This window comes from Thauera sp. 2A1, assembly GCF_009469595.2.
GTDB lineage: Bacteria > Pseudomonadota > Gammaproteobacteria > Burkholderiales > Rhodocyclaceae > Thauera.
The window spans coordinates 1-56,337 of the sequence record NZ_SSXV01000009.1 but is presented as its reverse complement, the minus strand read 5'-3'; the positions used below and the strand labels follow the sequence as shown (position 1 = coordinate 56,337).

Sequence of the window (56,337 nt, the reverse complement as noted above, 5' to 3'; positions counted from 1 at the left end):
GCAGGAAGACGATCGCGGCGATCAAGGCCTTCCAGCAGAAGAACGGGCTGACAGCCGACGGGATCGTCGGCCCGAAGACCGCCGAGAAGCTGTTCAAGGGCACGGCACCGGCAGGCGCGCGCTTCGACACCCCGGGCACCATGCCCTGGCTGCAGACCGCCTTCGAGCTGATGGGCACGCGCGAGAAACCCGGCAAGGGATCGAACGAGGCGATCCTCGGCTGGGCGCATGACCTCGAGATCCTGTCCTACAACGACGACGACATCCCGTGGTGCGGCCTCTTCGTCGCGCACTGCATCGGCTCCCAGCTTCCGGACGAAGCGCTGCCGAACAATCCGCTCGGCGCACGCGCGTGGGAGAAATTCGGCCTCAAGGCCACCCCGCAACTGGGGGCGGTGATGGTGTTCTGGCGCGGCTCGAAAACCAGCGGCCTGGGACATGTGGGCTTCTACTGGGCCGAGGACGACGAGGCCTATCACATCCTCGGCGGCAACCAGAGCAATGCGGTGACCATCACACGGCTGGCGCGCGATCGACTGGTGCAGGCACGCTGGCCACGCACCGTGCCGCCGCCGACCGGCATCGTCCGGCTGGCCGACAAGCAGGGCAAGGTGCTGTCGCAGAACGAAGCCTGAAGCCCGAAGCTCGAGAAGCCCCGTATCAGCCGGCCTCGCGACGCACGAAGCGGTCGGACACCCAGCCCGAAGTGCATGGCCCACGGTAAGGCTGACGCGCGCGCTGCGGCGATGACACTCCGCAGTCGCGGCCGTCCGCTGCATGCACGACACCCAGCCATGCGCCGCGCGAATCGCACAGCCACAACCGGGCGCCGGCCCGGAGCCGATCGGTGATCGCGAAACGCAGCCCCGGGCCGCGTCGAAGCGCGAGGAAGCTCCCCGGCCCACCCCGCAGCCCGACGACGATGCCGGTCGACGCGCAGGCGTCCAGATCCGGTTCGCCTCCGACCATGACCGGGACCGACTCCATCGATGGAACATCGGCCAGCACCTGGCCACTGGTGCCGAGGGCACCCAGCACGATGCCCATCACAATTGAACGGCGCATATCTTCCGCTCCCCGCATCGATCTTCACGCAGACGGGCTGCCCCGGACTCGCCCACTGGACAAGCTCCGCCATCGACACGCGCCCCTGAGGACGCAGAAGCGCGGCAATTAGCCGCCGGACTGCCCGGTGCCAGTATAATTCACGGTTTCCCAGATTCAGCCGGAGCAGTTCCATGGACGCCGAACGCCTTAATGCCATCGCCGAAAAACTCGCCGACCTCAGCGCCCGGGGCCGCGAACTACGGAGGTATCTTTGACTACGATGTGAAAGCATCGAAGCTCGAAGAGGTCAATCGCGCGCTGGAAGATCCGGCCGTGTGGAACAACGCCGAGCGCGCGCAGGAGCTGGGCAAGGAGAAGCGCCAACTCGAGGACGTGGTGGTCACGCTGCAGAAGATCGACGCCCAGGCGCGCGACCTGCAGGATCTCTACGACCTGGCCGAGGCCGAGAGCGACGACGACACCTTCGAGGCGGTCGAGGCGGACCTCGGCGGCCTGCAGGCGGAAGTCGAGAAGCTCGAGTTCCGCCGCATGTTCAGCAACCCGATGGACCCGAACAACTGCTTCATCGAGATCCAGGCCGGCGCCGGCGGCACCGAGGCGCAGGACTGGGCCGGCATGCTCGAGCGCATGTACCTGCGCTACTGCGAGAAGAAGGGTTTCGGCGTCGAGGTGCTGGAAGAAACCGAAGGCGAAGTGGCCGGCCTCAAGAACTGCACGATCAAGATCAGCGGCGAATACGCCTACGGCTTCCTGCGCACCGAGACGGGCATCCACCGCCTGGTGCGCAAGAGCCCGTTCGACTCCAACGCGCGCCGCCACACCAGCTTCACCTCGGTGTTCGTGTTCCCGGAGGTCGACGAATCCATCGAAGTGGAGATCAACCCGGCCGACCTGCGCATCGACACCTACCGCGCCTCGGGCGCCGGCGGCCAGCACATCAACAAGACGGACTCGGCGGTGCGCATCACCCACGTGCCGACCAACACCGTGGTGCAGTGCCAGAACGACCGCTCGCAGCACAAGAACAAGGCCGAGGCCATGTCGATGCTGAAGGCACGCCTGTATGAGCTGGAACTGCGCAAGCGCCAGGCCGAGCAGCAGAAGCTGGAAGACAGCAAGAGCGACATCGGCTGGGGCCACCAGATCCGCAGCTACGTGCTGGACCAGTCGCGCATCAAGGACCTGCGCACCAACCACGAGGTGGGCAACACCCAGGCGGTGCTCGACGGCGACCTCGACGACTTCATCGCTGCCAGCCTCAAGCAGGGGGTCTGATTCCGGCAGGCGGGCGCCCTGCCCGCCGCTGTCGCCGCCCATGGAAACGCCGCCCGCTCGGGCGGCGTTCGTCGTTTACGGCCTCAGCGTCGCGGCGGGGGCGGAGGCGGATAGTAGTAATCGGAGGGATCGTAGGGCGCATCGGACGGCGCCCACTGGCGATAGCGGTAGGCGCGCGAATAGCCCGGGATCTGGTTGCCCTTGGCGTACATGCACTGCTGGTAGGCGATGTCGTAGCGTCGCTGGGCGTCGGCGCCGGCATAGGCCGCCTGCGACGAGCCGCTCGCCGTTCCGGCCAGCAGTCCGACCCCCGCGCCGGTCGCGGCGCCGCGATTGCCACCGACGAGCGCACCGGCCGCCGCACCCACCGCGGTACCCACGGCCGCGCTGCCCACCACGTTCTGAGCCGACACGTCGTTGCGCGTCAGGCCGATGGACTGCTCGGCGTAGAAGCGGCACTCACGCTCCTCCTGCACGAAGAGGTCGAAGGGCTTGCCCGGCGCCGGCATCACGGCAACGCGCGGCCCGGTCGGCACGGCAACGCAGCCGGTCAGCAAGGCCAGCGGCAAAACCATGTAGAGGCGTTTCATCATCGTTCTCCCACTCGACAGCCGCGCTCAGTCTTCACGCAATCCCGGCGGCACGGCCGGCACGGTGCGCCAGCCTCTGGGGCAGCGCTGCACATAGGGGTAATAGGCGTCGGACTCGGGGCAGAAGTACCACACGGGCGGCGCGGCCTGAGGCGCAGGCTGCACGATCACCGGCTCGGGCTCGGGCGGCTGCACCACCACCGGCGGATACGGATAGACCGGGCGCGGGTAAAGGAACCACGTTCCCGCCACCACCCACCACCAGCCAAGGTGGCCTTCATGGTGGCCGTGCACCCACTGCCCGCCGCGCCATTGCTGATGGTCGAAATGGCGCGCGACCGCCCGGCCGCGGAAATCACCCCGGTCGGCATGGGCGGGCAGCACGAAGGACGACGTCACCGCCGCGACGCAGGCCAGGCCCGCAAGGCGGGCAAGGCGATTCAGGGGAGTTTTCATGGTGTTTCCTCCTGCATCCGAGAGATCGCCGGCAACCCGCTCAACCGGGCGCAACCGGCCTGAAATCCATGAAAATTCTCCCTCTGCGGCGAACGGCGCGCAGGCGGCAAGATGTAAGGATCGGTAAGCCGCACGGCTATAATCCCGCGCTTTGCGCCGTGTGCGCGTGGGCGTGCTTTCCGGCATGCCCGCGCGCACTTGCAGCTCCCCGAGCAGCGTGTCCTTGAACGACGAACCCGCCCCCTACCACGACTTCCTCGCCGCCGGCGTCGACGCGGACGAAGTGCCCGAGCTGGCCGCGCTGGATGCCGCGCGCCCGCTGCTCGACGCCTTCATCACGCTGTTCCGCGGCACGGAGGCCGAAGTGCTGATGCGCCTGCTGGTGCTGCGCGAGATCGGTCGCGAAGCCGAGGCGCCGCGCTGGTCGCCGGAAGCGCTGCGCGCCCGCTTCGTCTATCTGGATGCGGTCAAGCTCGAGACCGTGCTCAAGCGCCTGCGCGACAACACGCTGCTCGGCATCGGCGAGGACGGCCTGTACCACCTGTCGGACATGGGCCGCAACGCGGTGGCCGCGATCGCGATGCTGCTGCGCTTCGGCGAGGAGGAAGATGCGGAGCTCGGCTTCCTCACCGCCCAGCTCGCCGGCCTGCAGGCCGTAGGCGGGGTCAACGCCGAGTCGCTCGGCCACCTGCTGTCCAAGCTCAACGACCTCACCTGGCACTTCGAAGAGGCGATCGCCTCGGGCTCGGAATTCCGCATCCTCGACGCCCGCCGCCGGCTGTCGGCCAACGGCCGCTGGCTGCAGCGCGGCACCGAGCTGCTCAACACGCTGCTGGCCGACCCCGAGGTGGACTTCGACATCGCCCGCATCGCGCAGCGCATCGGCCTGGCGCAGTCGCGGCTGGCGCGGGTGGATGCCGCCTTCCAGCGCGCGCTGAACAAGATCGAGGCGCAGCGGGTCACGCTCGGCGGATCGGGCATTTCGTCGTCGGACGTCGCCGCCTGGCTGCGCCAGCTCGACGCGGGCGCGGTCGCCGCGCTGGCCGCCGACGCGCTGGCCCTGGTGCCGGACCTGCCGCTGCTCGCGGGCGGCCACGAACTGCTCGACCGCGCCGAGTCGGCGCTGGGCGACGAGCGCCTGCGCGCCGGCGTCGACGCGCCCTTGCCGCCCGCGGACACCGCGCCGCTCAGCCTCGCGCCCGAGGCCGAGGACCTCGCCCTGCTGCAGCATTTCACGCGGCGGCTCGAGACGCTGCCGGACGCGCAGCCGCTGCACCGGGTCGTCGCCGGCGGCGGTTTCGCACTCGCCAGCTACCGCCTGTCGCTGCTCGCCCTGCTCGCCGATGGCGCGGACGCCAGCCCGGCCAGCGGCCCCATCGCCGAGTTCATGCACCTGCCGCTGGACGTGCGCTTCGACGACACGCTCGTGCCGGTGGGCGAGGACGAGATCGCCGCGATCAATGCCGGCGACGTCTCGCGCCGAGTTTCGGCCCGAGACCCGCGCACCCCGGACGCCCCCCTCCCTGCCTGAGCACCGCCCCATGGATCACGACATCAGGACCCTCACCGCCCGCCTGCTCGCCCAGCGCTGGCTGCCGCGCAACGACCGCCTGGTGCGCCGCGCCCTGGTCGACGAGAGCTTCCGCCTGGAGCTGGACCGACGCCTCGCCGAAGTCGGCATGCAGTTGCTGGACAACCCCTACGCCGCCCATGTCGGCGTCGCGCTGCAGCCCGACATGGCCGAGCCGGTGTTCGGCGCCGGCCGCGAATACGCCGCCAGCAACCTCGGCCTGGGGCGCGACGAGATCGCGCTGCTGGTGGTGATCTGGTCGCTGATCGTGCTGCCCAAGCGCGAGCGCCAGGTCACCCGCCGCGAAGTCGTCGACGACGGCCAGGCGGACATGTTCGGCGGCGACAAGCCGGTGGCGCACGGCGACAGCGTATCGGGCAGTCTGTCCGAGGCCTCGCTGCTGGCCGATTTCGGCCCGCGCCTGGGCGGCAAGACGAAGATGGGCATCGCGCTGGGCAAGCTCTCGCGCCTGGGCTTCATCGAACGCCGCAACGGCGTGATCGGCGAAGGGCCGCTGCTCGACGTGGCGCTCGACTACCGCGTGATGGCCGACCGCATCATCCACGGCACGCTGGGCGAGGTGCTCGCCGCCGCCGGCCACACGCTGCCGCAGGCAAATGCGGCAGACGCGGCCGCGGACGAAGAGAACGAAGGGGACGAAGGGAACGCCTGACGCGGACGCCTCCGTCCGATTCAGCGCCCGCCGGCAGCGCGCAGGAAGGCCAACACCTCACCCATCAGGTCGTTGATCGCCAGGTACTTGTCGATCGGCGCGGCGAGGATCTCGGCCTCGGACTGGACGTGAGGCGCCGGCTGCAGTTCGGCGCGGCAGTGGTCGACGATCTGCTGCGCCGAGCCCGGCGTGGTCTCTAGGTGGAACTGCAGGCCGATCACCGCCTTGCCGAGCTGGAAAGCCTGGTTGTCGCAAGCCGCGCTGCGCGCCAGGCGCACCGCGCCCGGCGGCAGATCGAACGTCTCCCCATGCCAGTGAAAGACCTCGACCGACGGCGGGAAGCGGAACAGCGACGCGTCCTCGTGCGCCACGCCTTCGACCGCAAACCAGCCGATCTCGCGCTCGCGATTGGGGTAAACGCGCGCACCCAGCGCGCTGGCAATGAGCTGCGCCCCGAGGCACACGCCCAGCACCGGCCGGCCGCTGCGAATCATGTCGGCGATGAAACGCTTCTCGTCCACCAGCCAGGGGAAGCCGGCCTCGTCGTTGACGCTCATCGGGCCGCCCATGACCACCAGCAGGTCGACGGTGGCCGGGTCGGGCAGCGCCTCGCCCTCGTGGAAGCGGGTGTAGCCCAGGTCGTAGCCGGCCATCTCCAGCCAGGCGCCGATGCTGCCAGTGCCTTCGAATGCGACGTGCTGCAGGATGTGTGCGTGCATGGTCAGGGGTTCGCCGTATCGGTTGCGGGGACGCGGAAGTGGAACACCGTGTCGTCGTCCCAGTGTTCGAGCAGGATGCGCTGCACGCGCTGCTGCCACAGGGTAGCGAACTGCCGGCGCTGCACGTCATCCGCCTCGCCGCGGATGCAGCCCTGCAGCAGCCCGGACATTTCCTGCGCAGCCGGCACGCGCGACAGATCAGCCGCGGCGTCGATCGCCGCGCCGGAGTCCAGGCGCGTCACGCGCAGCGTCAGCGGAAGATGGGAATGGAAGGCCTGAAGGTCGCGGCGCACGAAATGCCCGCCGATGCCCTTGAAGCCGCCCTGCTGCGCCGCGCCGGTGACCAGCGTCAGCACGCTGGCGATGACGCCGGTGACGCCATGCTCCAGCGGTTCGGCGAAATCGACGCGCACCCCGCCGCGCTCGGGCATCTCGCCCGGATACAGCAGCGCCATCGCGCGGCAGGCCATCACGAAGGCCGAGGCCACCGTCGGGCAGGAATGCCCGGCCAGCCGCACCGCGTCCTCGTAGCCATACTCCAGCACCCCGCCTTCGGCGGCACCGAGGAATTCGGCCAGCGGATCGCGCACGCGGAGGCGCGGCACGAGACGGAAGAAATCGGGAAACTGCATGGGCTGCCTCGTGAGGTTTTTCGACCGACGCATTGTTCCGGCGCCCGCGCCACAGCGCATTGATGCAGCTCATTTCACACCGGTTTGCCGGCGCCCGGGGCCATCGGTACACTTCGCGCCTCGCATGTTGCCCGCTGCCCGCATCGCCCGCGGGCGGCACCACCCGAGCTGCCGATGTTCCACATCAAGACCCTAGAACTCGTCCATTGGGACTTCTGGCGCCGCTTCTCGCTGCCGCTCGACGCCCAGATCATCACCATCGTCGGCCCCAACGGCTCGGGCAAGACCACGCTGCTGGACGCGCTGCGCACGCTCTTCGCGCTGCGCTGCTCGGGCAAGCGCGACTTCCGCCGCTACGTGCGCCGCGCCGACCGCAGCTTTGCGTGGATCCGCGCCATCGTCGCCAACCTGCCGGGCAGCACCGGGCGGCGGCCGTTCTTCCCCTGCCTGTCGGACGAAGTCACCCTCGCCTGCCGCATCCGCAAGGCCGGCGGCGACTGGCTCCGCGACTACACCATCGTCGACGGCAACCAGGACATCGAGACGCTGGAAGCCACCAGCGACTGGATCGGCCTGCGCGACTACCAGCACCGGCTCGCCTGGGGCGGGCTGACGCCGGCCATCACGAAGGTGCTGGCGCTGGAACAGGGCGACACCGACAAGCTGTGCGAATACTCGCCCAAGGCGCTGCTGGAGCTGGTGTTCGATGTCTTCGGCGACAAGGAAGTGCTGGACAACTACCAGGCCGCGCGCGAGGAGCAGAAGAACGCGGAGCGCGAACTCGGCGAACTCGGCATCGACCTCGACCGCCTGAAGACCCAGGCCGAGGAAAAGAAGGCCGAGGCCAACCGTTACCTGGAGTGGAAGCAGCTCGCCGACGAGGCGCACGCGCTGCAGGCGGAGATCGTGCCGCGGCTGGAAGTCGCCGAGCTGGCGCGCGAGATCGCCGCCGAGCGCGAGGCCCTGCACCGCGCCGATCGCGAGCGCAACGACAAGCTCGCGGAGCAGCGCGAAGCCCGCGCCCGGCTGGACAAGGTCAAGGCGGAGCAGGACGCCGCCGCCACCGAACGCAAGCGCCTGAAGCAGCACGACGGCGACGCCGAACAGCGCCACCTCGCCGCGCACGACCGCGTGCGCGATCTGGAGAAGCTGCTGGCCGAGCGCGACGCGCTGCGCACCCAGCTCGCCGCCGAGCACGGCGCCGACGCCGTCGCGCTGGAACAGCAGCATGCCGAGGCCGATGCCGCCCTCGCCCGCCTGCGCAGCAGGGAGCGCGAGCTCGTCGCCGCCTTCGAGGAGCGCAGCGAGACCCTGCGCAACGAGCGCAATCGCAGCGGCCCGCCGGGCGATTCGGAAGTCGCGCGCTTCCGCGTGCGCTTGAGCGCGGAGGGCATCGCCCACGCCAGCCTGGCCGAAGTCGTCGAAGTCACCGACCCGGCCTGGCAGGCGGCGCTGGAAGCGATCCTGCGGCCCTACCGCCACCTGATCCTGCTCGAGCGCGAAGGCGACCGCCACGCCGCCTGGGCGCTGGGCGAGCGCGAACGCTTCCGCCACTTCATCGTCGCCGAGCGCGAACCCGCGCCGCCGCCGCGGCCGATGAGCCTGGCCGAAGTGGTGCAGTTCTCGGCGCCGGTGCCGCGCTGGCTCGCCGATCTGCTCAACCGCATCCGCCGCGTCGAGGACGCCGCAGCGGCGCGCGACCTGCCACGCGAGCAGGAATGGATCACCCGCGACGGCTACCACCGCGAGCGCCGCGGCGCGCGCCACCTGGGCCGGCCGCAGGAATTCCACTTCGGCGAACTCGCCCGCCAGTCGCGCATCGCCGCGCTGCAGGACGAGATCACCGGCCTCGACAAGCAGTTGCAGGCGCTGCGCCCCAAACTGGACGAAACCGCCGCCCGCCTCGCCACGCTGCGCCAGCGCATGCTCGGCCTGCAGTCGGCGCAGTTGCTGGCGGCCAAGGCCGAACGCTACGCCACCGCCGAGGCCGAACTACCGCAGGCGCGCAAGGCACTCACCGAGGCCATCGCCGACCGCGCCGACACGCGCGGCGCGTTGGACACACTGGGCGAGAAGCTGAGCGGCATCCAGATCGAGGTCGACCGCCGCGTGCGCGAGCAGAAGACGATCGACCTGCGCCTGGCCGACATCGCACGCGAGCACGGCCCGCGCCGCCGCGCCCAGGCCGAACGCATCCTGAGCCTGCGCCGCCGCCAGCGCGGCATGCCGGCGCACTGGCTGGATGCGGCTGACCTCGCCCTGCTCGCGGAAAGGTACGGCGACGCGCGCGGCGCCCGGCTGCAGGCCGAACGCCTGCGCCGCCACATCGACGAAGGCGACTGGATCACCGACCCGGCGGTACTCGCGGTGCGCGACCGCCTTGCCGCCGACGTCGCGCTGCGCGAGCGCGACTACCGCGACCGCCAGAGCTACTGCACCACCGCCCGCAACCACACCGAAGCCGCGCGCGCCGCCTACATTGCCAAGCTCCGCGCCACCGTGCGCCAGTATGCGAAGAACCTGAAGGCGCTCGGCGAACTCGCCAACGTCAGCGTCGACTGCCCCACCCCGCACCTGGAAAACGACGACGTCTCGCTCGCCCAGGCCGGCCTGGAAGTGCGCTTCGACTTCGACCGCAAGGGCGCGGTCGGCCTCAACGACGGCGAAGCCTCGGGCGGCCAGCAGGTCATGAAGTCGCTGATCCTGCTCATCGGCCTGCTGATGGACGACGCCCGCCCCGGCGGCTTCGTCTTCATCGACGAACCCTTCGCACACCTGGACGTCGCCAACATCGACCGCGTCGGCACATTCCTGCGCGCCACCCGCGCGCAATACCTCATCACCACCCCGGTCACCCACAACGCCAACGTCTTCGCCCCCGCCCAGCTCACCCTGGTCACGCGCAAGAAGCAGCCGGGCAACGACTGGGCACCGCCGATCGGGGTGTTGCAGCGGGCGGTGGATTGAGGATGACGCCAGATCGAATGACATGCTCCGAAGCGGGCCATCATGCCGGGGCTCCGGCGCGCGCAAGGGCGCGCGCCGTCAAAGCACCGCTTCGAGTCCCTTGCGCTCGATGATGTCGAGAAGCTTCTGCGAAGGGCCGCTTGGCCGCTTGTCGCCACCTTCCCACTTGCGCACGGTGGAGAGACTCGTATTCAGAATCGAGGCCAGCACCGCCTGACTGAGTTGCAGGCGCTCACGCAACGCCTTGATCCGGTCCGCATCGTAGTCGGGTACAGGGGAGACGCAGAGCAAGTCGTACTTCTGCATCCGGCGCATGTCGATGAAACACAGGCGATGCAGGTCCCCCGCCGTTTCATGCACGGCGTCCAGAATGTGGCTCTTGGGCTTAGCCTTGGTCGTCATGGCAAATCTCCTGCAAAGTTCCATCCGCAAGCGCGACATCGAGTTGCATGTCCGTTCGGGCCAGCAAGTCAGCCGCGATTGATTTGAGCGCTTCAAGTTCTTCGTCGCTGACATTCGCGCGCACGCTCTTCTCGAATCCGAAAACGAAAAACCACCGGCTCCCCTTGTTCGTGGCGACGAGGGTTCTTGCGCCGCCTCGTTTCCCACGGCCTCCCACGCTGACACGCTTCTTGAGCACCCCGCCGCCAAGATCGGCATCAATCAAGCCCGCCAGCATCTCGTCGACTGCGTTGCACAAGCCCGCGTCAGTGAGCTCGGTCTTCCGCATCCAGCGCTGGAAGTATCGCGTCTTGAATACTCTCTTCATCGGAAAACTATGCCACTGAGTGGCAGTTTTCGTCCAGAAGTTCCCGACATGCTGATCGAGTCCCATGTCGTCGAAGGCAATTTTGAACGGGCCCAGTGCGCACCGATCCCGCCAGCGCCAGCAGTTCCTCGCAGATCTCCACCGGACCGGGCGACAGGATCAGCGCAGACTTCACCTCGTGCAGATCGCCGTCGGGCACCGCATCTATAGTCGCCTATGGCTCCTAAACGAGGGCGAAGGCACTGTCCTCCGCCCCCACTCACCATGCACGACTGCGCCCCCTATGGGAGCGGCGAAACGCGATCGACGGCGCGGAAACTGGCGACACATGCCGCTCACTCGCCCCGAAGAATGCTGAACTCCCTGAACAACCGACTCGGCAAGGGCACGCTCAGCCGCCAGTGGATGCTCATCGGCTTCGCACCTTCAGCACGCTCCAGCGTCACCGGACCGCACGCGCGATATGGCGCCGCTGGATCCGTGCGAACAAACAATTGGAAGCGCCAGCCGTTGGCGGGGCTGTCCAGATAGCGACGGCCCGCTGGAGTCTCCGGCCCTGCGGAGTTCTGCGACTGCCAGTGAAACCGTTCGCGGCTGATCGCGTAGTCGCGGTACGCGATGCGCTCGTGGTAGCCCTCGCGCTTGTCGAGGGTCACGAACAGCAACTCGACCTTGCGCTCGTGCAATGCGAGGACGCCCGCCTGGAACGGGATGCGTCGGCTCGGTCTCAGCCAACCGAGGGCGGTCAAGAGCTCGCGGATGCCATAGGCCGCGTGAAGGCAGAGCGGCACATCCTCGAGGCCCGGAACAGCCTGCGCACGCAAGCTACTGCGCGACTGCAGAATCTCGCCGAGCTCGGCAAGCTCTGCCGCCTGCTCGGGATGGCTTTGCAACCGCTGCACGAAATCCTCGCCGCTCCCCTTCTGATGCTGCTGCGCATCGACCTGGTAGGCGAGCATCTGCAGCAAGAGACGATCCCTTTCGTTCTGCTCGCGGTAGGCAGCCCTGGGCTCACGTAGCGAGAGCAACAGATCGGTCCGCGCAGGATCGTCGATGTGCAGCAAACTGCCGAATCGGCGCCCGAAGTAATCGTCCTCACCGCCCGGCGGCGAGCTCAGCAGGCCCGCATCGCGCTTAAGGTTGGCCCAGCCCGAGCGGCCGCTTCTGCGATAGAGGTCGTCCAGCTCGATCGCCTGCTCGCTCAGGAATCTGGCGAGCTGGATGTCGTTGCGTCCGCGCAGCGCGGCAAAGGCCTGCAGCTCGGTCTTCAGCCGGCGCCAGTTCTGCTGCACCAGCTTGCGTAGGCTGCGCAGCACCTGCTCGCGCGTCTGGCGCTGCAGATGAATGTGGCAACCGGGCGGCAGCATGCCGAAGCCCTTGTCCACCGCATCGATCAACTGCGCGCGCGACAGCCCGGTGATCGTCGACAGCAGGCGATCGAAGCGAAACGCCTCGCGGTGCCGGCCGACGAAATCGAGGATCAGGCAGCTTTCCTTGCCCTTGGCCAAACGCAGGCCGCGGCCGATCTGCTGCTGGAAAAGCACCGGGCTCTGCGTCGGGCGCAACAGCAGCAGCGTATCGACCAGCGGCAGGTCGACGCCCTCGTTGTACAGGTCGCAGGTCACCAGCGCGGCGACTTCACCCTGCTCCAGACGCTTGGGCGCGCGCGCTCGTTCCTCCGCGGGCGTGTCACCCACGACGCACAGCGCCTTGATGCCAGCGCGATTCATCCGCACCGTCATGTCCTGCGCGTGCGCCACCGAGACGCAGAACACCAGCGCGCGCCCCCGCGCCGGATCGCCCGCCAGGCGCCGCCACTCGTCGAGCACCAGCCGCGCGCGGACATCGTTGCCGGTGACCAGCTTCTCGATCGCCGCGACCTCCCCTGCCTGCTGCCAGGGCACGGCGGAAAAATCGGTCTCGTCGTCGCAGGCGTAATACTCGAAGGGGCACAGCAACTGCTGATCGAGCGCGTGCCATAGCCGAAGCTCGACCGCTGGCGAGCCATCCGGTCGATTGTCGAAGTAACCCAGGATTGGTTCGCCATCGCTGCGCTCCGGCGTCGCCGTCAGGCCGAGCAACACCCTCGGACGCACAGTGCTGACAAAAGCATCAAAACGCCTCCCAACCATACGATGGCACTCGTCGACCACCACGGTGTGCCAGTAATCGGCACCGCAGCGGGAAACCAGCTCGCGGCCGGCCACGCTGTCGATGGTGGCGAAGAGATGGTCGAAGCCCTCGGGCTGGACACCGCCGACCAGCACCTCGCCAAAGGCGTGGTCGCGCATCACCTCGCGATAGGTGCGCAGCGCTTGCTTCAGGATCTCTTCGCGGTGCGCCACGAACAGCAGCCGCGGCCGCCCACCTTCCTGCTGGCAGAGCCGCTTGTAGTCAAACGCTGCCACCACCGTCTTGCCGATGCCGGTCGCGGCGACCACCAGGTTGCGCCAGCGGCCGTGATCCCGCTCGATCTGCAGTTGGTCGAGCATCTCCTGCTGGTAGGTTTTGGGCTCCAGATCGAAATAGGTCGGGCGTGCGATCAGTTCGTCCCCCGACTCGCGCCTGAGCGCCTCGCCCAGCGCCTTGCGGTGCGCAGGATTGGCGGCGTCGTAGCACTGGAACTCGCTGTCTTCCCACAGCGTCTCGAAGTGCGCGCTGGCGCGCTCGAACAAATCGGTCTGGCCGCGCTCGGTGAACTTCACCGTCCATTCCAACCCGCCCATCAAGGCGGCACCCGACAGGTTGGCACTGCCCACATAGGCGGAACCAAAGCCGGTGCGGCGGCGGAACAACCAGGCCTTGGCATGCAGCCGCGTGCGACGGCCGTCGAGCGACACCCGGATCTCGCAGCCCGGTAGCCGGGCGAGTTCGTCCAGCGCGCGGATCTCGGTCGCGCCGGTATAGGTGGTGGTCAGCACGCGCAGCCGCGTGCGCGGCTTGCCATCCGGCCCGACCGCAGTGATCGACTGCAGGATGTCGAGCAGCTTGCGTACGCCGGAATGCGTGATGAAGCTCACCAGGATGTCCACCTGATCGCAGGCCGCCAGTTCGCGTCGCAGTTCGGTCAGCAACGACGGCGAGCCCTTGCCCGCGGTGAAGAGCCAGGGTAAGGCGAGCCCGGTCTCCGGGATCGCAGGCCTGGGCGACTGCTGGTGGATGGCCTGCAGTATCTGCGGCGGAGCGGACAGCGTCTCGGCATCGCCCGCGCGCTTGCCGAGGCGCTGTTTCAGGCTGACGAGGAGGAAATTGACGAGGTCGAGCTGCTGGCGGAGCTTCTCCGCACCATCGCCGTGCAGGTCGTCGAGGATGCGGGAGAGTTGGGCGGCGAGCGCGTCGGCGAGACGCTCGGGGGCGTCCTCGGCGGTGAGGGGTTTGAGGCTGTGTGCGTGCTCGTCGGTCGTCCGGGTGACGGTGCTCCAGAGGGTTTCGGTAAGTAGCTGGTCATAAAGACCGTCGAACAATCCCATACGCATTCCTCTTGCCAAGCGGACGGCGGAGACGAACGATCCCCAAGACTTCAGAACCCCTGGAACAACATGTCCAGCGCCGTCGTGATCTCAGCTCTGAAGGCGTCGAGTCGCGCAACCGGAGCCTTCAGAAGGCTGCTCGGTACCGCCGGCACGTACTGAGTGGCCATCACCCAAGCGCGGCCGTCGATTTCAAACACGGGATTGAGCCCTCTGGCCGGCTGAAGCGGATCATCGCGCGGCAGCATCGGCACGACGACCCGGGTGTTCAGGTGATTGAGCAGGCCGGGCTCTCGCCTGAACTTGCGGTGACGACGAATCATGATGCAATTATCGTCAAGAAATGACGCGCGGCGATGCGAACTTCATGCCAATTGCGACCTAGTTCTCAAATCCTGTCGCACTGGATCCAACTTGTTTCGATGATTGGGGGGTTGAACTATCTGGCCGAAAGTGAGCGCCGGATAGTTCCCTGTCGTGGGCCGAATGTCTGCAGCGACGATGATCTCTGTCCGCGGAACCGAATGGCACCACGGCAGTCTTTCGCTCATGTACCCGACAAGGCTCGCGATCATGCCCCCGCAATCCAGACTGCGCCGCCGGCTTGTCCTGGGCAGCAGTGCCATGCTGTTGGCAGTTCCGCTCGCCGCGGCGCAGCGCGCACTGACACCGAGCCAGACCGCGGGTCCCTTCTATCCGGTCACGCCACCGCTGCACCAGGACAATGACCTCACTCGGGTCGCAGGCCGCAGCGGTCGTGCGAACGGGCGGATCGCCGACCTGACGGGGCGCGTGCTGAACTTCGATGGCCGACCGCTGGCCGGGCTGCGCGTGGAGATCTGGCAGTGCGATGCCAACGGACGTTACCGGCATCCGCGGGACCGCAGCGATGTCGAGGAAGATCCGAACTTCCAGGGTTTCGGGCACACCATCACCGACGCCGACGGGCGCTACCGTTTCCGCACCATCCGCCCGGTTCCCTACCCCGGCCGCACGCCGCACATCCATGCCGCGGTCTTTCAGGAAGGCGCCCGTCCCTTCGTCACCCAGATCTACGTCGCCGGCGAACCCCTCAACCAGCGCGACGGACTGTTCATGCACGTCCCCGAAGCGCTGCGCCCGCTACTGCTCGCAGACTTCGTTCCGGTGGACGACCCGGTCGCGTCTCTCTCGGCTCAATTCGATTTCGTGCTGTCGCCGGTTCTGGCCGGGCTATTCGTTAGTCCGCACGATGTGTGAAATGTCCGTCAACGTCACAGCCCTTGCCCGACGTACCCGGAACTCGTCACAGGATAAATCGCTACCGATTCACCCGGGTTGGCGGCAATCAGCCGCAAAGTCCACTCGGCGTGCGGTAGCGAGCCTGGGAGGAATCGCTCTATCGCGTCGCCGGTCTCCTTCCAGCCGGGCGAGTCCTCGTTGATCTCGAACGCTCGACCGCCATCGGCAAGGATCAGCAGACAAAGAAAATCTCCAACGTAGATATCGCGCTTGATGGCGTCCAGACGACGCACGTCACGCCAGGCAATCCGTTCGCCGCCGATTCGCAAGCCTTCGGCGTCGGCCGAAACAGCGGGGGACACGGCCCGCCTTCTCCGAACCATAGCGCCCAATCGCTCGAAATAGCGCGTGATCATTCCCATCTGAATGTCGTTACGAAATCGTAGACCGCTTCCCCGGCCACCTTACCCGTCTCGCGGCCGACCCAGCCAACGCCGAGTCCGCCCAGAATGCCACCGACGGCACACAATGCTCCCTCGGTGACCTCACCGACAATCGGCAGGACCAGACTCGGCGACCCCAGGGCCGCCAGGGTGACACAGCCCGCCCAAGCGCCTCCGACGCCGCCCGCGAGGCCGAAGCCCAGGCCCGTGTATTCGGTCGCGGACACGCGGCCACGCTGTTCAGGAGGGGCCTTCATCACGACGAGGGTGGTGACCGTGATGTCCAGCACGAGCAGCGCGGGTCCCGCGACGCGGAACGCCATGCTCAAGCGATTGACGGTAGTGCGGGTCTTGCCCACGCTTTCCAGCACGGCCTCGACGCTACCCTTCTTGTTGAGCAATTCACTGGGCTGCGGCAGTCTGGTGATCGGCTTCAGGATCTCCGAGTACTGCTTGCCGAAAGGGCTCAACGGCTCGCGGAACTCTCGAACCAGCGTATTGCGCGCCTTCACCAGTTCGTCGAATTCCAGCCTGGTGATGTTGCCGCGCTTGAGCAGTTTGTCGGCCTGTGCCTGCAGCACCCGATCGGCTCGATCGTAGGCCGTCCGCCAATAGGAGTCCCAGGCCATTGGCGCCGTCATGTCATCGGTGATCTGGACGGTTTCCCGGAACACCGGGCTGAGCAACACCTGTTGCGTCAGCGAGGAAGGACGAGAACTGGCACACGTGTAGCCGTAATCCATGCCCATCGGGCCTGGCTGGGGAGACAGCTCGCGCACCATGGTTCCGTCATCCAGGTCTCGTGGCTCATCTGAACACCCGACCTGCCCGGGTTTGCGCGAACCAGCCATCTACGACTCTCCGGCTTGGGTAGTCATGAGTGGGTACCCTGCTGAGTATAGGCCGGCAAAGTCGCGATGTTCGCGATATGAGGCTTGGTCTCTGCCCATGATGGCCGGGGAACGCAGCCGGATATGGGCTGCCGGGAAATGCTCGCGGCTTCGGCCGCTCCCACAGGGGCATCGGTGCTTGGGGCGGCGTGAGGCTGCTGCACGAGCCGGCGCCCACAAAAGCAAAACCCCCCGCCATCGCTGACGAGGGGCCTCTCGACCAGGACGGCCTCCCGGTCGTCCCAGCCTTCCAGCTACCTACCGACTCAAACTTCCACCGTATCCGCGACCGAGCGGAATTCCTCGATCTGGTCGAAGTTCATGTAGCGGTAGATGTCGGCGGCCTTCTTGTTGACCACTTCGACCTGCGCCATGTACTCGGCGACCGACGGGATCTTGCCCATCAGCGCGCACACCGCGGCCAGCTCGGCCGAACCCAGATAGACGCGGGTGTCGATGCCGAGGCGGTTCGGGAAGTTGCGCGTCGAGGTCGACATCGCGGTGCTGCCCTTGCGGATCTGCGCCTGGTTGCCCATGCACAGCGAGCATCCCGGCATCTCCATGCGGGCGCCGGACTTGCCGAGCACGCCGTAGTAGCCTTCCTCGTTGAGGATCATCGCGTCCATCTTGGTGGGCGGGGCGATCCACAGGCGGGTCGGGATGTCGGACTTGCCGTCCAGCACCTTGCCCGCGGCGCGGAAGTGGCCGATGTTGGTCATGCACGAGCCGATGAAGACTTCGTCGATCTTGTCGCCGGCGACTTCGGACAGCAGCTTGACGTCGTCCGGGTCGTTCGGGCAGGCGACGATGGGCTCCTTGACGTCGGCCAGGTCGATCTCGATCACGGCGGCGTATTCGGCGTCGGCGTCGCCCTTCAGCAGCGTGCCGTTGGCGATCCAGTCTTCCATGGCCTTGATGCGGCGCTTGAGGGTGCGGGCGTCCTGGTAGCCGTTGGCGATCATCCACTTCATCAGGGTGATGTTCGAGTTCATGTACTCGACGATCGGTTCCTTGTTGAGGTGGACCGTGCAGCCTGCGGCGGAGCGCTCGGCCGAGGCGTCGGTGAGCTCGAAGGCTTGTTCGACCTTCAGATCCGGCAGGCCTTCGATCTCGAGGATGCGGCCGGAGAAGATGTTCTTCTTGCCCTTCTTCTCGACGGTCAGCAGACCCTGGCGGATGGCGTACAGCGGGATGGCGTTGACCAGGTCACGCAGGGTGACGCCCGGCTGCATCGTGCCCTTGAAGCGCACCAGCACCGATTCCGGCATGTCGAGCGGCATCACGCCGGTCGCCGCGGCGAAGGCGACGAGGCCGGAGCCGGCCGGGAAGGAGATGCCGATCGGGAAGCGGGTGTGGCTGTCGCCGCCGGTGCCGACGGTGTCCGGCAGCAGCAGGCGGTTGAGCCAGGAGTGGATCACGCCGTCGCCCGGACGCAGCGCGACGCCGCCGCGGGTGCTGATGAAGCTCGGCAGCTCGCGGTGCATCTTGACGTCGACCAGCTTCGGGTAGGCGGCGGTGTGGCAGAAGGACTGCATCACCAGGTCGGCGGAGAAGCCGAGGCAGGCGAGGTCCTTCAGTTCGTCGCGGGTCATCGGGCCGGTGGTGTCCTGCGAGCCGACGGTGGTCATCCTGGGTTCGCAGTAGGTGCCCGGGCGGATGCCCTGCTGATTGCCGCCAATGAGGGGCAGGCCGCAGGCGCGGCCGACCATCTTCTGCGCCAGCGAGAATCCCTTGCCTGTGTCGGCGGGGGCCTGCGGCAGGCGGAACAGGGTCGAGGGCGGCAGGCCCAGCGCTTCGCGCGCCTTGGCAGTGAGGCCACGACCGATGATCAGCGGGATGCGGCCACCGGCGCGCACTTCGTCGAGAATCACCAGGGTCTTCAACTGCGATTCGGCGATCACGGCGCCGTTCTTGAGCGCGGTGACCTTGCCGGTCTGGGCATCGACCTTGAGCTCGATCTCGTCGCCCATGTCCATCTGGCCGGCGTCGATCTCGATCGGCAGCGCGCCGGCGTCTTCCATGGTATTGAAGAAGATCGGGGCGATCTTGGAGCCCAGGCACACGCCGCCGAAGCGCTTGTTCGGGACGAAGGGGATGTCCTCGCCGGTGAACCACAGCACCGAGTTGGTGGCGGACTTGCGCGAGGAACCGGTGCCGACCACGTCACCGACGTAGGCGACGAGGTTGCCCTTGGCACGCAGCTCTTCGAGGAACTTGACCGGGCCACGCACGCCCGCTTCTTCCGGGGTGATGCCCGGACGCGGGTTCTTGAGCATGGCCAGCGCGTGCAGCGGGATGTCGGGGCGCGACCAGGCGTCCGGCGCCGGCGACAGGTCGTCGGTGTTGGTTTCACCGGTGACCTTGAAGACGGTGAGCTTCTGCGAGGCGGGGACTTCCGGGCGGCTGGTGAACCACTCCGCATCGGCCCACGACTGCATGACGGCTTTGGCGTTGCCGTTGCCGGCGGCGGCCAGCTCCTTGACGTCGTGGAAGTAGTCGAACATCAGAAGGGTCTTCTTCAGGCCCTCGGCCGCGACCGCGCCCACTTCCGCATCGCCCAGCAGGTCGATCATCGGCTTGATGTTGAAGCCGCCCAGCATGGTGCCGAGCAGTTCGGTCGCCTTGGCGCGCGACACCAGGGCACAGGTTTCCTCGCCCTTGGCGACCTTGGCGAGGAACTCGGCCTTGACCTTGGCGGCGTCGTCAACGCCGGCCGGCACGCGGTAGGTGAGCAGTTCGACGAGGAAGGCCTCCTCGCCGGCGGGGGGATTCTTCAGCAGTGCGACCAGTTCGGCGGCCTGCTGCTTCGAAAGGGGCAGCGGCGGGATTCCGAGGGCGGCACGTTCGGCGACATGGGCACGGTAGGCTTCAAGCACGGCGACTTCCTCACTTTTCGTGGCGGTGATCAGGGCTCCGAACGGGGATCGCCCGAACGGGACGGAACAGATTATATGTCTTTTATAAGACTTGCGGTGCAGTGCAGCACAAAAGTCCGGAACGAAACCGGAAACTGTCGCATTCGACAGTGCCGCATTCTACTCCCCGCGACGGACGCCGGTACTCGCCGGCCATGCCATCGGGAACATCGCCCCCGCCGATCAGTCGCATGTAGGTCCGTCCCCGAAAAACTCGCGACAAGGAGGCCCACGATGCCGCACAACCTGTTCGATAGCCTGCAAACCTTCACCACCGCCGACGGCCACGGTGGCCGCTATTACTCGCTGCAGGCGCTGGAGGCTGCCGGGCTGGGGACCATTTCCCGCCTGCCGGTGTCGATCCGCATCGTGCTCGAAGCGGTGCTGCGCCACTGCGACGGCCGCAAGGTGACCGAAACCCACGTACGCGACCTTGCCGGCTGGCAACCGAATGCCCCGCGCAGCGCCGAGATCCCCTTCGTCGTCGCCCGCGTCGTGCTGCAGGACTTCACCGGCGTGCCGCTGCTCGCCGACCTCGCCGCGATGCGCAACGTGGCGGTGGAACAGGGGCGCGACGCGAAGCTGATCGAGCCGCTGGTGCCGGTCGACCTCGTCGTCGACCATTCCGTGCAGGTCGACCACTACGGCACGCCGCTCGCGCTGCGGCAGAACATGGAGCTCGAGTTCGAGCGCAACCGCGAGCGCTACCAGTTCATGAAGTGGGGCATGCAGGCCTTCGACTCCTTCCGCGTGGTGCCGCCGGGCATCGGCATCGTGCACCAGGTGAACCTGGAATACCTTTTCCGCGGCGTGCGCCACGACGGCGAGCTGTACTACCCCGACACCCTGGTCGGCACCGATTCGCACACGACGATGATCAACGGCGTCGGCGTGGTCGGCTGGGGCGTCGGCGGCATCGAGGCCGAGGCCGGCATGCTCGGCCAGCCGGTGTATTTCCTGACGCCGGACGTGGTCGGCGTCGAGCTGCAAGGCAAACTGCCGGAAGGCGCCACCGCCACCGACCTGGTGCTGACCGTCACCGAAATGCTGCGCAAGGCCAAGGTGGTGGGCGCCTTCGTCGAGTTCTTCGGCGAAGGCGCCGCCAGCCTGTCGGTGACCGACCGCGCCACCATCGCCAACATGGCACCTGAGTATGGCGCGACGATGGGGTTCTTTCCGGTGGACGAGAAGACCGTCGCCTACATGCGCGACACCGGCCGCAGCGACGAGGAATGCGCGCTGCTCGAGGCCTACTTCCGCGCTCAGGAGCTGTTCGGCGTGCCGCGCGCCGGCGACATCGACTACAGCCGCACGCTGACGCTGGACCTCGCCACCATCGTGCCGTCGCTGGCCGGCCCGAAGCGGCCGCAGGACCGCATCGCACTGCCGGCGATGCGCAGCGAGTTCGAGCGCCAGTTCTCCACCCCGGTCGCCGAGAACGGTTTCGGCCGCCCGGCCGGGCAGCTCAACGACCGCTACGCCAGCGGCCGCGAGGGCGTCGAGCTCGGCCACGGCGACGTGCTGATCGCCGCCATCACCTCATGCACCAACACCAGCAACCCGGCAGTGCTGATCGCCGCCGGCCTGCTGGCGAAGAAGGCGGTCGAGCGCGGCCTGACGGTGGCCCCGCACATCAAGACCTCGCTTGCCCCGGGCTCGCGGGTGGTGACCGACTACCTGCAGAAGGCCGGCCTGCTCGAGCCGCTGGCGAAGCTCGGCTTCGCGCTCGCCGGCTACGGCTGCACCACCTGCATCGGCAACGCCGGCGACCTTGCGCCCGAATTCAACGCGACAATCGTGGACCACGACCTGGTGGTGGCCGCAGTACTGTCGGGCAACCGCAACTTCGAGGCCCGCATCCACCCCAACATCCGCGCCAACTTCCTGGCCTCGCCGCCGCTGGTGGTGGCCTTCGCGCTCGCCGGCCGCGCCAGCATCGACCTCACGAGCGAGCCGCTCGGCACGGGCGCCGATGGCCGCCCGGTGTTTTTGCGCGAGCTGTGGCCCGCGTCCGACGAGATCGCCGCAGTGATGCCGTTTGCCACCGACCCGGCGACCTACCGCCGGCTGTACGCCGACTTCACCCGCGACCATGACCTGTGGAATGCGATTCCCGCGCCCGCAGGCCAGGTGTACGACTGGCCGGAATCCACCTACATCGCCCGTCCGCCCTTCTTCGACGGCTTCACGATGCAACCCGGCGACGTTGCCGACATCCGCGGCGCGAGGGCGCTGCTGCTGCTCGGCGACTCGGTGACCACCGACCACATCTCGCCGGCCGGCTCCTTCCGCGAGACCACGCCGGCCGGCCGCTGGCTGAGCGAGCGCGGCATCGCGCGCCAGGATTTCAACTCCTACGGCTCGCGCCGCGGCCACCACGACGTGATGGTGCGCGGCACCTTCGCCAACGTGCGGCTGAAGAACCTGATGCTGCCGCCCAATCCCGACGGCAGCCGGGTGGAAGGTGGCTACACGCTGCTCGACGGCGTGCAGACCTCGGTGTTCGAGGCCGCCACCGCCCACATGGCGCGCGGTACACCGACGCTGGTGTTCGCCGGCGAGGAATACGGCACCGGCTCGTCGCGCGACTGGGCGGCGAAAGGCACCGCGCTGCTGGGGGTCAAGGCGGTGATCGCGAAGAGCTTCGAGCGCATCCACCGCTCCAACCTGGTCGGCATGGGGGTATTGCCGCTGCAGTTCAAGACCGGCGACGGCTGGCAGGAACTGGGCCTGACCGGCGGCGAGCAGTTCGATCTCGACGGCATCGCAGCCGGGCTGAAGCCTCAGCAAGACCTCATGCTGCGCATCCGGCGCGCCGACGGCGCCAGTCAGACCGTGCCCTTGCTGTGCCGCATCGATACCCCGATCGAGATCGAGTACTACCGCCACGGCGGCATCCTCAGCTACGTGCTGCGCGAGATCCTCGCCCGGTGAGCGCGCTGGGCCGGCCGGGCCGACAGTCCCGGTCGCTGCCCTTGGTGTTGCCGCCGGCTGTGTGCGCAGGCACCATGCCGGCGGCGCGGCCTGTGAACGCCCCCAGGAAACGTCTTCGGCGGTTTCACCCCTCGAGGGGACCAGAGCAATCCTGGGGCGGCCCGGCGTTTCCTTTGGAGGCCGATTCGCATGAAGGCTGTTCCCTGCCCCTGCGGTTCCGGCCGCCCCTTCGCCGTCTGCTGCGCACCCGCGCTCAGCGGACAGCGTCCTGCGCCCAATGCCGAGTCGCTGATGCGCTCGCGCTACGTCGCGTACAGCCTCGCCGATGCCGCCTACCTGCTCGCCACCTGGCACGCCCGCAGCCGCCCGGCGACGCTCGATCTGGACGCGCAGCCGCGGCCTAAATGGATCGGCCTCGCGATTCGTGCGCACCGGCAGGTGGATGAAGATCACGCCGAAGTCGAATTCGTCGCCCGCTTCCGGGTCGGCGGACGGGCGCAGCGGCTGCATGAGACGAGCCGCTTCGTGCGCGAGGATGGCCGCTGGTACTACGTCGACGGCGACATCCAAGATTGACGCCGCTCAGCACCGCGGCCGTCGTGCGCGCCTATAATCCGTTACGCACCACGCATCGGATCGGACACCCTGCGGGACGAGAACAATCATGAACCTCGAGAAGGTCGTCTTCGGTTTCTTCATCGTGCTGGCCGCGACGCTCAACTTCGGCTTCTTCGTCGGCGAACTCGACAACCCGACGCACCACGACATCTATGAACTGTTCGCGGCGCTGGTCGTCAGCCTGGTGGCGACGGTGCTCAAGTTCGGCGACCGCACACAGATTGGCGCGGTGCATCTATCGACCAGCCTCGTCGCCGACCTGCAGCTCTTCGCCGCGGCCATGATCTGGGGTTACGCCGCCCACGTGTCGCCCGACGGCGTCACCCCCGAGATGGTCGCGCGCATCGTGTCGATGTCGGGCGGCGCGCTGTTCGCCAACGTGGTGTCGGTGATCATCCTCATTTCTGAAACCATCATGCAGCGCCGCTGAAGGCGCGCATGCGCAGCCCGGCGACCGGCGCCCAGGCGTGACGACGATGAATCCGCTGCCGCGGCACCAGAGCATCTTCTTCCTGATCCTGCGGCGCATGCGCGCGCCGCTGATCCTGCTCATCGTGATCATGGCAGTGTCGGTGCTGGGCCTCACTCTGGCGCCAGGCGTCGATGCGGAAGGCAAGGTTCAGTACCTGAGCTTCTTCCATGCCTTCTACTTCATCAGCTACACCGCCACCACGATTGGTTTCGGCGAGATTCCCTACGCCTTCTCCGACCAGCAGCGGCTGTGGGTGACGATCTGCATTTACCTGTCGGTGATCGGCTGGGCGTACACGCTGGGCAGCGTGTTCTCACTGCTGTCCGACCGCAACCTGCAGCAGGCCTTCGCCATCCAGCGCTTCTCGCGCGCGGTGCGGCGGCTGCGCGAGCCCTTCTACCTCGTCTGCGGCTACGGTGAGACCGGACGCCTCGTGTGCGACGCGCTGGACCGCCTGCGCCACCGCGCGGTGGTGATCGAGCTGGACGAATCGAAGGTGGGCGAGATCGAGCTGCAAGGCTATGCGGCCGACGTGCCGGCGATCGACGCCGACGCGCGCAACCCCGAGATCCTCAAGTTTGCCGGGCTGACGCATCCGCACTGCGTGGGCGTGATCGCGCTCACCAACGACGACGCGAGCAACCTGGCGGTGGCGATCGCCGCACGCCTGCTCGCGCCGAAGATTCCGGTGCTGTGCCGCGCGCAGGGCATCGAGACGGCGACGACGATGGCCGCGTTCGGTACGCGCCACGTCATCAATCCGTTCCAGGAGTTCGCCGAGATGCTCGCGCTGGCGCTGCACGCGCCGGCCGCATGGCAGCTTACCAACTGGCTCACCGGCCTGCCGGGCACCACCGTCGAGCGCTACCGCAACCCACCGCGGGGGGCCTGGATCCTGTGCGGGCACGGCCGCTTCGGGCAGCAGATGGTGAGCGCGATGGACGCCGAGGACGTGCCGGTGACCATCGTCGATCGCGACCTGCCCGACGACCTCGACCACCGCTGGGTGCATGGCGAGGGAACGAACCCGGACGCACTGCGCCAGGCCGGCGTAATGACGGCCGCGGGCATCATCGCGGCGACGCGCTCGGACATCGACAACCTGTCGATCGCGGTGGCGGCGCGCGAGCTCAACCCTTCACTGTTCGTGATCCTGCGCCAGAACCAGTATGCCAACCGGGCCCTCTTCGAGGCCTACGACGCCGACATCAACGTGGTGCCAAGCGAGATCATCGGCCACGAGTGCCTGGCGATCCTCAGCACCCCGCTGCTCGTGCCCTTCCTGAACGAGCTGCGGCGCACCGACCCGGCCTGGTGCTCCGGGCTGTTCGAGCACCTGACGAGCCGCCTCGGCTGGGAAGTGCCGGAGGTATGGAGCACGCGCATCAACCTCGCCACCGCACCCGCCCTCTACCGCCGCCTGATGCGGGGCGAGGACATCACGCTGGTGGCGCTGCTGCGCTCGCCGGAAGACCGTGCGGAGCGACTGGAATGCGAAGTGCTGTACCTGGACCGCGATTCCGACGACCACCGCATGGCGCCCGATGCCGACACCGCGCTTCGTGCGGGCGACGAGATCCTGCTGGTCGGCAAGCGGGGCAGCCGCAACAGCTTCATGCTTGCCATCGCCAACGAACATGCGCTCAACTACGTGCTCACCGGCACGGACCTGCCGGGCGGCTGGATCTGGGAGCGGCTGTCGGGGGCAAGGAAGGCAGCGGCAACGCCCGATCTGCCCTGATGCCCACCGACCCGCAGCGGCACGCCGATGGCGAACGAAGTTCCACACACCGGGTCCGACCACGGGCCTGACACTGCAGCAACCACCCCAAGGAGACCCTTGCATGAAGCTCTATTACAGCCCGGGCGCCTGCTCGCTGTCGCCGCACATCGTCCTGCGTGAGGCGGGCGCCGATTTCACCCTCGTGCGCGTCGACCTCAAGGCCAAGAAGCTGGAGGACGGCAGCGACTACCTGGCGGTCAACCCCAAGGGCTACGTGCCTGCACTGCAGCTCGACAACGGCGAACTGCTGACCGAAGGACCCGCCATCATCCAGTACATCGCGGACCAGCACCCTGCGGCCGGCCTCGCGCCTGCGCCGGGCACGCTGGATCGCGCGCGGCTGCAGGAATGGCTGAACATGATCGCGACCGAGTTGCACAAGTCGTTCACGCCAATGTTCCGCGGCGCCGGCGACGAGTGGAAGAACGCCGCGTTGGACAACATCCGGCGGCGCTTCGACTTCGTCGCGCAGCGCCTGACGACGCATCCCTTCCTGATGGGCGAGCGCTTCAGCGTGGCCGACGCTTACCTCTTCACCGTGCTGAGCTGGACCGGCTTCGTGAAGATCGACATGTCGCCGTGGCCGGCGCTGCAGGCTTTCTCGCAGCGCGTGGGCGAACGCCCGGCGGTGCAGGCCGCGCTGCGCGCCGAAGGCTTGCTGAAGTGAGAGGGACAGTCAGTCGTCGGCAGCCACCAGCACGATCTGCTGGCCGTCGAAGCTGACCCTCTGCCCAGGCCGGAGCTTGGCGCGCTTGCGTTGCTCCGGCTTGCCGTCCACCTTCACCTGGCCGGCCTCGACGGCCAGGTGCGCCTCGCCGCCGGAGGTGACGAGATTTGCGGCCTTGAGCAGTTGATCGAGCTGGATGTGGTCGCCGCGTACGGCGAAGGTGATGGGCATGATATGTCTCGTGGTGAATGGATGAATCGGACCCAGCCATCAAGCCCGGCTCGCGTCCCGTGTCAGAATCCTGCCATTGTCCTTCGACCATCGCTCCAATGACCAGCACGACCAGCAGCACGATCCTCGAACGCAGCGCCTTCGTCACACGCAAGGCCCTGGAGTCTGGCGCCCTGTTGCCGATCCGTACCAACCAGACGACGCTCGAGGAGCGCGGCCTGCGCTTCTCGGTGCGCTGGGTGTCGTCGCTGGCGCTGAAGGATCAGGCCCGCGTCGCCACGGTGAGCCGGCGCAACCCCGACTTCAACCCCTTCCTGCCGCCCGAGCCGGACCTGACGGTGGACGCGCTGGGCGACGCACACCTGCTGGTGCTGAACAAGTTCCCGGTGATCGACCATCACCTGCTGATCGTCACCCGCGCCTGGGAAGCACAATCGGCCCCGCTGACGCTGGCGGATTTCACCGCGCTGGCCGCCGTCGTCGGCCCCCATGGCGGCCTCGGCTTCTACAACGGCGGCACCGAGGCCGGCGCAAGCCAGCCGCACAAGCACCTGCAGTGGGTCCCGCACCTGCAGGACGACGGATCGCCACCGCGGCTGGACGCCCCCGGCGGCCTCGCCGCCGGCCTGCCGGCGAGCCTGCCGGGAAAGCCGATCGCCAATCCGGCACTCCCCTGGCGGCACGCCTTCGTCGCACTCGACACGGCCGCGTGGCCGCAGCCCGATCAGGCCGGCGTGATGCTGCAGCAGGCCTTTGCCGCAGCCTGGCAGGCGACGGACCTGCCGCCTCAGCGCGAGCCGATGGCGCCCTACAACCTGCTGGTGACCCGCGACTGGCTGCTGCTGGTGCCGCGCCGCTGCGAGAAGTGGCGGCATGTATCGGTCAATTCGCTGGCGTATGCCGGCTCGCTGTTCGCCCGCACGCCGCAGCAGATCGAGGAATTGCGCGAGGCCGGGCCGCTCGCGGTACTGTCTGCGGTCGGCCTGCCGGCCTGAACGACGCCATCGCGATGATCGGCGCTGCGCTCTGCTCGTTCGGCCTGCAGCCCCTGCTGACTCACGCCGCCGCAGGCATCAGAACTTGTCCGCGCCGCAGCACTTCTTGTACTTCTTGCCGCTGCCACACGGGCAGGGGTCGTTACGGCCCGGGCCGCTGCGCGCCACCTGCGGCAGCTCGATCGCCACGGGTTGCGGCGCGGGCAGTCCGACATCGCGCCAGTGCGCGAAGATGTCGTTGACACCCTCGCCGACGGCGGCGAGCCAGCCCAGACGAGTCTCGTCGTCGGCATCGCCGTCGGCCAGCGACGGAGCGTTCTCGTCGGCATCCTCATCGCCACCGCCCGGCCGCCACGGGGCCAGCACTTCATCCAGCGTGGACTGCACTGCCTCGATCGTGTCTTCCGACAAGCCCTGCTCCCAGTCCTGCGGCCACAGCTCCAGGCCCTGGGCGAAACCTTCGATCCACTCGTCGCCGAGCTTGAGCGTGTCGCCGTCGGCAATGGCGAAGCAGAACGGCTCCCAGCAGGCCTCTTCGTCCTCGTCGAGGCCGAGGGTGGTCGCCATCTCGTTGTAGTAGGACAGCACCAGCCGGATCGCGCGCTGCACGCCGCTGCCCGAGCCGAAGCTGACACCGTCCTCGTGCGCCGACCACACCCCCGGCAGCCAGCGATCGACGGCGATGACGCGCGGCGACAGCAGCACGCCGGCGAGGAAGCCGTCGAGCATCTCGAGATCCATGCAGTCCTCGGGCACGACGTCGGAAGTGAGGATTTCCTCCAGCGCCTCGAAAGCCTCGTCGCTCATCAGATGGGGGTTGTCGGCAGGGTTGTCCGCGGCGGGGGTGTCGCTCATGTTCGATCTCCGGAAATGGGGTGCAGCGTGGCCGATCGGCCGCGCCGGGGCAAGCGATATTTCGGTGTCTAGAGGTCCACCACGAGTCGATACAAGGTCTGCCCGGAATCGCGGTACTTGCGTTCGAAGGGCGTCAGCGGGGCGGGCGCCTCGAAGGCCTCCCACGGCACCTCCCGGCCCAGTGCCAGCGTCAGCGCCATGGCCATCTCTTCAATATAGACGAGCCAGTTGCTGCGGCACTCCAGCCGCCCGCCCAGCCGGGGAATCCAGGGGAAGACCGGGTGCGCGTGCCAGCGCCGCGCCAGGTGGCCGATCTTCGGCCAGGGGTTGGGATACAGGATGTAGTGCTGCGCCAGGCGCAGGCCGGCGTCGTGCATCAGGCGCCAGTAATCCACCAGGTCAGCGCGCACGAAGACCATGTTCTTCGGCAGCAGCGCCTCGGGGTAAGGCTTGCGCCGCTGCAGGCGGTCTTCGGACTGGTCCACGCCGATCACCCAGTGATCCGGGTTCGCGCGCGCGATCTGGATCGTGCTGTGGCCGACGCCACAGCCGGCATCCAGGATCAGCGGCGCACGGCCGTCCCAGCCCGCGAGGCTGGCCTCGAAGGCGCTTCGGTTGTAATCGGCGTATGGCTTGCGGAACGGCTCGGCGAGGTGCCGCACGACGACGCGCGCAAGGTTCTCATGCACGCCCTGCTGCGCGCTGTCGGGGATGCGCGAATTCGCGTAGCTCATGCTGCCCTCCGCAACATCGGTTGAAGGCGCGCGTACGGTGTCGCCACTTGGATTCCTGCGGTGGCGATGCCGGTGGCGGCGAACACGCAATCAATCTCGACGATCGTCTTCAGGCTGCGTATCTGCTGGAACAGGCGCTCGGCCTGAATGTAATTGCGCCGCAACAGGTTCAGCCACTGCTTGATGCGGCCCGGCGCATGGCGCGGCTCCACCTTGCGCAGCACGCGCTGGCGGAAATCGCCGAGCATGACGCGCAGCTCCTCCCATTCGCCGGCGCGCATTTCGGCGTCCGGCGCCTCGAACTGCCCGGCACGCAGCCGACGCGCGAGGAAGGGGTCGGCCACTGCACCGCGGCCGAGCATGACGTCGCCAACGCCGGATTCGGCGCGACAACGCTGCCAGTCGTGGGCGTTCCAGACCTCGCCATTGGCCACCACCGGCACGTTCACCGCCTCGGCGACGCGGCCGACCCAGGGCCAGTGCGCCGGCGGGCGATAACCATCGAGCTTGGTGCGCGCATGGATGACTATGCCCGCCACACCGCCGTCGGCGAGCGCCTGCGCGCACTCCACCGCGCGCCCGGCATCGCGCACGCCGAGCCGCATCTTCGCCGTCACCGGCACCTCTGCCGGCGTCGCCTGGCACACCGCGCGCACGATCGCATGCACCAGCTCCGGTTCGTCGAGCAGCACCGCGCCGCCGCGGTGGCGATTGACCGTCGGCGCCGGACAGCCGAAGTTGAGATCGATGCCCGCGGGCGCCAGCCTCGCGAGCTGCGCCGCGTTGTCGGCCATGCAGGCCGGATCGGAGCCGAGCAACTGCACCCGCACCGGCGTGCCGCCCGCGGTGCGGCTGCCGTTGTCCAGTTCCGGCGCGATGCGGCGGAAAAAGCGCTCCGGCAGCAGGGTGCCGGAGACACGCGCGAACTCGGTGACGGCGTAGTCATAGCCGCCGCAAGGCGTGATCACCGCGCGCAGCACGTCGTCCAGCAGCCCTTCCATCGGTGCCAGCAGCAGATGCACGCCCGATCACTCCCGCCCGCCACGCCGGGCATGTCCGAAAGCGCGCGATTGTAGTCGAGTTGAGCGGCTGCCGGGCTTGCCTAGATTCGCCAGTGCGCGGATAATCTCGAATTCTTCAAATCAGGGCGGTCACACCCGCCGCCCGCTTGCGCCAGGAAAGAATCATGAAAGCGGACACTCATCCCAAGTACAACGAAGTCAACGTGACCTGCTCGTGCGGCAACACCTTCGTCACCCGTTCGACGATCAGCAAGACCGACCTGCACGTCGAAGTGTGCGCCGCCTGCCACCCGTTCTACACCGGCAAGCAGAAGATCGTCGACACCGCCGGCCGCGTCGAGCGCTTCCGCCAGAAATACGGCAACGTCCAGCGCCTGGGCTGATCCGCCCGACATCGCAAGTGGCGCCGCTGGCGCCCTCACGAAAAGGCAGCCGTGGCTGCCTTTTTTGTTGCCCTGCGCCGACAGCCTCCGACAGCCCGTTAGGCTGGAAACCCCGCAGGCCTTAGAATCTGGCCCCTGGACCCTTGCCCTGGGCGCCGCAACCCGGAAAACACCAAGCCTCTCCCCGCATGATCAGCGACTCACGACCGACCTCCCTGCTGCAGCGCCGGATCTACGGCACCCTGGGCATCACCCTGCTGGTCGGCCTCTACCTGATCGTCGGTCTCACTGGCCACGACCCCTGGCGCGGGGACGATGCGCGCTATTTCGGCCCGGTGTGGTCGATGCTGCGCGGCGAGGGCCTACTCTTCCCGCAGCTTGCCGGCGAGCCCTTCGCCGACTACCCGCCGCTGTATTACTGGCTGGCTGTGCTCACCGCCTGGGCCACCTCCCCTTTCCTGGCGCCGCATGACGGCGCGCGACTGGCGACGGCGATCTTTACCGCTATCGCCGTCTATTGCATCGCCCGTGCCGCCGAAGTCCTGTACGGCCGGCCGGCGCGCACCCCCGCCGCGATGTTGACGCTGGGCTCGCTGGGCCTCGTGCTGCACGCGCATGAGACGCAGCCGCTGGTTGCGGTGGTCGCCATGCTCGCAGTGACGCTGCGCGGCCTTGCGCGCGTGCCGCAGCAGCCTGTCGTCGGCAGCATCACCGCGGGAGTGGGCAGCGCGCTGGCCATCCTCGCGGGTGGCTTGCAGGGCGCGCTGCTGACGCTGCCCCTGTTTCCGCTGGTGATGACGATCAGCCGCGACTGCCACACCCCGCACGCCAGCGGCGGCCTGCTGCTGGGCCTGTCGATCGCGCTCGGGGCCGGCGCACTCTGGCCGCTCGCCATCCTGCTGCAGCAGCCTGAAGCATTCGCCTTGTGGCTGAATGCGAGCTGGCGCGACATCTCGTCCGGCCCGCTGGGTCCTTCGGATGCGGTGCGCGTGGTCGAACTGCTGAGCTGGTTCACCTGGCCCTTGTGGCCAATCGCGCTGTGGGCCCTGTGGCGGGGACGCCGCAATCTCGGCGCGCTACCGCTGCTGTTGCCGCTGCTGTCCAGTGCGATCGCCTTTGCCTGGCTGCTGGTCGATGGCGAGCTCGCGCAGGTTGCTGCGCTGCCGCTGCTGCCGGGGCTTGCGCTGCTGGCCGCCGGCGGCGTGCCCACGCTGAGGCGCGGCGCGGCGAACGCCTTCGACTGGTTCGGCCTGATGACCTTCGGCGTGTTCGGGCTGCTGATCTGGCTGGCATGGACGGCACAGGCCTATGCCTGGCCGCCCGGTCTTGCGCGGCATGTCAGCCGCGTGGCACCCAATTTCGTGCTGCATGGCGGCGCCACGCAACTGGTGCTCGGCCTCTTGATCAGCGGACTCTGGCTGCTGCTGGTGTGGCGGCTGCCGCGCACGGCGTCGCGCAGCCCGTCGAACTGGGCGATGGGCATGACCATGCTGTGGTGCCTGGCGGTGAGCCTGCTGATGCCGTGGTTCGACCACGACCGCAGCTACCGCCGGGTGATGAAGTCCCTCGAGCAGGCGGTTGCCGGCGAAGTCGTCGACTGCATCGCCACCACTGGCCTGCCCGATGCCTTGCGCAGCTCGCTGGATTACTTTGCCGGCATCCGCACGGTGCGGGTGCAGGACGACGCCACGCCGTGCTCCCTGCTGCTCGTCTACGAGAACCGCCGCATCGACACTCCGGAGCTGGCACCCGAGTGGCACATCATCTGGGATCACCGCCGCGGCGGCGGCCGGCAGCAGGAGTCGTTCGCGCTGTACAAGCGCACGCCGACCTGAGGCCCGCGCACGCGCGCCGGCCCGGCCGCCCGGCCTTAGAGGCGCAGGAAGTTGTCGCGGTAATGCCGCAGCTCGCCGATCGACTCCTGGATGTCCGACAGCGCGGTGTGGGCGCCCTTCTTCGACACGCCGCCATAGACCTCCGGCCGCCAGCGCTTGGCCAGCTCCTTCAGCGTGGAGACGTCCAGGTTGCGGTAATGGAACCAGTCCTCGAACTTCGGCATGTAGCGGGCCAGAAAGCGCCGGTCCTGGCACACCGAGTTGCCGCACATCGGCGAGCTGCGCGCCGGCACCCACTCCTGCAGGAAGGCAAGCATCTGCGCCTCGGCCTCGGCCTCGCTCACGGTCGAAGCGCGCACGCGGTCGATGAGCCCCGACTTGCCATGCGTATTCTTGTTCCAGTCGTCCATCGCGTCGAGCACCGCGTCGGGCTGATGCACGACGATGACCGGCGCCTCGGCCACGGTTTCGAGCTGCTCGTTGGTGATGACGACGGCGATCTCGATGATGCGATCGCGGTCGGGTTCGAGGCCGGTCATCTCCATGTCCAGCCATATCAGGTGTTTGGGGTCCTGTGCCATAATCCGTGCGCTTCCTTGCAATGCCAGCAGATTCGGGCTTTCGCGACGAAAGCCCGCGGGTGAAACCTAACCGGGCGCGATTGTGTCACACATCGCAAAGGCCCAGCACTGCACCATCGCAGCCGGCCTTCCGGCCTGTCACCCTGTTGCTGCCCCACCTGATTCATGCACCTGGCTCATCCGTCCTACGCAACATGCCCGTCGATCACGCCACCCTGCTGACTCTCGTCTTTGTCGCCATGCTGCTCGCCAGTGTGGCGACGCGGACGGTGCTGATGCGCCGCCAGATCCGCCACGTCGGCGCCTGCCGTGACGAGGTGCCGGCGGCATTCGCCGGCACGATCGGCCTGCAGGCGCATCAGCGTGCGGCCGACTACACTTGCGCACGCATGCGCCTGTCGCTGGTCGCCACCGTGGTCGGCGCACTGCTGACCGTGGTGCTGACCCTGGGCGGCGGGTTGCAGGCGCTGCATTCAGCCTGGGCCGGGGTGCTGGCGGCAGGCGGTATCGCCCACGGCGTGGCGCTGCTCGCCACCCTCAGCGTGATCGGCTGGATCGTCGACCTGCCGGCGGTGCTTTACCGCACCTTCGTGATCGAGAAGCGCTTCGGCTTCAACCGCATGACCCCGGCCCTCTTCATCGCCGACGCGCTCAAGGAAGCGGTGCTGGGGGCGGCGATCGGCCTGCCGCTGATCGCCCTGGTGCTGTGGCTGATGCAGGCGATGGACACGTTCTGGTGGCTCTGGGTATGGGCCTTCTGGCTGGTGTTCAACGTGCTGGTGATGCTGATCTGGCCGACCTTCATCGCGCCGCTGTTCAACAAGTTCACACCGCTCGCCGACCGGGACCTGAAGGCGCGGGTGGAAGCCTTGCTCGCCCGCTGCGGCTTCCAGTCCAAGGGCCTGTTCGTGATGGACGGCTCGCGCCGCTCGGCGCACGGCAATGCCTATTTCACCGGCTTCGGCGCCGCCAAGCGCATCGTGTTCTTCGACACCCTGCTCGACAAGCTCAGCCCGGAGGAAGTGGAAGCGGTGCTGGCGCACGAGCTGGGGCATTTCCGCCATCGCCACATCCTCAAGCGCATGGCGTTGCTGGCGCCGGCGACGCTGGCCATGCTCGCGCTGCTGGGCTGGCTGATGCAGCAGGGCTGGTTTTTCGCCGGCCTCGGCGCCCACGCGGCCGACACCGCGACGGCGCTGGCGCTGTTCTTCCTCGTGCTGCCGTCCTTCACCTTCATGCTGTCGCCAGTGGCGAGCCACTGGTCGCGGGTACATGAATACGAGGCCGATGCCTATGCGGCACAGCAGACGCGCGCAGCCGACCTGGTGGCAGCGCTGGTCAAGCTGTACCGCGACAACGCCTCCACGCTGACGCCCGATCCCCTGTATTCGCGCTTCTTCGACTCCCACCCGCCGGCGGCGCTGCGCGTGGCCCGACTGCAGGCCATGGGCTGATGGTGCAGCCCGGACGCAAGCCGGCTGGCTCGACGCAGCGCGTGCTCCACGGCGTGATCGTGGCGGCGTTCGGCCGCAGCTATGAAGTCGCGACCACGGACGGCCGGCTGCAGTGCACCACTCGCGGCAAAAAGAACACCTTCGCCTGCGGCGACGAGGTCGACGTCCTGCCCGGAGCCGACGGCCAGGGCGTCATCGAGCGGCTCTGCCCGCGTCGCAACCTGCTGTGGCGGTCGGATGCCTTCCGCGAGAAGCTGATCGCCGCCAACCTGAGCCACATCGCCATCGTCGTCGCCACCGAGCCGGGCTTCTCCGACCTGCTCATCTCGCGCTGCATCGCCGCTGCCGAAAGCCAGGACATCACGCCGCTGATCGTCCTCAACAAGGCCGACCTGGCCGATCGCCTGGACGCTGCGCGTTCGCAGCTCGCTCCGTTCAGGGCGCTGGGTTACGAGGTGATCGAGCTCTCCGCGCTCGATGGCGCGCAGGCCCTGCGCGCGCGGCTGGCCGGCACGCACGCCATCTTCGTCGGCCAGTCCGGCATGGGCAAATCGACGCTCACCAATGCGCTGATTCCCGAAGCAAAAGCGGCAACGCGCGAGATCTCGACCGCGCTCGATACCGGCAAGCACACCACCACTTTCGCCCGCCTCTACGTCTTCGGCGAAGACCTGCAGCGCGACGGCTGGCTGATCGACAGCCCCGGCCTGCAGGCCTTCGGGCTCGCCCACCTGACGCCGGAGACGCTCGCCGAAAGCTTCCTCGAATTCCGTCCGCTGCTGGGCGAGTGCCGCTTCCGCGACTGCCGGCATGAGGCGGAACCGGGCTGCGCGCTGCTCGCCGCGCTCGCGTCCGGCGCGATCAACGCCCGCCGCTTCGAGCATTTCCGCACCATCCGCGGCGAGATCGCCGAGGCCAAGCGGCTCAACCCGGGCTGGTAGCGACGGCCGACCTCCGGGCCGTGCCGCGCATCAATCCTCGCGTAGAGCCCGCAGCAGCGGTGAGGTGAAGTCGCGCCGGTAGAGCACGACGGCGATCATCGTCGTCATGGCGATGAAGACCCAGGGCTGGACGAACCAGGCCACCGCGGCCAGGCCGAAGTAATAGGCACGGATGCCACGGTTGAATTCGTCCCCCGCCAGCGAATTCACCCTGCCGAGCCGGCGCGCGGCCACTTCCGCACGCTGCGCGTCCAGGCCGTCGCTCTCCTTCATCACCGGCGTACTGCCGATGAGGATGGACAGCAGGTTGAACTGGCGCAGCGACCAGGTGAACTTGAAATAGGCGAAGGCGAACACGCCGAACAACAGCACCAGCTTGATTTCCCACAGCCCGCGCGACGCCTCGCGCGCGAAGGGCAACTCCTCGGCAAAGCTGATCACCTTGTCCAGCGTGCCCAACAGGGCGAGCACGCCGGCGATGATGTAGATGGTGGTGTTGGCGTAGAACGACACGCTCTGCATCAGGTTGCCGACCAGCGCTGCGTCCGGCATGCGCGCCTCGCGGCGCAGCATCTGCCACGCCCATTCGAGTCGATGGCGGTCGCCCACGTCCGCAAGGCCGCGCCGCGCCCAGGGGCTGTGCTCGGAGAGCCAGCCGTAGCCGAACCAGACGACCAGGAACCAGGCCAGGCCAGCCGCATCCGCGTAGCTGATGACTGAAAAGACGCTCGCCAGCACGCCGCCGCCTCCTCAGGCCGCCAGCAGGAAATCGCGCACCACCGCGATCTGCGCCGCATCCATCAGCATCGGCGCATGGCCGACACCGGAGAACTCCGCCGTCTGCGCACGCGGCCCGCGCGCCGCCATCTGCTCCAGCGTGGAACGCTCCAGCAGGTCGGACTCGGCACCTCGCAGCACCAGGGTAGGGCAGGCGATGCGCTCATAGATGGCCCACAGGTCGACATCCTCCTGGACGGGAGTGTTGCGGAAGACGTCGCCGATGGCGGGGTCGTAGACCATCGCGAAACCGACACCCGCCTCGTTGCGGACCGGGCGCACAGAATGCTCGGTGAGATGGCGCCACTGGGCGTCGGTGAGCGGGCCAAAGGGCGCGCTCACTTCGCGGATGTAGGCCTCGGCCTCCTGCATCGACGCGAAGACCGGCGCCCTGCCGACGTATTCGCCGATGCGCTGCAGCGACGGGGCGGTGATCACCGGCCCGACATCGTTGAGCACGAGCCGTCCGATCGGGCTGTGCGGCTGGCTCGCAATGAACATGCCGATGAGCCCCCCCATCGAGGTCCCGACCCACGACACCGACTCCACATCCAGCCGTGCGATCAGCGTGATCATGTCCGGCACATAGACCGGGAAACCGTAGTCGGTCTTCACGCCGAGCCAGTCGCTGCGGCCACGGCCTGCCACATCCGGGCAGATCACGCGGAAATCTTCCGCCAGCGCGCGCGCCAGATCGTCGAAATCGCGGCCGTTCCGCGTCAGCCCATGCGCGCAGACGACCACTCGCGGATTGTCGCGGTCACCCCATTCCGTATAGGCCATTCGATGCAGTCCATGCGGCCCCATGCACTGCACGTTGCGCTCGCGCAGGGTCGGAGTCGGCCGCTGCGGTTCGAAGGTCTGGCGGATGTCGGAAATAAGGCTCATGGCGCGCTTCCTGTCGGCAAAATCAGCCACGAGTCTAGCATTGCGCGCAGCCGAAGGCGCCCGGCCGCCGGCTCAGCGCCCATGCCAGTAGCGCGGATTCTGCTGCCGCGCGGCGGTGACGTCGGCTCCGGACGCCGTCACCTCGACCCGGATGGCGCCCTGGCTGTCCGTCCGCCAGTTGCGTGCGCCCGCCTCCGCCCAGCGCGCCCACACCGCGGGAAAGGGATGACCGAAGCGGTTGCGGTAGCCGGCGGAATGGATCGCGGCTTCGGGCAGCACCGCGTCGACGAAGGCTGCCGACGACGAGGTGCGGCTGCCATGGTGGCCGACGACGACGACCGAGCTCGCCAGCGCTTCCGCCCCATGGCGCGCGATCATCGCCGCCTCGCCGCGCGTCTCGAGATCGCCCACCAGCAGCAGCGAACCGCCCGCACCGGTCACCTTGAGGACGCAGGACAGGTCGTTGTTGCGGCGCACGCGCCGGCCATCGCCCCACGGATGCAGCACCTCGAAACGCACGCCATCCCACTCCCAGCGCTGGCCGTCGCTGCAAGCCAGGCGCTCGGCGCCAGCTCCGCGGCCTCCGGCATCGGTCCAGAAACCCGCGGCATCGCCTTCGGACGCCAGCACGCCGCCCACATCGACGCCATCGAGCACGCTGCGCGCTCCGCCCACATGATCGGCGTCGTCATGCGACAGCACCAGGCGGTCGATCCGGACCACGCCGGACGCGGCCAGGAACGGCAGGATCACCCGCTCGCCGGCATCCGCCGCGTCGCCATAGGGCGGGCCGGCGTCGTACAGCAGCGCGTGCGTCGCCGTCTGCACATGGACGGCCAGGCCCTGCCCCACATCAAGCACCGTGGCAACGAAGTCTCCGGCGGCCGGGCGGCCGGGCTGCCACAGCAGCAGTCCGGCCAGCACGAAGACGGCCGGCATGCGCGCCGGCGTGGGTCGCGGCAACAACAGCAGCAGCACCGCCGCCACGCCCGCTCCCACCAGCCAGGCCGGCGGTGCTGCCTGACGCCACAGCGCCACCGGCACTGCGGCCAGCCAATCCACCGGCTGCATCAGCAGCGCAAAGCTGCCGTGTGCCAGGTGCAGCAGGAAGTCGAACGGCAGGATCGCCGCCAGCAGCGCCAGCGGGGTGACGACGAAGCTCACCACCGGGATCGCGAGCGCGTTGGCCAGTGGCGAAACGATGGAGAAGGACTGAAACAGCGCGATCAGCAGCGGCATCGTCGCGAGCGTGATCGCCGCCTGAGTCTTCACCGCTGCGCGCCAGCCGGCGCCGCGCTCGCGCCTGCCGTGGCGTGCCCCCAGCACCAGCATGATGATGCCGACGGCACCGAACGACAGCCAGAACCCCGCCGCCAGCACCGCCCAGGGGTCGACCAGCAGCACGCCGGCCAGCGCCAGCAGCAGGACCCGGCCCGGCGACGGCGCGCGCCCCAGCAGCAACGCGAGGCCCACCACGCACAGCATGATGAGCGCACGCTGCACCGGAATTCCCATACCGGCGAGCAGCGCATAGGCGCTCGCCGCGACGATCGCCGCCAGCGCCGCCGCCTTGCGCGCCGGCAGCCGTAGCACCAGCCCGGGCACGCGACGCCACGCAGCGCCGACCAGCGCCGCGCCCAGCAGGCCGATGAGCGAGATGTGCATGCCGGAGATGGCCACCAGGTGCGAGATGCCGGTGCGGCGGAAGACATCCCATTGCGCGGCCGGAATGGCGCGCTGGTCGCCGATCACCAGCGCTGCCAGCACCCCCGCATACGGCGCCTCGCCGAGCACGGCCAGGAAGCGGTCGCGGATCTCGCCGCGCGCACGGTGCACGCGGTGCATGAACGACCCCGGGCCGGCATCGAGCCGGCGGGCGCCGCCGCGCACGTAGCCGGTGGCCCGCAGCTCACGCTCGAGCAGCCAGGCTTCGTAGTCGAAGCCCTCCGGGTTGACGAAGCCGTGCGGACGCTTGATACGCACCACAAAACGCCAGCGCTCGCCGGCGACGACGACCGGCGGAGCCAGCTCGTCATCCTGCAGTCGATACCAGGACAGCAGGATCCGACCCGGCACGCCCGCGCTTCCCCCATCGGGCACGAAGGCGAAGCGCACACCGTCGGGCAATTGCTGCGGAAGCTCGTCCACCCTGCCGGTGAGGGCGAGGTCTTCGCCTTCGCGCGCCATGGGCAGCGAGTCGGCAAGTCGCCATTCCGCGCGCTGCGCAGCCCACAGGAAGCCGGCAGCCAGCGCCAGCAGCCAGGCGCTCAGGACGATGGCGCGGCACGCGACCGGACCGCGGCCGGGCGGCGACGAAAGGCACATGCCACGCCGCAGGCGGAACAAGGCCGCCAGCCCCAGGGTCAACGCACCCCAGCCGCCGATACGCCAGCCAAGTGCCAGCAGGTCGGCCTGCTGCTGGAAAAGCCAGACCCCGACACCGAACAGGATGATCGCAATACTCATGGCATCGGATAATGCCAATGTCAAACACGCGGCAGCAAGTCCACGCCTGGCGGCCGGTTGCCGCTGCTAGAATCGACGGCGCCCACGACCATGCGCAAACGCCTCAAGAAACTCCTCCCGAATCACGACGCCGTGCGCGAAAACCGCTGGCTGCGTCCGTTCGCCGGAACGCTGCTGCATCCGCGGCTGTGGCACCTCAACCGCCATTCGGCAGCCGGCGCGGTGGCGGTGGGCCTGTTTTGCGGTCTGATTCCCGGCCCACTGCAGATGCTGGGCGCGGCGATCTGCTGCGTCGTGCTGCGGGTGAATCTGCCGCTGGCGCTGATCTGCACGCTGTACACCAACCCGCTCACCATCGTGCCCCTCTACGTGCTCGCCTACGGCCTGGGCAACTGGGTGATGGGCAATGGTGGTGCTCATTTCACGCCGCCGCCGGAGATGTCGGGCGTCGACCTGGCAGGCTGGGTCGCCGAACTGATCGCCTGGATGGCCGGCCTGGGCAAGCCGCTGGCGCTGGGCCTCGTGCTGCTGGCGGCGACACTTTCGATCACCGGCTATCTGGTGGTGAGGGGCGGCTGGCGCTGGTGGCTGATCCGCCACTGGCGCAGGCGCCAGGCACTGCGCGGCGGGCGTCCGGGCTGACCTGGAGCGCGGGGCCAACTCATGCACGCCCCCTCTCGGCACGTGCCGCAGTTAACCCTTCAGGCGAGGCGGCCGTCGTCGAGCCGCAGCGTACGCTCGGCGCGGCGTGCCAGGCTCTCGTCATGCGTCACGATGACGAAGCTGGTGGCCAGCCGCTGGTTGAGCGACAGCATCAGGTCGAACACCGCTTCAGCGGTGCGGCGATCCAGGTTGCCGGTCGGCTCGTCGGCCAGCACGCAGGCCGGCTGCGTCACCAGCGCGCGCGCGATCGCGGCACGCTGGCGCTCGCCGCCGGAAAGCTCCCCCGGGGTGTGGTCGAGGCGATGGCCGAGCCCGACTTCACGCAGCATCGCCGCGGCATGCTCATTGGCCTCCGCGCGGCTCATGCGGCGGATGTACAGCGGCATGGCGACATTCTCGAGCGCGGTGAATTCGGGCAGCAGGTGATGGAACTGATAGACGAAGCCCAGCGCCGCGTTGCGCAGCCGGCCGCGGTCGGCCTCCGAAAGCGTCGAGAAGTCCCTGCCCATCAGCCTCACCGCACCGGCGGAAGGCGTGTCCAGCCCGCCCAGCAGGTGCAGCAGCGTGCTCTTGCCCGAACCCGAGGCGCCGACAATGGCCAGGCGCTCGCCGCGCGCCACCGAGAGGCTCACTCCGCCGAGCACCTGCACCGCCTCCGCGCCTTCGCGAAAGCGCTTCTCCAGCCCGTCGCACGCCAGCACCGGCGAGCCGCCCGCGCCATTCGCAGCCACCATTGCCTCCGCCCCGATCACCTTCTCACTCATAGCGCAGCGCCTCCGCCGGATTCACCTTCGACGCCCGCCAGCTCGGATAGAGCGCCGCCAGCAGGGTGAGCAGGAAGGACACCGACACGATGCTGACCACGTCGCTCCACAGCACCTTCGAGGGCAGCTCGTTGATGTAATAGACCTCCTTGTTCCACAGCGTCATGCCAGTGACGGCCTCCAGTGCAGGAATCACGACATCGAGGTTGTGCGCAATCAGCAGCCCGCCGATCACGCCGGCGGCCAGGCCGACGAAGCCGATGATGGTGCCCTGCAGCACGAACACCGTCATGATCGATGCCGGGCTCGCGCCCAGCGTGCGCAGGATGGCGATGTCGGCGTATTTCTCCTGCACCGCCATCACCAGCGTGGACACGATGTTGAAGGCGGCCACGGCGACGATCAGGAACAGGATCAGGGTCATCATCGTCTTCTCCAGTGCCACCGCGCGGAAGAAGTTGGCGTGGGCGCGCGTCCAGTCGGCCACGGTGAGACCGGGCTCCGACAGGCTGGCGGCCAGTTGGCGCGCCACCCGCGGCGCGGCGAACAGGTCGTCGAGCTTGAGCCGCACGCCGGTCACGTCCTCGCCCATGCGGTACAGCGCCTGGGCATCTGCGAGGTGGATCAGCGCAAGGCCGGAATCGTATTCGTACATGCCGGCCTCGAAGATGCCGACCACCTCGAACTGCTTGACGCGCGGCAGCACCGCGGCAGGCGTCACCAGCCCCTGGGGCGCGATCAGCGTGACCTTGTCGCCCAGCGTGACGCGTAGCGCCAGCGCCAGGTCGCGACCGAGCAGAATGCCGAAGCGGCCCGGCTGCAGCGCGTCGAATGCGCCGGCCTTCATGTGGCGGGCGAAGTCGGCGACCTTGTCCTCCTCGCTCGGAATCACGCCGCGCACCATGGTGCCGCGCACCGCGTCGCCGAAGGACAGCAAGCCCTGTTCCTGCACGTACGGCGCCGCCGCCATCACCGAGGGGTGTCGTCCGGCCTCGTCGGCCACCTGCTGCCACGAGGCCAGCCCGCCGTCGATGCGCTGGATCTGCACATGCGAGGCGACACCGAGGATGCGGGTACGCAACTCCTCCTGGAAGCCGTTCATCACCGACAGCACCACGATGAGCGCCGCGACGCCCAGCGCAATGCCCAGCATCGACACCAGCGAGATGAAGGAAATGAAACGGTTGCGGCCCTGCGCCCGCTTGCGTGAGCGGGTGTAGCGCAGGCCGACGAGAAATTCATAACGCATCGGGAGGTCGGAAACGGGGGCCGTTGGCGGCGAGCCCGGCATTGTGCCGGGGATGGGACGCGATGGGGAGCTTGACGACGTGCGAGTGTGTAAGCGCGGGTAGCCGAAGCGGCGGGTATTGACTTTGATGACTGTATTTTTTTACAGTATTTACATGTTTCCAGCCTACGCCGAACTGCACTGCCTGACCAACTTCAGCTTCCAGCGTGGCGCATCGCATCCCGAGGAGCTCGTCGCGCGGGCGGCCGAATACGGCTACGCCGCGCTGGCGATCACCGACGAGTGTTCGCTCGCCGGCGTGGTGCGGGCGCATCGCGCGCTGCGCGACCTGCCGCCGGAATCGGCGCCGAAGCTGATCGTCGGCAGCGAGATCCAGCTCGCAGACGGGCCCTGCCTGGTGCTGCTGGCCACCAACCGCGACGCCTACGGGCAGTTGTCGCGGCTGATCTCCACCGCACGGCGCGCCGCGGCGAAAGGTGAGTACCGCATCGATCGCAGCAGCTTCGAGGCAGCCGCGGCCGATCGGTTGTCGGGCTGCCTCGCGCTGCTGGTTCCACCGCCCGGCCTGGCGGATGCAGACGCCCTGCTCGCCGAGGCGCAGTGGCTGGCAGGGCTCTTTCCGCAGCGTGGCTGGATGGCGGTCTCGGTGGTGTTCGACGGCCGCGACCGCGCGCGCCTCACCCTGCTGCGCCGCATCGCACGTACCGCCGGCCTGCCGGTGGTGGCCGCCACTGGAGCGCTGATGCACGATGCAGCGCGCCGCCCGCTCGCCGACGCGCTGACCGCGGTCCGGCTGCACTGCAGCGTGGCCGAGGCCGGCCTGCAGCTCGCACCCAACGCCGAACGCCGGCTGCACAGCCGCGACGCGCTGGCGCGGCGCTACCCGCCCACGCTGCTGGCCGAAACGCTGAAGGTGGCAGCCCGCTGCACGTTCAGCCTGGACGAACTGCGCTACGAATATCCGGAGGAACTCGTGCCGGCCGGAGAAACGGCGGGCACCTGGCTGCGCCGGCTGGTCGAAGGCGGCCTGGCATGGCGCTACGGCCGCCAGCCGGCGCTGGAACAGGCTGCCGCCAGGGTCGCCACCCCGGCCGCCAGTGCCATGCCGCCCGCCACAGCCGACGATCCCGCCCCGCCCGACGTGCGTAGCCGGATCGAGCACGAACTGACCCTGATCGCCGAACTGGGCTATGAAGCCTATTTCCTCACCGTGCACGACATCGTGCGCTTCGCGCGCGGCGCCGGCATCCTGTGCCAGGGGCGCGGCTCGGCGGCCAATTCGGTGGTGTGCTGGGCGCTGGGCATCACCGAAGTCGACCCGGCGCTGGGCATCATGCTGGTCGAGCGCTTCATCTCGCGCGAGCGCAACGAGCCGCCCGACATCGACGTCGATTTCGAGCACGACCGGCGCGAGGAGGTCATCCAGTACATCTACCGCAAGTACGGTCGCGAGCGCGCCGCGCTGGCCGCCACCGTGATCACCTACCGCGCCCGCAGCGCGCTGCGCGACATCGGCCGCGCGCTCGGCCTGGGCGAAGCGCAGATCGAACGGCTGACGCGCGACCACTTCTGGTTCGACGGCCGCCACATCCTCGCCGAACGGCTGCAGGAAGCCGGGCTCGATCCGGCAAGTCCGGTGGTGCGCCGGCTGGTGTCGCTCACCGAAGAGCTGATCGGTTTTCCGCGCCACCTGTCGCAGCATGTCGGTGGCTTCGTCATCGCGCGCGGCCGGCTCGACGAGCTGGTGCCGGTGGAAAACGCCGCGATGGCGGAGCGCACCGTGATCCAGTGGGACAAGGACGATCTCGATACGCTGGGCCTGCTCAAGGTGGACGTGCTCGCGCTGGGCATGCTGTCGGCACTGCGCCGCAGCCTGGCACTGGCCTCGGCCTGGCGCGGGCGGGCACTGACGCTGGCGAGCATCCCGCGCGAGGTCGATGCGGTGTATGCGATGCTGTCGCGGGCGGATGCGATCGGCGTGTTCCAGGTCGAGTCGCGCGCCCAGCTCACCATGCTGCCGCGCCTGAAACCCACGCGCTTCTACGACCTGGTGGTGGAAGTCGCCATCGTGCGCCCCGGCCCCATCCAGGGCGGCATGGTGCATCCCTACCTCGAGGCACGTGCGCGCAAGGCGCGCGACGAGGATCCACTCGACGGCCTGCGTCCGGAAATCCGCGGTGTGCTCGCACGCACCATGGGCGTGCCCATCTTCCAGGAGCAGGTCATGCAGCTCGCGGTGGTCGCAGCCGGCTTCACCGGCGGCGAGGCCGACCAGTTGCGGCGAGCCATGGGCGCCTGGCGACGCAAGGGCGAACTCGAACGCTACCGCGACAAGCTCATGCACGGCCTCGCAGCCAAGGGTTACGACGCCGATTTCGCCGAGCGCCTGTGCCGCCAGATCGAAGGCTTCGGCAGCTACGGTTTTCCGGAATCGCACGCCGCCAGCTTCGCGCTGCTGGTGTATGCGTCGGCCTGGCTGAAATGCTTCGAGCCCGCCGCCTTCCTGTGCGGTCTGCTGAACAGCCAGCCGATGGGCTTCTACTCGCCTTCGCAACTGATCCAGGACGCGCGCCGCCACGGCATCGAGGTCAGGCCGCCCGACGTCAATGCCAGCGCGCGCGACTGCACGCTGGAGGCCATCGGGGACAGCGCAGAGCCGGCGGTACGCCTGGGCCTGCGCATGGTGCGCGGCCTGCAGGCAGATGCCGCAGAACGCATCGTCACCACCCGGGCGGGCCGTGCCGCAGCCAGTGCCCCCGCCGATGGATCACCGAGGGCCGATGACGCCCGCACGCGCTTTGCGAGCGTCGAGGATCTCGCCCGGCACGCGGCGCTCGATGCGGGCGCGCTGCGTGCGCTGGCCACTGCCGGCGCACTGGCCAGCATCGCCGGCCACCGCCGCCAGGCGCTGTGGCAGGCCGCCGGCGGCATGCCGCTGCCCGGCCTGCTCGCAGATGCGCCCGGCGCGGACGTACCCACCCTGCTCGCCGCCCCCTCCGAAGCCGAGGACCTGCAGGCGGACTACGCCCGTCTCGGCTTCACTCTCGGCCGTCATCCGCTCGCGCTGCTGCGTGGCGAACTCGCCGCCCTACGCTTCCTGTCCGCCGCCGACATCGCCGTCGCCCCCGACCGCATGCTGGCGCGCGGCGCCGGGCTGGTCACCTGCCGCCAGCGCCCCGGCACGGCCAAGGGCACGATGTTCATCACGCTGGAAGACGAAACCGGGCTGACCAACGTCATCGTCCGCCCCGAGCTGCTCGAGCGCCAGCGCCGCATCCTGCTCGGTGCCCGGCTGCTGGGCATCTACGGCCAGATCAGCCGCCAGGGCAGCGTGGTGCACCTGCAGGCCAGCCGCGCGGTGGACCACTCCGCCCTGCTCGGCGCGCTGGATGCGCGCAGCCGGGACTTTCATTGAACGGACAAGCGCAACGGACGATCGGCGCCGACCCAGCCGCAAGCGCTTCGGTCCGAATTGCGCAGTGGCTATACTCTCGGGCTCATTCACCAGGGGAGACCACTGCATGAAGCTCGAGACCCTCGCCGTACACGGCGGCTATTCGCCCGATCCGACCACCAAGGCGGTGGCGGTGCCGATCTACCAGACGACGTCCTACGCCTTCGACGACACGCAGCACGGCGCCGATCTGTTCGACCTGAAGGTGCAGGGCAACATCTACACCCGCATCATGAACCCGACCACCGCCGTGCTCGAGCAGCGCGTGGCGGCGATGGAAGGCGGCATCGGCGCGCTGGCGGTGGCCTCGGGCATGTCGGCGATCACCTACGCGATCCAGACGATCGCCGAAGCCGGCGACAACATCGTGTCGGCATCGACGCTGTATGGCGGCACCTACAACCTGTTTGCCCACACTTTCCCGCAGTTCGGCATCGAAGCGCGCTTTGCCGACTATCGCGACCCGGACAGCTTCGCCGGTCTGATCGACGAGCGCACCAAGGCCATCTATTGCGAGTCGGTCGGCAACCCGCTCGGCAACGTCACCGACATCGGCCGCCTGGCCGAGATCGCGCACAAGGCCGGCGTGCCGCTGATCGTGGACAACACCGTGCCCTCCCCCTACCTGTGCCGCCCCTTCGAGCATGGCGCCGACATCGTGGTGCACGCGCTGACCAAGTATCTGGGCGGGCACGGCAATTCGATCGGCGGCATCATCGTCGATTCGGGCAAGTTCCCGTGGGCCGAGCACAAGACGCGCTTCCGCCGCCTGAACGAACCCGATGTGTCCTACCACGGCGTCGTATATACCGAAGCGCTCGGCGCGGCTGCCTTCATCGCGCGTGCGCGGGTGGTGCCGCTGCGCAATACCGGCGCAGCCATTTCGCCCTTCAACAGCTTCCTGATCCTGCAGGGCATCGAGACGCTGGCGCTGCGCATGGACCGCATCTGCACCAACACCAGAAAGGTGGCCGAATTCCTGCGCGGGCATGGCAAGGTCGCCTGGGTGAACTACGCCGGGTTGCCCGACCACAAGGATCACGCCCTGGTGCAGAAGTACATGGGCGGCCGCGCGTCGGGCATCCTGTCCTTCGGCGTGAAAGGCGGACTGGAGGCCGGTGCCCGCTTCCAGGATGCGCTGAAGCTCGTCACCCGCCTGGTGAACATCGGCGACGCCAAGTCGCTCGCCTGCCACCCCGCCTCGACCACCCACCGCCAGCTTGCACCGGAAGAGCTCGCCAAGGCCGGCGTGTCGCCCGACATGGTGCGGCTGTCGATCGGCATCGAGCATATCGACGACATCCTCGCAGATCTGGACCAGGCCCTGGCCGCGGTCTGATCGTCACACATGTGCCGGGGGATTCGTCCACTGGCGCACGATGCGCGCCGCCCCGGTGGGCGGCGCCTTCCCTTTCCGTCTCGTTCCTCTCGCGCTTGCACGCCCTCATCGAATTCCCCAGCCCCTTCCCGGAGGAACCGGGTGTCGTCCGTTTGCTGGAGCCGCCCGGCAGCGACATCGAGGCCCTGCGCGCGCGGCTGCGGGACGGCAGCTACGGCAGGCCTTTCGTGCTCGAGAACGGCGGCTTGCGCGCGCTGCATTTCAGCCTCGGCTACGTGCAGAGCGTGATGAAGATCTCCGACCCCTGCGCGCTGCAACTCGGCTACGCGCAGCGCATGACGGCTTTCCTGCTGTTCAACCCGCGGCCGCGGCAGATGGTGATGATCGGTCTGGGTGGCGGCTCGCTGGCGAACTTCTGCCACCGCCACCTGCCGGGCACCCGGCTCGCCATAGTGGAAATCGACGCGGACGTGATCGCCCTGCGCGAGCAATTCTGCGTGCCGCCCGACGACGAGCGCCTGCAGGTGATCCATGGCGACGGCGCCGACTTTGTGAGAGACCACCCCGGGCGCATCGATGTGCTGATGATCGACGCCTTCGGCCCCGACGGCGTCGCCGAGGAACTCGCCAGCTTCGAGTTCTACGAGCGGGCGCGCGGCCGGCTGTCCGCGAGCGGCGTACTGGTGATGAACGTCGCCGGCAACAAGGAAACCTATGCGCGCCACGTCGAGCGCTTGCTGACCGCGTTCGACGATGCGGTGATCGCGATGTCAGTGCGCGAGGACGGCAACTACATCCTGTTCGCCTTTCGCGATGCCAGCTTCGCGCCGCGCTGGAAGTTCATGCGCGCCATCGCCATCGAGCTGCAGAAACGCCTGCGGCTGGATTTTCCAGGTTTCGCGCAACAACTGGAACGCGGACAGGCGCTGCGGCTCGCGCAACGCCTGTCCGCCTGACCCCGCGCTCAGCGCAGCGCGAACTGCACCTGCCCGCCTTCGGCGATCGCCTCGACCTTGGGCTCGAGCAGGAAGACACGCTCGGCAGGCACCTTGCCTTCGGTGGTCAGCCAGTTCTTCACTTCCTGCGCGCGCTGCTCGGCCAATGCGCGCAGGTCGGCGTCGCCGACGGCGATGTTGGCGATCATCAGCGCTTCCATCTCAGGCACCGGCAGGTCCTTGGTGAGGCCGATCATGTTCCGCGGCTTCTTGAAATCGGCCTCCTTGTAGACCTTTTTCAGCAGCTCGGGATACTCCTGGGCGCTGACCTCGATGTTATCCACCGACGGTGCCTCCTGTCCCTTGGCGACCATCGTCTTGAGCTTCTGCGCCCGCACCGCGCGCTGCAGCATCGCCTGCTTCAGCCCGTCGGTGTCCCGCGCCGGATCGGCCCTGCCGGTGATGTCCAGGCGCAGCGCCGGACGATCGACGAGCGCCTGCGCCAGCGTCTTCAGCTTCTGCTGCTGCACCTCACCCGGCCGGGCGAGCCCCGGTGCAAGCTCCAGGCTGGAGAGTTCCTCGCCACCGCCCAGGACGGAACCGAGCAGCGCGAACGGCGCGGTGATCGCCTTGCCGATCAGGTTCACCAGCACCTTGACGACGAGGCCGAAGACGCTGAACTGGGGGTCGTCGAGGGTGCCGCTGACCGGCAGGTGGAGGTCGATTTCGCCCCGCGCGTTCTTCAGCAAGGACACCGCGAGCTGCACCGGAAGCTTCAGCGCGTCGGGGCTGTCGACCTTGTCGCCGAAGGTGAGCTGGTCGAGGAAGATCTGGTTGGTCGCGGTGAGCTTGCGCTCCTCGATCTTGTAGTTGAGTTCGGCCGACAGCTTGCCCTTGGCGATGCCGTAACCCACGTACTTGCCCGAGTAGCTCGACAGCCCGGTCAGCTCGAAGTCCTTCACCGTCGCCAGGATGTCGAGATGGGCGTCCTGGCGGAACGGGTTGAGCTCGCCAACGACCTTGACCGGCGCCGCGTTGTCGACCTTGCCGCTGAGGTCCAGCTTCGCGATCGTCGTCGGGTCGGACGAAAGACCGGTGAGCGAGCCCGCCATGCCGGTCAGGTTGACGTTGTAGTTTGGGCGGATGAAGCGGTCGCTGAAGGCGACGTTGCCGCCCTTGACGTCGATGCGGCCCACACGGATCGGCGGCGGCGGTTCGCGGCGCGGCGGCAGCTCGGCGCTGCGCTGGCCGCTGTCTGTGCCCGAGGCCGCCTGCGGCGCACCGAGGCCTGCCGGCCCTTCAGCCACCACAGGGGCCTCGGAGGCGGGCTTCCCGACCTTCGCCTCCGGCTCGGCCTCGCTGCCATCACCGCGGATCTCGCGCAGATTCAGGCGGCCGTTTTCATCGAGGATCAGGCGGGTATAGAAGTCGTTCAGTGCGACCTTGTCGATGTCGAGCGCAAAAGGCTGCAGTTTGAGGTCGATGCCGCCGACGTTGAGCGCGCGCCAGCGCACGAAGTCGGTGGCATTGAGCTTGTCGATCGAAGCGAAGTCGGCCACGCCGACGTCGCCCCTGAAACGCCCGAGCAGGCTACCGTTCTTCGCCGTGTTCAGGTCGAGGCTGCCGCGCGTGGTGAGGTTGCCACGCGAAATGGCGATCTTGGTCTTTTCCAGCACATAGGGCTGCAACGGCAACAGGTCGACGCTGCGCAGATCGAGCTTCAGGTCGGCCTTCAGGGGCTCCAGCGTCACCGCACCACTGGCGCCGAGCCGGCCGCGCTTGTTGATGCTCGAATCGAGCTTGAGCTGCGTCGTCGCCCCCTTGGCGGTCGACACGTTGTCGAGCTGCAGCCCGATCCCGTCGACCGCGAGGACGACGGGTTTCGCCACGGTGCGATCCTCCAGCCGCACGGCAGCGTTCTCGAGCGCCAGCTTGTCCACCTTGACCACCCAATCCGGCCCCTCGCTGCTGGGCTTGGGCTTGTCGCCGGTGAGCCCGAGTAGGTCGAAGCGGCCGTCCTTCAGGCGCACGGCGGACACTGAAGCGCCCTTGACGCCAAGCTCGGCCAGATTCACGGTGCGTGCGCCGACATCGACCGCGAGCTTGTTCACGTTGAGCTCCGGCACGCGAACCGCCGGCTCCTTCTGCCCCTTCAGCGCAAGCGCGAAATCGCGCAGCGAAAGGTTGTCGCTGCCGACCTTGACGTCGGGCTTGCCGTCAGCACTCAGCGCGACGCGGTAGTGCACCGAGCCGTCGAGCTGGCCGCTGCGCAACTCGCCGCCGGGCAAGGCCGCCGCAGCATAGGCTGCATAGCGCGCCGGCTTGATCGCTTCCAGTGTGGCCGCGCCTTCGAAGACGAAAGGAGCCAGGCTCAGCCTGTCCTCGTGCGTGATCTTCTCGCCGCCGTCGGTGACGTAGTCGAGCCGGATTTCGGCCGGCATGTCGCCGGTGTTGGCGAGGTCGCGCATGTCGAGGTTGATCGCCTCGACGCGGGCACGGAAAGGCTCGGCCAGCGAGCGGTCCTCGAAGCGCACGACGCCTTCGCGGATGCGCGCATCGGCCAGCAGGAAGTCCGGCTGCGACGGCTTGGCCTCATCGGCCTGCGGCGCTTTCTGGGCAGCGTCCTTCGGCGGCGGCGGCGCCAGCGTCGCCAGATTGATGCCTCCATCCTTGAGCCGCACGAGCTCGATTTCCGGCTGGTGCAGGCGCAGGCGGGTGAAATGCCACTTGTTGGCGAAGGGCTCGACGTCGGCAAGTTCCAGTCCGAACTCGGCCACCTTCACCGCCGGCGCGCCGGTCTTGTCCTGCACTTCCAGCTTTTCCACCTGCACCTGTCCGCGCAGCGTCACCAGCGGCTTGGCGTCTGCTTCGGGCGGCTGCGCAAAAGCCAGTTCCAGGTTGGTGGTGAGCAGGCCGGAGGGCAGGCGGAAGCTGGGCTCGAACGGCAGATACGCCATCCAGGGCGCGAGATCGAACTCCTTCAGCGCCAGCTCGAGGATGGTTTCGTGCGTGTCCTTGAACGGCTTGCTGCGCGCGCTCAGCCCGATCGGGTCGCCATCGAGCATCGCCGCGAACTTGGGTTCGATGAAGACATCCACCTTCACCGGCAGGTTGGACACGAAGGGCACGCCGAGCTCGATGCCGCTGAGTTCGTGCTTGAGGCCGCGCGGCTGGTCATTGACGGCGATGCGGCCGTTGCCGACGTGGATGTTGCCGATCGAGAACAGCGTCTGGCCCTTGGATTCGCTCTTCGGCTGCGCCGCGAGGCGGTCGAGCACGTCCTGCCAGTTGCTCCGCCCACCGTCCTGCAGCACCACATTCACCCGCGGCCCGTCGAGCGACACCTCGTGCAGCACGACGCCACCGCGGACGAGGGACTCCAGCTCGCCGTTGACGCGCAGCATGTCGAAACCCAGGGCCTCGGTGCTGCCGTCCGCTTCCATCACGCGTACGCCGTGCAGTTCCGCCGTCAATGCGAAGGGGTTGACGCGCACCGCGTCTACGCTCACCACGCGCCCGAGCACGTCGCTGGCAATCTTCGTCGCATAGTGTTTCGCCACAGGCGGCACCACGCCGAAGCCGATCGCGGCCACGGCGACGAGCACGCCCGCCACCCACTTCGCAGCGAGTGCATAGCGTCGCAGGGCGCTCGGCGCAGCCGCACTGGTGGTGGTTTCAGTCATGAAGGCACTCCCTGGTCTCGCTCTTCTTCATTGTTTCATGCCTGCGCGCCATGGACGGACGGCAGCCACCGCCCTGACGCGACGCGGGGCATATTTTGCGCCGCTTTCGCAACTGCCGGTACCTGTCCGGGGTGCAGGGCGGCGTCCCCTCGCGACGCCCGTTTCGATCGCCGACGCGATCGACCGTCGCAAAGCGCGCGATTCTATCGGTCCTGGGCCGCGCCGGGGCGGCGCAGGCGCGAACGGCGCGCCCTCAACCATCGCGCGGATCACGGCGACTCGCGGCGGGCACCGGGCTCTCGCCGCTGCGCCGGAACGATAGCCTGGCTTCCCGCAACAAGGGCAGGATCGCCAGCCCCTGCAGCGCAATGAGGCCCGCGAAGACGCACTGCAGCGCCGTATCCATCGCGTAGCCCGCATCCTTGAGCGCATCCAGCGTGAGCCCCATGCCCCACTGCATGAGGAACGCACCCGCGAAGGCCATCAGGTTGGTCGCCGTGCTGACGCGGCCGAACAGCGTGCGCGGGAAATGTGTCGCGCTGGCGAGATAGGTCTGCGAATTCACCGCCGACAGCAGGCCGAGCAGGAACCACAGTACTGCGGGCGGGCCGCCATCGAACAGGATGAGCAGCTCGACGAACAGCACCAGGCAATAGCCAATCTGCATCAGATTGAGCGGCGTCACCCCCCTGCGCGCAAGCGAGGTGCCGAGCAGGCCGATGGAGAGCTGGCCGCCCAGCATGCCGAGGTTGAGCAGCACCAGAATGCGCGCCGCGTGGCCGATGTCCAGGCGATTGACGTTCATCAGCCAGGGCACCGCCCACAGGCTCTGCAGCGCCATGAAGCCGCCGACGAAGCACAGCGATGACCCCGCGAAGCGCAGGAACTGCGGCGACAGGTAGATCCCCGCGACCAGCCTGAGCGCCTCGCCCGCCGACTCGCGCCCGCCGGGGCCGGCGTCGTCGGGCAGCAGGCGGAAGATCAGCACGGAAGCAGCGAGCGCAACCCCGGCGACGATCCAGAACACGGCGCGCCAGCCCATCAGCGGCAGCGCCGCCTCCACCGGCACGCTGGCCGTGAGCGCGCCCACCGCCCCTGCGGACATGATGAAACCGGTCATCGAGCTCTGTCGCTCGCGCGGATACCAGCGCGTGAATCCGCTCAAGGCCGCCATCAGGCAAGCCGACACGCCCAGGCCGATGAGCGCGCGCGCAAGCCCGAGCGCAGCCAGCGAATCGCCCAGCGCAAAGCTGGCCGCGCCGAACGCGGTGACGAGCAGCAGCGTGCCCTCCACGCGCCGCGGGCCAAGACGGTCAAGCGCAACACCGACCGGGATCTGCGCCAGCCCGAAGGCAAGGAAATAGGTGCTGGTGAGCAGGCCGAGATCCGCGGCGGAAAGCCCCAGTTCCCCCGTCAGCACCGGAGAGATCACGGCGTTGACCGTGCGCAGCAGGTAGGACAGGAAATAGCCGAGGGCAAAGGGCAGGAAGATCCTCAGCCCGGCGCGCGGAAGGGGTGGAAGTGCCATGCCGTCTCGATTCGCTGCGGGAGCTGCATTGTGCCCGTTCGGCCCATCGGACTTCCAGGCCGGCTGCATTTGCGAAGCACGTCGGGCATCCGCACTGGCCGACTTGACTCGTATCAATGCCGCCGGGGATTGCCCGGAGAAAATACTCCAACACCCCGACCGGAGCTGCACATGAGCCTGATTTCCTCCCTGATGACCCAGGACCACCGCGACTGCGACCATGAATTCGCCCTCGCCGAGAGCCTCGTCGCGCGCCGCGACTGGGACGCTGCCGCCAAGGCCGTGAATGCCTTCGCCGCTGCGCTCGAGATGCACTTCAGTGCCGAAGAGGAACAACTCTTTCCGCGCTTCGAAGCCGTCACCGGCATGACCCATGGCCCCACCGAGGTCATGCGCGGCGAACATGCCGACATGCGCTCCATCATCGCCAACCTCAAGGACGCCCTCGCCCGGCGCGATGCGGACGACTTCGCCGGCGAGGCGGAAACCCTGCTGATCATGATGCAGCAGCACAACATGAAGGAAGAGAACATCCTCTATCCGATGTGCGACGCGCGCCTGGCGACCGAGCGCGACGCGTTGACCGAGGCGCTCGGACAGCGCATCACGCGGAAGATGCCCGCATGAGCACGATCCTTGTCGATGCGCGCGGCCTGGAGCCGCCGGAGCCTTTCGAGCGCGCAATGGAAGGGCTGGCAGATCTGGCTCCTGGTGGCGAGCTGATGCTGTTGATCGATCGCATGCCCTACCCCCTGTTCCGCATCCTCGACCGCGATGGCTATCGGCACGAAGAGACGGTCCGGGATGACGGGGTGGTCGAGATCCGCATCACTCGGCCATGAGCAGTGCCAACCCCGGCCTGTCGTATGACGACGCACCGCCGTTCTCGGTACCGCTGCGCTACTTCCTGACCGCGCCGCTCTTCGGCATCGCCGCCGGCGCGTTGCTGCTGATCGACGGAAATGCGCTGGGTTCCCGCTGGTCGCCGGCAGCGCTCGGCGCAGTGCACCTTGTTGCCACCGGCATCATGCTGCAGGTGATGCTGGGTGCGCTGATGCAGATCCTGCCAGTGGTCGCGGGCGCAACGCTGCTCACGCCGCTGCGTACCGCGCGCCTCACCCACCCGCTGCTGGCAGGCGGCAGCGTCGGCCTGAGCTGGGGGCTGTGGCAGGGGCACCCAGGCGCGACGCTAGCCGGCGCAGCCCTCCTCGCTGCCGGCCTGATCATTTTCCTCCTTGCGGCCGCCCTGGCCTTCCGCCGCGCCCCATCGGCAAGGGGTCGCAGTGACACGCCACGCGACCTGCGCCTCGCGCTCATCGGATTGCTGGTCACCGCGGCGCTGGGCGTCATCCTGGCGACCACGCTGGCCCGTGGCCTGTCGCTGCCGATCGACCTGCCAGCGCTGGTCAATCTTCATGCGGGATGGGCCTGGATGGGCTGGGGCGCAATGCTGGTGGCGGCAACCAGTTGGGTGATCGTGCCGATGTTCCAGATCACCCCCGCCTATCCTCAACGCCTGACGCGCATCTGGGCGCCGTCGGTACTGATCCTGCTGGCCTTGTGGTCGATGGCCGCAATCGCCTCTCTGCACGGCATCGGCATCGCCCTGGCGGGCCTCCTGTGCGCGCTGGCGATCGGCTTCGGCGCGACGACCTTGCGCCTGCAGGCGCGTTCCCGCCGCAGCACGCCGGATGCGTCCTTTCTCGCCTTCAGGCTTGCGATGGCCTCGATCATCGCCGGCGCGGTCGCAATACTGGCTTCCCTCGTCACCGAAGCGGACGCCCTGCCCTTGCTGGCCGGCATCCTGATCCTGCATGGCGGCTTCGTCGGTGCCATCAGCGCAATGCTCTACAAGATCGTGCCCTTCCTCGCCTGGCTGCATCTGACCCAGGCCAGGATAAAGGCACCCAACGTGAAGAAACTGTCCCCCGACCTGCCGGTTCGGCGGCAGCTCATCACTCACGCCGCCGCACTGGCGTTGCTGCTGGGCTCGGTGTTCCTGCCGCTGCTGTCCTACGCAGCGGGTGCTGCCATCATGCTCGAATTCGGCTGGCTTCTCGGCAACCTCGCCCGCATCGTGCTCGCCTGGCAGAAGGCTGGCGGGCGATGGAATCCGGCTGCCGCCGCAGAAGGCAAAAAATATGTTTGACGTATTGGGCGGAGATCTATATAGTGCGCGGCTCTCGGGGTGTAGCGCAGTCCGGTAGCGCGCTTGCTTTGGGAGCAAGATGTCGGGGGTTCGAATCCCTCCACCCCGACCAGCTCACACTCCGATTGCCCGCGGGAATCTGTCCGTAGCTCAACTGGATAGAGCACCAGCCTTCTAAGCTGGGGGTTGCAGGTTCGATCCCTGCCGGGCAGGCCAGGACAAGTTTTTGGACGACGGGTTTCCCGGAGTCCGGTAGTAGTGGCGGCATTAGCTCAGTTGGTAGAGCACTGGATTGTGGCTCCAGGTGTCACCGGTTCGATTCCGGTATGTCGCCCCAGATTTTCATGACAAGAACCGCCCGCGTGGCGGTTTTTGTTTTTTGCGACTCAGCCTGCATCAGCGCCTTGCCGAACGCGAACACGCACGGCTGCGCCGCAGCTTCCACGGCTCGCTTGCTGGCGCGTCGTGATTCTGCTATTAAGTCCGCTTGATCCAATCACTTACCTACGGAAGTCGATTCATGGCTGAAGATACCCTGCACAAGCAATTCCCGCCGTACGTCCCCGCCGCTGGCGAGGAGTACATGAGCGAGAAGCAGATGGCCCACTTCCGCGAGATCCTGGGCACGCTCAAGAGCGAGCTGATGGAGGATATCGAGCGCACGGTGCATACCATGCAGGACGAGGCCACCGTGTTCGCCGACCCCAACGACCGCGCCAGCCAGGAGTCCGACATCGCACTGGAGCTGCGCAACCGCGACCGCGAGCGCAAGCTGATCAAGAAGATCGACGAGGCGCTCGGTCGCATCGACGCAGGCGAATATGGCTATTGCGACAGTTGCGGCGTGGAGATCGGCCTGAAGCGCCTGGAAGCGCGCCCGACCGCGACCATGTGCATCGACTGCAAGACACTGGAAGAGATGCGCGAGCGCCAGGTCGCCAAGTAAGCGAACGACTTCACCGACAAGAAAGGGACGCCGCGGCGTCCCTTTTGTTTTTGTGCGCCCGGCAGGGCGCACTCACTTGGAGGTGAAAGTCCTCTACTCGCCCGGCAAGGGGAAGAGTTAGCGGAACGGCAAGGGTGTCGCGGGTAACTGCGAATCTGGAGGAAGCCGAAGGCAAAGCGCTGGCCTGACGAACAGGAAGCGGATACGAGGCGGCACAGCGGGGTAAGGCGGCGAATATCGTCAAAGCCCGAAACTTGCACGGAGCGCTGTGACGTATATCCGACAGGCATAAGTGTGAAGGTGGGTGCGTCATACCCGGGGAGATCCTCATGG

Annotated in this window: 49 protein-coding genes and 3 tRNA genes (1 of these 52 only partly in view); 27 read left to right on the top strand and 25 right to left on the bottom strand. The window is 67.9% G+C overall.

Going from position 1 to position 56,337, the window contains the following annotated elements:
- Positions 1-635, top strand: the 3' portion of a protein-coding gene (locus GH664_RS10345) for a TIGR02594 family protein (protein ID WP_153167994.1). It extends 73 nt beyond the left edge of the window; 635 of the gene's 708 nt are visible here — the last part of the coding sequence; its start codon lies beyond the left edge, outside the window; it ends in the stop codon at positions 633-635.
- A gap of 25 nt (positions 636-660) precedes the next feature.
- Here the strand turns inward: GH664_RS10345 and GH664_RS10340 are convergent, their stop codons facing one another.
- The gene (locus tag GH664_RS10340; protein ID WP_153167993.1) at positions 661-1,065 is read right to left on the bottom strand and encodes an integron; all 405 of its coding nucleotides are present in this window, start codon (positions 1,063-1,065) and stop codon (positions 661-663) included.
- Positions 1,066-1,238: 173 nt separating this feature from the next.
- Here GH664_RS10340 and prfB point away from each other — a divergent pair.
- Positions 1,239-2,343 (top strand): peptide chain release factor 2 gene (gene prfB / locus GH664_RS10335; RefSeq protein WP_153167992.1). Its coding sequence is split into 2 segments (ribosomal slippage): positions 1,239-1,319 and positions 1,321-2,343, totalling 1,104 coding nucleotides; the frame shifts between segments, so codons are not numbered across the junction.
- Positions 2,344-2,426: 83 nt separating this feature from the next.
- On the opposite strand, the gene GH664_RS10330 is transcribed toward prfB, so the two are convergent.
- Both GH664_RS10330 and GH664_RS10325 read right to left on the bottom strand, forming a co-directional pair.
- Positions 2,427-2,936 carry a YMGG-like glycine zipper-containing protein gene (locus GH664_RS10330; RefSeq protein ID WP_153167991.1) on the bottom strand — a complete coding sequence of 170 codons (510 nt, stop codon included), beginning with the start codon at positions 2,934-2,936 and terminating at the stop codon, positions 2,427-2,429.
- A 24-nt stretch (positions 2,937-2,960) separates the two neighbouring features.
- Positions 2,961-3,389: a hypothetical protein gene (locus GH664_RS10325; protein WP_153167990.1), complete on the bottom strand. Its 429-nt coding sequence runs from the start codon at positions 3,387-3,389 to the stop codon at positions 2,961-2,963.
- A gap of 223 nt (positions 3,390-3,612) precedes the next feature.
- On the opposite strand from GH664_RS10325, the gene GH664_RS10320 reads away from it, so the two are divergent.
- Both GH664_RS10320 and GH664_RS10315 read left to right on the top strand, forming a co-directional pair.
- A complete protein-coding gene (locus GH664_RS10320) occupies positions 3,613-4,920 on the top strand; it encodes a hypothetical protein (RefSeq protein WP_153167989.1) in 1,308 nt (435 codons plus the stop codon).
- Positions 4,921-4,930: 10 nt separating this feature from the next.
- Entirely contained in the window at positions 4,931-5,632 is a 702-nt protein-coding gene (locus GH664_RS10315; protein WP_153167988.1) for a hypothetical protein, read from the top strand.
- 20 nt (positions 5,633-5,652) lie between these two features.
- On the opposite strand, the gene GH664_RS10310 is transcribed toward GH664_RS10315, so the two are convergent.
- The gene (locus tag GH664_RS10310) at positions 5,653-6,351 is read right to left on the bottom strand and encodes a type 1 glutamine amidotransferase (RefSeq protein ID WP_153167987.1); all 699 of its coding nucleotides are present in this window, start codon (positions 6,349-6,351) and stop codon (positions 5,653-5,655) included.
- A gap of 2 nt (positions 6,352-6,353) precedes the next feature.
- On the bottom strand, positions 6,354-6,983 hold the full coding sequence (locus tag GH664_RS10305) for a hypothetical protein (RefSeq protein ID WP_153167986.1): 630 nt from the start codon (positions 6,981-6,983) through the stop codon (positions 6,354-6,356).
- 174 nt (positions 6,984-7,157) lie between these two features.
- Here GH664_RS10305 and GH664_RS10300 point away from each other — a divergent pair, with 174 nt between their 5' ends.
- Complete coding sequence (locus GH664_RS10300; RefSeq protein WP_153167985.1) at positions 7,158-9,950, top strand: AAA family ATPase; 2,793 nt, start codon at positions 7,158-7,160, stop codon at positions 9,948-9,950.
- 78 nt (positions 9,951-10,028) lie between these two features.
- Here GH664_RS10300 and GH664_RS10295 read toward each other — a convergent pair whose 3' ends face one another.
- From GH664_RS10295 to GH664_RS10280, 4 genes are all read right to left on the bottom strand, one after another.
- Entirely contained in the window at positions 10,029-10,352 is a 324-nt protein-coding gene (locus GH664_RS10295; protein WP_153167984.1) for a DNA-binding transcriptional regulator, read from the bottom strand.
- On the bottom strand, positions 10,336-10,785 hold the full coding sequence (locus GH664_RS10290) for a type II toxin-antitoxin system RelE/ParE family toxin (RefSeq protein ID WP_228111462.1): 450 nt from the start codon (positions 10,783-10,785) through the stop codon (positions 10,336-10,338). Before GH664_RS10290 ends, GH664_RS10295 begins: the two co-directional genes overlap by 17 nt.
- Before the next feature lie 269 nt (positions 10,786-11,054).
- Complete coding sequence (locus GH664_RS10285; protein ID WP_153167983.1) at positions 11,055-14,189, bottom strand: DUF3427 domain-containing protein; 3,135 nt, start codon at positions 14,187-14,189, stop codon at positions 11,055-11,057.
- Positions 14,190-14,239: 50 nt separating this feature from the next.
- Complete coding sequence (locus GH664_RS10280) at positions 14,240-14,512, bottom strand: CcdB family protein (protein ID WP_153167982.1); 273 nt, start codon at positions 14,510-14,512, stop codon at positions 14,240-14,242.
- Between the two features lie 301 nt (positions 14,513-14,813).
- Between GH664_RS10280 and GH664_RS10275 the strand changes: the two genes are divergently transcribed.
- Positions 14,814-15,428, top strand: a complete 615-nt coding sequence (locus GH664_RS10275) for a protocatechuate 3,4-dioxygenase (protein WP_228111461.1) — start codon at positions 14,814-14,816, stop codon at positions 15,426-15,428.
- A 14-nt stretch (positions 15,429-15,442) separates the two neighbouring features.
- On the opposite strand, the gene GH664_RS10270 is transcribed toward GH664_RS10275, so the two are convergent.
- The 3 genes from GH664_RS10270 to acnB all read right to left on the bottom strand — a co-directional run bounded on the left by GH664_RS10270 (position 15,443) and on the right by acnB (position 19,619).
- The gene (locus GH664_RS10270; protein ID WP_153167980.1) at positions 15,443-15,772 is read right to left on the bottom strand and encodes a hypothetical protein; all 330 of its coding nucleotides are present in this window, start codon (positions 15,770-15,772) and stop codon (positions 15,443-15,445) included.
- 50 nt (positions 15,773-15,822) lie between these two features.
- A complete protein-coding gene (locus GH664_RS10265; RefSeq protein ID WP_153167979.1) occupies positions 15,823-16,704 on the bottom strand; it encodes a hypothetical protein in 882 nt (293 codons plus the stop codon).
- Between the two features lie 305 nt (positions 16,705-17,009).
- A complete protein-coding gene (gene acnB / locus GH664_RS10260) occupies positions 17,010-19,619 on the bottom strand; it encodes a bifunctional aconitate hydratase 2/2-methylisocitrate dehydratase (RefSeq protein WP_153167978.1) in 2,610 nt (869 codons plus the stop codon).
- Between the two features lie 273 nt (positions 19,620-19,892).
- Between acnB and acnA the strand changes: the two genes are divergently transcribed.
- The 5 genes from acnA to gstA all read left to right on the top strand — a co-directional run bounded on the left by acnA (position 19,893) and on the right by gstA (position 26,132).
- Positions 19,893-22,592, top strand: a complete 2,700-nt coding sequence (gene acnA / locus GH664_RS10255) for an aconitate hydratase AcnA (RefSeq protein WP_153167977.1) — start codon at positions 19,893-19,895, stop codon at positions 22,590-22,592.
- A 189-nt stretch (positions 22,593-22,781) separates the two neighbouring features.
- Positions 22,782-23,168 carry a YchJ family protein gene (locus tag GH664_RS10250; RefSeq protein ID WP_153167976.1) on the top strand — a complete coding sequence of 129 codons (387 nt, stop codon included), beginning with the start codon at positions 22,782-22,784 and terminating at the stop codon, positions 23,166-23,168.
- Positions 23,169-23,256: 88 nt separating this feature from the next.
- Entirely contained in the window at positions 23,257-23,640 is a 384-nt protein-coding gene (locus GH664_RS10245) for a DUF6394 family protein (RefSeq protein WP_153167975.1), read from the top strand.
- 46 nt (positions 23,641-23,686) lie between these two features.
- Positions 23,687-25,423 carry a TrkA family potassium uptake protein gene (locus GH664_RS10240; protein WP_153167974.1) on the top strand — a complete coding sequence of 579 codons (1,737 nt, stop codon included), beginning with the start codon at positions 23,687-23,689 and terminating at the stop codon, positions 25,421-25,423.
- Positions 25,424-25,526: 103 nt separating this feature from the next.
- Positions 25,527-26,132, top strand: a complete 606-nt coding sequence (gene gstA, locus GH664_RS10235; RefSeq protein WP_153167973.1) for a glutathione transferase GstA — start codon at positions 25,527-25,529, stop codon at positions 26,130-26,132.
- Positions 26,133-26,141: 9 nt separating this feature from the next.
- Here the strand turns inward: gstA and GH664_RS10230 are convergent, their stop codons facing one another.
- Entirely contained in the window at positions 26,142-26,363 is a 222-nt protein-coding gene (locus GH664_RS10230; RefSeq protein WP_153167972.1) for an RNA-binding S4 domain-containing protein, read from the bottom strand.
- Between the two features lie 98 nt (positions 26,364-26,461).
- Between GH664_RS10230 and GH664_RS10225 the strand changes: the two genes are divergently transcribed.
- Entirely contained in the window at positions 26,462-27,358 is an 897-nt protein-coding gene (locus GH664_RS10225) for a DUF4922 domain-containing protein (RefSeq protein WP_153167971.1), read from the top strand.
- A 78-nt stretch (positions 27,359-27,436) separates the two neighbouring features.
- Here GH664_RS10225 and GH664_RS10220 read toward each other — a convergent pair whose 3' ends face one another.
- From GH664_RS10220 to GH664_RS10210, 3 genes are all read right to left on the bottom strand, one after another.
- The gene (locus GH664_RS10220; RefSeq protein ID WP_153167970.1) at positions 27,437-28,213 is read right to left on the bottom strand and encodes a YecA family protein; all 777 of its coding nucleotides are present in this window, start codon (positions 28,211-28,213) and stop codon (positions 27,437-27,439) included.
- Positions 28,214-28,281: 68 nt separating this feature from the next.
- On the bottom strand, positions 28,282-28,947 hold the full coding sequence (locus GH664_RS10215; RefSeq protein WP_153167969.1) for a tRNA (guanosine(46)-N(7))-methyltransferase TrmB: 666 nt from the start codon (positions 28,945-28,947) through the stop codon (positions 28,282-28,284).
- A complete protein-coding gene (locus tag GH664_RS10210) occupies positions 28,944-29,969 on the bottom strand; it encodes a tRNA-dihydrouridine synthase (RefSeq protein ID WP_228111460.1) in 1,026 nt (341 codons plus the stop codon). The genes GH664_RS10215 and GH664_RS10210 overlap by 4 nt, the downstream gene beginning before the upstream one ends.
- 164 nt (positions 29,970-30,133) lie before the next feature.
- Here GH664_RS10210 and rpmE point away from each other — a divergent pair, with 164 nt between their 5' ends.
- Positions 30,134-30,352, top strand: coding sequence for a 50S ribosomal protein L31 (gene rpmE / locus GH664_RS10205; RefSeq protein ID WP_153167968.1), 219 nt, complete (start codon positions 30,134-30,136; stop codon positions 30,350-30,352).
- 188 nt (positions 30,353-30,540) lie between these two features.
- Positions 30,541-32,187: a glycosyltransferase family 39 protein gene (locus GH664_RS10200; protein WP_153167967.1), complete on the top strand. Its 1,647-nt coding sequence runs from the start codon at positions 30,541-30,543 to the stop codon at positions 32,185-32,187.
- Positions 32,188-32,222: 35 nt separating this feature from the next.
- On the opposite strand, the gene orn is transcribed toward GH664_RS10200, so the two are convergent.
- Positions 32,223-32,768 carry an oligoribonuclease gene (gene orn / locus GH664_RS10195; protein ID WP_153167966.1) on the bottom strand — a complete coding sequence of 182 codons (546 nt, stop codon included), beginning with the start codon at positions 32,766-32,768 and terminating at the stop codon, positions 32,223-32,225.
- A 194-nt stretch (positions 32,769-32,962) separates the two neighbouring features.
- Here orn and GH664_RS10190 point away from each other — a divergent pair, with 194 nt between their 5' ends.
- Entirely contained in the window at positions 32,963-34,222 is a 1,260-nt protein-coding gene (locus GH664_RS10190) for a M48 family metallopeptidase (RefSeq protein WP_153167965.1), read from the top strand.
- Positions 34,222-35,163, top strand: coding sequence for a ribosome small subunit-dependent GTPase A (rsgA, locus tag GH664_RS10185; protein WP_153167964.1), 942 nt, complete (start codon positions 34,222-34,224; stop codon positions 35,161-35,163). Before GH664_RS10190 ends, rsgA begins: the two co-directional genes overlap by 1 nt.
- Positions 35,164-35,193: 30 nt before the next feature.
- Here the strand turns inward: rsgA and GH664_RS10180 are convergent, their stop codons facing one another.
- The 3 genes from GH664_RS10180 to GH664_RS10170 all read right to left on the bottom strand — a co-directional run bounded on the left by GH664_RS10180 (position 35,194) and on the right by GH664_RS10170 (position 39,294).
- Complete coding sequence (locus GH664_RS10180) at positions 35,194-35,901, bottom strand: DUF599 domain-containing protein (RefSeq protein WP_153167963.1); 708 nt, start codon at positions 35,899-35,901, stop codon at positions 35,194-35,196.
- A gap of 12 nt (positions 35,902-35,913) precedes the next feature.
- A complete protein-coding gene (locus GH664_RS10175) occupies positions 35,914-36,828 on the bottom strand; it encodes an alpha/beta fold hydrolase (RefSeq protein ID WP_153167962.1) in 915 nt (304 codons plus the stop codon).
- Positions 36,829-36,900: 72 nt separating this feature from the next.
- Entirely contained in the window at positions 36,901-39,294 is a 2,394-nt protein-coding gene (locus GH664_RS10170) for a DNA internalization-related competence protein ComEC/Rec2 (RefSeq protein WP_153167961.1), read from the bottom strand.
- 90 nt (positions 39,295-39,384) lie between these two features.
- Between GH664_RS10170 and GH664_RS10165 the strand changes: the two genes are divergently transcribed.
- Positions 39,385-39,936, top strand: coding sequence for a DUF2062 domain-containing protein (locus tag GH664_RS10165; RefSeq protein WP_153167960.1), 552 nt, complete (start codon positions 39,385-39,387; stop codon positions 39,934-39,936).
- 59 nt (positions 39,937-39,995) lie between these two features.
- Here GH664_RS10165 and lolD read toward each other — a convergent pair whose 3' ends face one another.
- Entirely contained in the window at positions 39,996-40,721 is a 726-nt protein-coding gene (lolD, locus tag GH664_RS10160) for a lipoprotein-releasing ABC transporter ATP-binding protein LolD (RefSeq protein ID WP_194270377.1), read from the bottom strand.
- On the bottom strand, positions 40,714-41,970 hold the full coding sequence (locus GH664_RS10155; RefSeq protein ID WP_153167959.1) for a lipoprotein-releasing ABC transporter permease subunit: 1,257 nt from the start codon (positions 41,968-41,970) through the stop codon (positions 40,714-40,716). The genes lolD and GH664_RS10155 overlap by 8 nt, the downstream gene beginning before the upstream one ends.
- 154 nt (positions 41,971-42,124) lie before the next feature.
- Between GH664_RS10155 and GH664_RS10150 the strand changes: the two genes are divergently transcribed.
- From GH664_RS10150 to GH664_RS10140, 3 genes are all read left to right on the top strand, one after another.
- Positions 42,125-45,385, top strand: coding sequence for an error-prone DNA polymerase (locus GH664_RS10150; protein ID WP_153167958.1), 3,261 nt, complete (start codon positions 42,125-42,127; stop codon positions 45,383-45,385).
- A gap of 106 nt (positions 45,386-45,491) precedes the next feature.
- Positions 45,492-46,763: a bifunctional O-acetylhomoserine aminocarboxypropyltransferase/cysteine synthase gene (locus GH664_RS10145; RefSeq protein ID WP_153167957.1), complete on the top strand. Its 1,272-nt coding sequence runs from the start codon at positions 45,492-45,494 to the stop codon at positions 46,761-46,763.
- 95 nt (positions 46,764-46,858) lie between these two features.
- On the top strand, positions 46,859-47,719 hold the full coding sequence (locus tag GH664_RS10140) for a fused MFS/spermidine synthase (RefSeq protein ID WP_153167956.1): 861 nt from the start codon (positions 46,859-46,861) through the stop codon (positions 47,717-47,719).
- 8 nt (positions 47,720-47,727) lie between these two features.
- Here GH664_RS10140 and GH664_RS10135 read toward each other — a convergent pair whose 3' ends face one another.
- Positions 47,728-51,381 carry a DUF748 domain-containing protein gene (locus GH664_RS10135; RefSeq protein WP_153167955.1) on the bottom strand — a complete coding sequence of 1,218 codons (3,654 nt, stop codon included), beginning with the start codon at positions 51,379-51,381 and terminating at the stop codon, positions 47,728-47,730.
- A 253-nt stretch (positions 51,382-51,634) separates the two neighbouring features.
- Positions 51,635-52,909 (bottom strand): MFS transporter, encoded by a 1,275-nt coding sequence (locus GH664_RS10130; protein ID WP_153167954.1) that lies wholly within the window; start codon positions 52,907-52,909, stop codon positions 51,635-51,637.
- Positions 52,910-53,080: 171 nt separating this feature from the next.
- Here GH664_RS10130 and GH664_RS10125 point away from each other — a divergent pair, with 171 nt between their 5' ends.
- The 6 genes from GH664_RS10125 (at position 53,081) to GH664_RS10100 (ending at position 55,395) form a co-directional block, all read left to right on the top strand.
- On the top strand, positions 53,081-53,536 hold the full coding sequence (locus GH664_RS10125; RefSeq protein ID WP_153167953.1) for a hemerythrin domain-containing protein: 456 nt from the start codon (positions 53,081-53,083) through the stop codon (positions 53,534-53,536).
- Entirely contained in the window at positions 53,533-53,751 is a 219-nt protein-coding gene (locus GH664_RS10120) for a DUF2249 domain-containing protein (protein ID WP_153167952.1), read from the top strand. Before GH664_RS10125 ends, GH664_RS10120 begins: the two co-directional genes overlap by 4 nt.
- Positions 53,748-55,058, top strand: a complete 1,311-nt coding sequence (locus GH664_RS10115) for a hypothetical protein (RefSeq protein ID WP_153167951.1) — start codon at positions 53,748-53,750, stop codon at positions 55,056-55,058. Before GH664_RS10120 ends, GH664_RS10115 begins: the two co-directional genes overlap by 4 nt.
- Positions 55,059-55,093: 35 nt before the next feature.
- A tRNA-Pro gene (locus tag GH664_RS10110) sits at positions 55,094-55,170 on the top strand.
- A 27-nt stretch (positions 55,171-55,197) separates the two neighbouring features.
- Positions 55,198-55,274: transfer RNA gene (locus GH664_RS10105), tRNA-Arg, on the top strand.
- A 45-nt stretch (positions 55,275-55,319) separates the two neighbouring features.
- Positions 55,320-55,395 (top strand) — tRNA-His (locus tag GH664_RS10100).
- Here the strand turns inward: GH664_RS10100 and GH664_RS10095 are convergent.
- The gene (locus tag GH664_RS10095; RefSeq protein WP_256219467.1) at positions 55,366-55,554 is read right to left on the bottom strand and encodes a hypothetical protein; all 189 of its coding nucleotides are present in this window, start codon (positions 55,552-55,554) and stop codon (positions 55,366-55,368) included. The genes GH664_RS10100 and GH664_RS10095 overlap by 30 nt on opposite strands.
- A gap of 24 nt (positions 55,555-55,578) precedes the next feature.
- Here GH664_RS10095 and dksA point away from each other — a divergent pair, with 24 nt between their 5' ends.
- Positions 55,579-56,004 (top strand): RNA polymerase-binding protein DksA, encoded by a 426-nt coding sequence (gene dksA, locus GH664_RS10090; protein ID WP_153167949.1) that lies wholly within the window; start codon positions 55,579-55,581, stop codon positions 56,002-56,004.
- Positions 56,005-56,337: the final 333 nt, after the last annotated feature.

Bases quoted from the DNA above. Each gene is read 5' to 3' on its own strand.
- GH664_RS10340 (WP_153167993.1), bottom strand. From the start codon at position 1,065: ATGCGCCGTTCAATTGTGATGGGCATCGTGCTGGGTGCCCTCGGCACC.
- GH664_RS10330 (WP_153167991.1), bottom strand. From the start codon at position 2,936: ATGATGAAACGCCTCTACATGGTTTTGCCGCTGGCCTTGCTGACCGGC.
- GH664_RS10325 (WP_153167990.1), bottom strand. From the start codon at position 3,389: ATGAAAACTCCCCTGAATCGCCTTGCCCGCCTTGCGGGCCTGGCCTGC.
- GH664_RS10315 (WP_153167988.1), top strand. From the start codon at position 4,931: ATGGATCACGACATCAGGACCCTCACCGCCCGCCTGCTCGCCCAGCGC.
- GH664_RS10310 (WP_153167987.1), bottom strand. From the start codon at position 6,351: ATGCACGCACACATCCTGCAGCACGTCGCATTCGAAGGCACTGGCAGC.
- GH664_RS10305 (WP_153167986.1), bottom strand. From the start codon at position 6,983: ATGCAGTTTCCCGATTTCTTCCGTCTCGTGCCGCGCCTCCGCGTGCGC.
- GH664_RS10300 (WP_153167985.1), top strand. From the start codon at position 7,158: ATGTTCCACATCAAGACCCTAGAACTCGTCCATTGGGACTTCTGGCGC.
- GH664_RS10295 (WP_153167984.1), bottom strand. From the start codon at position 10,352: ATGACGACCAAGGCTAAGCCCAAGAGCCACATTCTGGACGCCGTGCAT.
- GH664_RS10290 (WP_228111462.1), bottom strand. From the start codon at position 10,785: ATGGGACTCGATCAGCATGTCGGGAACTTCTGGACGAAAACTGCCACT.
- GH664_RS10285 (WP_153167983.1), bottom strand. From the start codon at position 14,189: ATGGGATTGTTCGACGGTCTTTATGACCAGCTACTTACCGAAACCCTC.
- GH664_RS10280 (WP_153167982.1), bottom strand. From the start codon at position 14,512: ATGATTCGTCGTCACCGCAAGTTCAGGCGAGAGCCCGGCCTGCTCAAT.
- GH664_RS10275 (WP_228111461.1), top strand. From the start codon at position 14,814: ATGCTGTTGGCAGTTCCGCTCGCCGCGGCGCAGCGCGCACTGACACCG.
- GH664_RS10265 (WP_153167979.1), bottom strand. From the start codon at position 16,704: ATGGCTGGTTCGCGCAAACCCGGGCAGGTCGGGTGTTCAGATGAGCCA.
- acnA (WP_153167977.1), top strand. From the start codon at position 19,893: ATGCCGCACAACCTGTTCGATAGCCTGCAAACCTTCACCACCGCCGAC.
- GH664_RS10250 (WP_153167976.1), top strand. From the start codon at position 22,782: ATGAAGGCTGTTCCCTGCCCCTGCGGTTCCGGCCGCCCCTTCGCCGTC.
- GH664_RS10245 (WP_153167975.1), top strand. From the start codon at position 23,257: ATGAACCTCGAGAAGGTCGTCTTCGGTTTCTTCATCGTGCTGGCCGCG.
- GH664_RS10240 (WP_153167974.1), top strand. From the start codon at position 23,687: ATGAATCCGCTGCCGCGGCACCAGAGCATCTTCTTCCTGATCCTGCGG.
- gstA (WP_153167973.1), top strand. From the start codon at position 25,527: ATGAAGCTCTATTACAGCCCGGGCGCCTGCTCGCTGTCGCCGCACATC.
- GH664_RS10230 (WP_153167972.1), bottom strand. From the start codon at position 26,363: ATGCCCATCACCTTCGCCGTACGCGGCGACCACATCCAGCTCGATCAA.
- GH664_RS10225 (WP_153167971.1), top strand. From the start codon at position 26,462: ATGACCAGCACGACCAGCAGCACGATCCTCGAACGCAGCGCCTTCGTC.
- GH664_RS10220 (WP_153167970.1), bottom strand. From the start codon at position 28,213: ATGAGCGACACCCCCGCCGCGGACAACCCTGCCGACAACCCCCATCTG.
- GH664_RS10215 (WP_153167969.1), bottom strand. From the start codon at position 28,947: ATGAGCTACGCGAATTCGCGCATCCCCGACAGCGCGCAGCAGGGCGTG.
- rpmE (WP_153167968.1), top strand. From the start codon at position 30,134: ATGAAAGCGGACACTCATCCCAAGTACAACGAAGTCAACGTGACCTGC.
- GH664_RS10200 (WP_153167967.1), top strand. From the start codon at position 30,541: ATGATCAGCGACTCACGACCGACCTCCCTGCTGCAGCGCCGGATCTAC.
- orn (WP_153167966.1), bottom strand. From the start codon at position 32,768: ATGGCACAGGACCCCAAACACCTGATATGGCTGGACATGGAGATGACC.
- GH664_RS10190 (WP_153167965.1), top strand. From the start codon at position 32,963: ATGCCCGTCGATCACGCCACCCTGCTGACTCTCGTCTTTGTCGCCATG.
- rsgA (WP_153167964.1), top strand. From the start codon at position 34,222: ATGGTGCAGCCCGGACGCAAGCCGGCTGGCTCGACGCAGCGCGTGCTC.
- GH664_RS10175 (WP_153167962.1), bottom strand. From the start codon at position 36,828: ATGAGCCTTATTTCCGACATCCGCCAGACCTTCGAACCGCAGCGGCCG.
- GH664_RS10170 (WP_153167961.1), bottom strand. From the start codon at position 39,294: ATGAGTATTGCGATCATCCTGTTCGGTGTCGGGGTCTGGCTTTTCCAG.
- GH664_RS10165 (WP_153167960.1), top strand. From the start codon at position 39,385: ATGCGCAAACGCCTCAAGAAACTCCTCCCGAATCACGACGCCGTGCGC.
- lolD (WP_194270377.1), bottom strand. From the start codon at position 40,721: ATGAGTGAGAAGGTGATCGGGGCGGAGGCAATGGTGGCTGCGAATGGC.
- GH664_RS10155 (WP_153167959.1), bottom strand. From the start codon at position 41,970: ATGCGTTATGAATTTCTCGTCGGCCTGCGCTACACCCGCTCACGCAAG.
- GH664_RS10150 (WP_153167958.1), top strand. From the start codon at position 42,125: ATGTTTCCAGCCTACGCCGAACTGCACTGCCTGACCAACTTCAGCTTC.
- GH664_RS10145 (WP_153167957.1), top strand. From the start codon at position 45,492: ATGAAGCTCGAGACCCTCGCCGTACACGGCGGCTATTCGCCCGATCCG.
- GH664_RS10135 (WP_153167955.1), bottom strand. From the start codon at position 51,381: ATGACTGAAACCACCACCAGTGCGGCTGCGCCGAGCGCCCTGCGACGC.
- GH664_RS10130 (WP_153167954.1), bottom strand. From the start codon at position 52,909: ATGGCACTTCCACCCCTTCCGCGCGCCGGGCTGAGGATCTTCCTGCCC.
- GH664_RS10125 (WP_153167953.1), top strand. From the start codon at position 53,081: ATGAGCCTGATTTCCTCCCTGATGACCCAGGACCACCGCGACTGCGAC.
- GH664_RS10120 (WP_153167952.1), top strand. From the start codon at position 53,533: ATGAGCACGATCCTTGTCGATGCGCGCGGCCTGGAGCCGCCGGAGCCT.
- GH664_RS10115 (WP_153167951.1), top strand. From the start codon at position 53,748: ATGAGCAGTGCCAACCCCGGCCTGTCGTATGACGACGCACCGCCGTTC.
- dksA (WP_153167949.1), top strand. From the start codon at position 55,579: ATGGCTGAAGATACCCTGCACAAGCAATTCCCGCCGTACGTCCCCGCC.